The 57287-nt window shown below is 63.2% G+C and carries 56 protein-coding genes (2 of these 56 running past the window's edge); 40 read left to right on the plus strand and 16 right to left on the minus strand.

What is annotated here, in order from left to right; genetic code table 11:
* The 6 genes from gyrB to AC1DYM_RS09000 form a co-directional block, all read left to right on the plus strand.
* Positions 1–1325 carry the 3' portion of a DNA topoisomerase (ATP-hydrolyzing) subunit B gene (gene gyrB / locus AC1DYM_RS08975; RefSeq protein ID WP_477337628.1) on the plus strand. It extends 1117 nt beyond the left edge of the window, so the window shows 1325 of its 2442 coding nt (coding positions 1118–2442); its start codon lies off the left edge, out of view; the stop codon is at positions 1323–1325.
* Positions 1326–1648: 323 nt separating this feature from the next.
* Complete coding sequence (locus AC1DYM_RS08980) at positions 1649–2962, plus strand: tetratricopeptide repeat protein (RefSeq protein ID WP_477337629.1); 1314 nt, start codon at positions 1649–1651, stop codon at positions 2960–2962.
* A gap of 197 nt (positions 2963–3159) precedes the next feature.
* A complete protein-coding gene (locus AC1DYM_RS08985; RefSeq protein WP_071924901.1) occupies positions 3160–3822 on the plus strand; it encodes an energy transducer TonB in 663 nt (220 codons plus the stop codon).
* A gap of 54 nt (positions 3823–3876) precedes the next feature.
* Positions 3877–4647, plus strand: coding sequence for a MotA/TolQ/ExbB proton channel family protein (locus tag AC1DYM_RS08990; protein WP_477337630.1), 771 nt, complete (start codon positions 3877–3879; stop codon positions 4645–4647).
* An 11-nt stretch (positions 4648–4658) separates the two neighbouring features.
* Positions 4659–5072, plus strand: coding sequence for an ExbD/TolR family protein (locus AC1DYM_RS08995; protein ID WP_072323402.1), 414 nt, complete (start codon positions 4659–4661; stop codon positions 5070–5072).
* A 5-nt stretch (positions 5073–5077) separates the two neighbouring features.
* Positions 5078–5485 carry an ExbD/TolR family protein gene (locus AC1DYM_RS09000; RefSeq protein ID WP_046969084.1) on the plus strand — a complete coding sequence of 136 codons (408 nt, stop codon included), beginning with the start codon at positions 5078–5080 and terminating at the stop codon, positions 5483–5485.
* Positions 5486–5650: 165 nt separating this feature from the next.
* Here AC1DYM_RS09000 and AC1DYM_RS09005 read toward each other — a convergent pair whose 3' ends face one another.
* Both AC1DYM_RS09005 and AC1DYM_RS09010 read right to left on the minus strand, forming a co-directional pair.
* Entirely contained in the window at positions 5651–6394 is a 744-nt protein-coding gene (locus tag AC1DYM_RS09005; RefSeq protein WP_477337631.1) for a pyridoxine 5'-phosphate synthase, read from the minus strand.
* Positions 6395–6539: 145 nt separating this feature from the next.
* On the minus strand, positions 6540–7169 hold the full coding sequence (locus tag AC1DYM_RS09010) for a 4'-phosphopantetheinyl transferase family protein (RefSeq protein ID WP_477337632.1): 630 nt from the start codon (positions 7167–7169) through the stop codon (positions 6540–6542).
* A gap of 62 nt (positions 7170–7231) precedes the next feature.
* Here AC1DYM_RS09010 and AC1DYM_RS09015 point away from each other — a divergent pair, with 62 nt between their 5' ends.
* Entirely contained in the window at positions 7232–10717 is a 3486-nt protein-coding gene (locus tag AC1DYM_RS09015; protein WP_477337633.1) for a hybrid sensor histidine kinase/response regulator, read from the plus strand.
* A gap of 7 nt (positions 10718–10724) precedes the next feature.
* On the opposite strand, the gene AC1DYM_RS09020 is transcribed toward AC1DYM_RS09015, so the two are convergent.
* Positions 10725–11393 carry a response regulator transcription factor gene (locus tag AC1DYM_RS09020; RefSeq protein WP_477337634.1) on the minus strand — a complete coding sequence of 223 codons (669 nt, stop codon included), beginning with the start codon at positions 11391–11393 and terminating at the stop codon, positions 10725–10727.
* A gap of 6 nt (positions 11394–11399) precedes the next feature.
* The gene (gene acs, locus AC1DYM_RS09025; protein ID WP_477337635.1) at positions 11400–13340 is read right to left on the minus strand and encodes an acetate--CoA ligase; all 1941 of its coding nucleotides are present in this window, start codon (positions 13338–13340) and stop codon (positions 11400–11402) included.
* Between the two features lie 167 nt (positions 13341–13507).
* Here acs and AC1DYM_RS09030 point away from each other — a divergent pair, with 167 nt between their 5' ends.
* Together AC1DYM_RS09030 and AC1DYM_RS09035 are read left to right on the plus strand one after the other, a co-directional pair.
* Entirely contained in the window at positions 13508–14998 is a 1491-nt protein-coding gene (locus AC1DYM_RS09030; RefSeq protein WP_477337636.1) for a hypothetical protein, read from the plus strand.
* Between the two features lie 12 nt (positions 14999–15010).
* Entirely contained in the window at positions 15011–16675 is a 1665-nt protein-coding gene (locus tag AC1DYM_RS09035; protein ID WP_477337637.1) for an MFS transporter, read from the plus strand.
* Between the two features lie 81 nt (positions 16676–16756).
* Here the strand turns inward: AC1DYM_RS09035 and mug are convergent, their stop codons facing one another.
* Complete coding sequence (mug, locus tag AC1DYM_RS09040) at positions 16757–17353, minus strand: G/U mismatch-specific DNA glycosylase (protein WP_477337638.1); 597 nt, start codon at positions 17351–17353, stop codon at positions 16757–16759.
* On the minus strand, positions 17350–17961 hold the full coding sequence (locus tag AC1DYM_RS09045) for a TetR/AcrR family transcriptional regulator (RefSeq protein WP_477337639.1): 612 nt from the start codon (positions 17959–17961) through the stop codon (positions 17350–17352). Before AC1DYM_RS09045 ends, mug begins: the two co-directional genes overlap by 4 nt.
* A gap of 106 nt (positions 17962–18067) precedes the next feature.
* Here AC1DYM_RS09045 and AC1DYM_RS09050 point away from each other — a divergent pair, with 106 nt between their 5' ends.
* The 8 genes from AC1DYM_RS09050 (at position 18068) to AC1DYM_RS09085 (ending at position 26018) form a co-directional block, all read left to right on the plus strand.
* Positions 18068–19168 (plus strand): HlyD family secretion protein, encoded by a 1101-nt coding sequence (locus AC1DYM_RS09050; RefSeq protein WP_477337640.1) that lies wholly within the window; start codon positions 18068–18070, stop codon positions 19166–19168.
* A complete protein-coding gene (locus tag AC1DYM_RS09055; RefSeq protein WP_477337641.1) occupies positions 19165–20661 on the plus strand; it encodes a DHA2 family efflux MFS transporter permease subunit in 1497 nt (498 codons plus the stop codon). Before AC1DYM_RS09050 ends, AC1DYM_RS09055 begins: the two co-directional genes overlap by 4 nt.
* Positions 20662–20676: 15 nt before the next feature.
* Positions 20677–22146: an efflux transporter outer membrane subunit gene (locus tag AC1DYM_RS09060; RefSeq protein ID WP_477337642.1), complete on the plus strand. Its 1470-nt coding sequence runs from the start codon at positions 20677–20679 to the stop codon at positions 22144–22146.
* Entirely contained in the window at positions 22143–23093 is a 951-nt protein-coding gene (locus AC1DYM_RS09065; RefSeq protein ID WP_477337643.1) for an aldo/keto reductase, read from the plus strand. The genes AC1DYM_RS09060 and AC1DYM_RS09065 overlap by 4 nt, the downstream gene beginning before the upstream one ends.
* Before the next feature lie 125 nt (positions 23094–23218).
* Positions 23219–23506, plus strand: a complete 288-nt coding sequence (locus AC1DYM_RS09070; RefSeq protein ID WP_477337644.1) for a hypothetical protein — start codon at positions 23219–23221, stop codon at positions 23504–23506.
* Complete coding sequence (locus tag AC1DYM_RS09075) at positions 23503–25035, plus strand: PepSY-associated TM helix domain-containing protein (RefSeq protein WP_477337645.1); 1533 nt, start codon at positions 23503–23505, stop codon at positions 25033–25035. Before AC1DYM_RS09070 ends, AC1DYM_RS09075 begins: the two co-directional genes overlap by 4 nt.
* Positions 25032–25304 (plus strand): DUF3325 domain-containing protein, encoded by a 273-nt coding sequence (locus tag AC1DYM_RS09080; protein ID WP_477337646.1) that lies wholly within the window; start codon positions 25032–25034, stop codon positions 25302–25304. The genes AC1DYM_RS09075 and AC1DYM_RS09080 overlap by 4 nt, the downstream gene beginning before the upstream one ends.
* 9 nt (positions 25305–25313) lie before the next feature.
* On the plus strand, positions 25314–26018 hold the full coding sequence (locus AC1DYM_RS09085; protein WP_477337647.1) for an MgtC/SapB family protein: 705 nt from the start codon (positions 25314–25316) through the stop codon (positions 26016–26018).
* A 9-nt stretch (positions 26019–26027) separates the two neighbouring features.
* On the opposite strand, the gene AC1DYM_RS09090 is transcribed toward AC1DYM_RS09085, so the two are convergent.
* A complete protein-coding gene (locus AC1DYM_RS09090; RefSeq protein ID WP_477337648.1) occupies positions 26028–26801 on the minus strand; it encodes an alpha/beta fold hydrolase in 774 nt (257 codons plus the stop codon).
* Positions 26802–27118: 317 nt separating this feature from the next.
* On the opposite strand from AC1DYM_RS09090, the gene pilV reads away from it, so the two are divergent.
* The 7 genes from pilV (at position 27119) to AC1DYM_RS09125 (ending at position 35705) form a co-directional block, all read left to right on the plus strand.
* Complete coding sequence (gene pilV, locus AC1DYM_RS09095; RefSeq protein WP_477337649.1) at positions 27119–27637, plus strand: type IV pilus modification protein PilV; 519 nt, start codon at positions 27119–27121, stop codon at positions 27635–27637.
* Positions 27634–28956, plus strand: coding sequence for a PilW family protein (locus tag AC1DYM_RS09100; RefSeq protein ID WP_477337650.1), 1323 nt, complete (start codon positions 27634–27636; stop codon positions 28954–28956). The genes pilV and AC1DYM_RS09100 overlap by 4 nt, the downstream gene beginning before the upstream one ends.
* Positions 28953–29537 (plus strand): pilus assembly PilX family protein, encoded by a 585-nt coding sequence (locus AC1DYM_RS09105; protein ID WP_477337651.1) that lies wholly within the window; start codon positions 28953–28955, stop codon positions 29535–29537. Before AC1DYM_RS09100 ends, AC1DYM_RS09105 begins: the two co-directional genes overlap by 4 nt.
* Before the next feature lie 11 nt (positions 29538–29548).
* On the plus strand, positions 29549–33511 hold the full coding sequence (locus AC1DYM_RS09110) for a pilus assembly protein (protein WP_477337652.1): 3963 nt from the start codon (positions 29549–29551) through the stop codon (positions 33509–33511).
* Position 33512: 1 nt separating this feature from the next.
* The gene (locus tag AC1DYM_RS09115) at positions 33513–33950 is read left to right on the plus strand and encodes a type IV pilin protein (RefSeq protein WP_477337653.1); all 438 of its coding nucleotides are present in this window, start codon (positions 33513–33515) and stop codon (positions 33948–33950) included.
* Complete coding sequence (locus tag AC1DYM_RS09120; protein WP_477337654.1) at positions 33947–34564, plus strand: GspH/FimT family pseudopilin; 618 nt, start codon at positions 33947–33949, stop codon at positions 34562–34564. Before AC1DYM_RS09115 ends, AC1DYM_RS09120 begins: the two co-directional genes overlap by 4 nt.
* 76 nt (positions 34565–34640) lie before the next feature.
* Positions 34641–35705, plus strand: a complete 1065-nt coding sequence (locus AC1DYM_RS09125) for a PA0069 family radical SAM protein (RefSeq protein WP_477337655.1) — start codon at positions 34641–34643, stop codon at positions 35703–35705.
* 49 nt (positions 35706–35754) lie between these two features.
* Here AC1DYM_RS09125 and gcvA read toward each other — a convergent pair whose 3' ends face one another.
* Positions 35755–36678 (minus strand): transcriptional regulator GcvA, encoded by a 924-nt coding sequence (gcvA, locus tag AC1DYM_RS09130; protein ID WP_477337656.1) that lies wholly within the window; start codon positions 36676–36678, stop codon positions 35755–35757.
* Between the two features lie 191 nt (positions 36679–36869).
* Here gcvA and AC1DYM_RS09135 point away from each other — a divergent pair, with 191 nt between their 5' ends.
* Positions 36870–37643 (plus strand): SDR family NAD(P)-dependent oxidoreductase, encoded by a 774-nt coding sequence (locus tag AC1DYM_RS09135; protein WP_477337657.1) that lies wholly within the window; start codon positions 36870–36872, stop codon positions 37641–37643.
* 201 nt (positions 37644–37844) lie between these two features.
* Here the strand turns inward: AC1DYM_RS09135 and paoC are convergent, their stop codons facing one another.
* The 5 genes from paoC to AC1DYM_RS09160 all read right to left on the minus strand — a co-directional run bounded on the left by paoC (position 37845) and on the right by AC1DYM_RS09160 (position 42371).
* On the minus strand, positions 37845–40043 hold the full coding sequence (paoC, locus tag AC1DYM_RS09140) for an aldehyde oxidoreductase molybdenum-binding subunit PaoC (protein WP_477337658.1): 2199 nt from the start codon (positions 40041–40043) through the stop codon (positions 37845–37847).
* Positions 40040–40999, minus strand: coding sequence for an FAD binding domain-containing protein (locus tag AC1DYM_RS09145; protein ID WP_477337659.1), 960 nt, complete (start codon positions 40997–40999; stop codon positions 40040–40042). The genes paoC and AC1DYM_RS09145 overlap by 4 nt, the downstream gene beginning before the upstream one ends.
* Positions 40996–41634 (minus strand): aldehyde dehydrogenase iron-sulfur subunit PaoA, encoded by a 639-nt coding sequence (gene paoA / locus AC1DYM_RS09150; RefSeq protein ID WP_477337660.1) that lies wholly within the window; start codon positions 41632–41634, stop codon positions 40996–40998. The genes AC1DYM_RS09145 and paoA overlap by 4 nt, the downstream gene beginning before the upstream one ends.
* Before the next feature lie 97 nt (positions 41635–41731).
* Entirely contained in the window at positions 41732–41929 is a 198-nt protein-coding gene (locus AC1DYM_RS09155) for a hypothetical protein (protein ID WP_477337661.1), read from the minus strand.
* Between the two features lie 40 nt (positions 41930–41969).
* Complete coding sequence (locus AC1DYM_RS09160) at positions 41970–42371, minus strand: hypothetical protein (protein ID WP_477337662.1); 402 nt, start codon at positions 42369–42371, stop codon at positions 41970–41972.
* Positions 42372–42477: 106 nt separating this feature from the next.
* On the opposite strand from AC1DYM_RS09160, the gene AC1DYM_RS09165 reads away from it, so the two are divergent.
* The 12 genes from AC1DYM_RS09165 to AC1DYM_RS09220 all read left to right on the plus strand — a co-directional run bounded on the left by AC1DYM_RS09165 (position 42478) and on the right by AC1DYM_RS09220 (position 52759).
* Positions 42478–42846, plus strand: coding sequence for a hypothetical protein (locus AC1DYM_RS09165; protein WP_477337663.1), 369 nt, complete (start codon positions 42478–42480; stop codon positions 42844–42846).
* Positions 42847–42884: 38 nt separating this feature from the next.
* On the plus strand, positions 42885–43253 hold the full coding sequence (locus AC1DYM_RS09170; RefSeq protein WP_477337664.1) for a hypothetical protein: 369 nt from the start codon (positions 42885–42887) through the stop codon (positions 43251–43253).
* 89 nt (positions 43254–43342) lie between these two features.
* On the plus strand, positions 43343–43663 hold the full coding sequence (locus AC1DYM_RS09175; RefSeq protein WP_477337665.1) for a metalloregulator ArsR/SmtB family transcription factor: 321 nt from the start codon (positions 43343–43345) through the stop codon (positions 43661–43663).
* Positions 43664–43691: 28 nt separating this feature from the next.
* On the plus strand, positions 43692–45116 hold the full coding sequence (locus AC1DYM_RS09180; protein ID WP_477337666.1) for a DUF2867 domain-containing protein: 1425 nt from the start codon (positions 43692–43694) through the stop codon (positions 45114–45116).
* Between the two features lie 70 nt (positions 45117–45186).
* The gene (locus AC1DYM_RS09185; RefSeq protein ID WP_477337667.1) at positions 45187–46602 is read left to right on the plus strand and encodes an NAD-dependent succinate-semialdehyde dehydrogenase; all 1416 of its coding nucleotides are present in this window, start codon (positions 45187–45189) and stop codon (positions 46600–46602) included.
* Between the two features lie 61 nt (positions 46603–46663).
* Complete coding sequence (locus AC1DYM_RS09190) at positions 46664–47272, plus strand: TetR/AcrR family transcriptional regulator (RefSeq protein ID WP_477337668.1); 609 nt, start codon at positions 46664–46666, stop codon at positions 47270–47272.
* 97 nt (positions 47273–47369) lie between these two features.
* Complete coding sequence (locus tag AC1DYM_RS09195) at positions 47370–48050, plus strand: type 1 glutamine amidotransferase domain-containing protein (RefSeq protein WP_477337669.1); 681 nt, start codon at positions 47370–47372, stop codon at positions 48048–48050.
* 25 nt (positions 48051–48075) lie between these two features.
* Positions 48076–48843, plus strand: coding sequence for an alpha/beta fold hydrolase (locus AC1DYM_RS09200; RefSeq protein ID WP_477337670.1), 768 nt, complete (start codon positions 48076–48078; stop codon positions 48841–48843).
* Between the two features lie 9 nt (positions 48844–48852).
* Positions 48853–49278, plus strand: coding sequence for a GlcG/HbpS family heme-binding protein (locus AC1DYM_RS09205; RefSeq protein WP_477337671.1), 426 nt, complete (start codon positions 48853–48855; stop codon positions 49276–49278).
* Between the two features lie 93 nt (positions 49279–49371).
* Positions 49372–51579 (plus strand): hypothetical protein, encoded by a 2208-nt coding sequence (locus tag AC1DYM_RS09210; protein WP_477337672.1) that lies wholly within the window; start codon positions 49372–49374, stop codon positions 51577–51579.
* A gap of 118 nt (positions 51580–51697) precedes the next feature.
* On the plus strand, positions 51698–52432 hold the full coding sequence (locus AC1DYM_RS09215) for an SDR family oxidoreductase (protein ID WP_477337673.1): 735 nt from the start codon (positions 51698–51700) through the stop codon (positions 52430–52432).
* A 39-nt stretch (positions 52433–52471) separates the two neighbouring features.
* On the plus strand, positions 52472–52759 hold the full coding sequence (locus AC1DYM_RS09220) for a DUF1330 domain-containing protein (protein WP_477337674.1): 288 nt from the start codon (positions 52472–52474) through the stop codon (positions 52757–52759).
* Positions 52760–52838: 79 nt separating this feature from the next.
* Here AC1DYM_RS09220 and AC1DYM_RS09225 read toward each other — a convergent pair whose 3' ends face one another.
* Both AC1DYM_RS09225 and AC1DYM_RS09230 read right to left on the minus strand, forming a co-directional pair.
* Positions 52839–53315: a hypothetical protein gene (locus AC1DYM_RS09225; protein WP_477337675.1), complete on the minus strand. Its 477-nt coding sequence runs from the start codon at positions 53313–53315 to the stop codon at positions 52839–52841.
* An 89-nt stretch (positions 53316–53404) separates the two neighbouring features.
* Complete coding sequence (locus AC1DYM_RS09230) at positions 53405–53998, minus strand: ATP-dependent Clp protease proteolytic subunit (RefSeq protein ID WP_477337676.1); 594 nt, start codon at positions 53996–53998, stop codon at positions 53405–53407.
* Between the two features lie 56 nt (positions 53999–54054).
* Here AC1DYM_RS09230 and AC1DYM_RS09235 point away from each other — a divergent pair, with 56 nt between their 5' ends.
* The 3 genes from AC1DYM_RS09235 (at position 54055) to AC1DYM_RS09245 (ending at position 57104) form a co-directional block, all read left to right on the plus strand.
* Positions 54055–54834, plus strand: coding sequence for an RNA polymerase sigma factor (locus AC1DYM_RS09235; protein WP_477337677.1), 780 nt, complete (start codon positions 54055–54057; stop codon positions 54832–54834).
* A gap of 121 nt (positions 54835–54955) precedes the next feature.
* Positions 54956–56365: an amidase gene (locus tag AC1DYM_RS09240; protein ID WP_477337678.1), complete on the plus strand. Its 1410-nt coding sequence runs from the start codon at positions 54956–54958 to the stop codon at positions 56363–56365.
* 121 nt (positions 56366–56486) lie between these two features.
* Positions 56487–57104: a TetR/AcrR family transcriptional regulator gene (locus AC1DYM_RS09245; protein WP_477337679.1), complete on the plus strand. Its 618-nt coding sequence runs from the start codon at positions 56487–56489 to the stop codon at positions 57102–57104.
* On the opposite strand, the gene AC1DYM_RS09250 is transcribed toward AC1DYM_RS09245, so the two are convergent.
* Positions 57094–57287: the end of a LacI family DNA-binding transcriptional regulator gene (locus tag AC1DYM_RS09250; RefSeq protein WP_477337680.1), read on the minus strand. 838 nt of this gene lie beyond the right edge of the window; only the last 194 of its 1032 coding nucleotides appear in the window; its start codon lies off the right edge, out of view — the gene reads right to left on this strand; its stop codon occupies positions 57094–57096. The genes AC1DYM_RS09245 and AC1DYM_RS09250 overlap by 11 nt on opposite strands.

The following is a 57287-nucleotide window of genomic DNA, read 5'->3' on the forward strand; positions in this document are numbered from 1 at the left end:
CGGGCGAGAGCAAGGCCATCGCTGGCAAGGCCGTCGACGCGGCCCGCGCCCGCGACGCCGCCCGCAAGGCACGCGAAATGACTCGCCGCAAGGGCGCGCTCGATATTGCCGGCCTGCCGGGCAAGCTCGCGGACTGCCAGGAGAAGGATCCGGCGCTGTCCGAGCTGTTCCTGGTCGAGGGTGACTCCGCMGGTGGCTCKGCCAAGCARGGCCGCAACCGCCGCACGCAGGCTGTTCTGCCGTTGAAGGGCAAGATCCTCAACGTGGAGAAGGCACGCTTCGACAAGATGATTTCGTCTGCCGAAGTCGGCACGCTGATCACCGCGCTCGGTACGGGCATCGGCAAAGACGAATACAACCCGGACAAGCTGCGCTACCACCGCATCATCATCATGACCGATGCGGACGTGGACGGATCCCACATTCGCACGCTGCTGCTCACCTTCTTCTACCGCCAGATGCCCGAGCTGATTCAGCGCGGTCACGTCTACATCGGCCTGCCGCCGCTGTACAAGGTGAAGCAGGGCAAGCAGGAGATGTACATCAAGGACGACGCTGTCCTGAACGACTACCTGATCTCCAGTGCCGTCGACAATGCGTCGCTGTTCCCGGAAGAGGGCGCACCTGCCATCGGTGGCGAAGCCCTCGAGAAGCTGCTGCACGACTACCAGACCGCGCTCGACCAGATCGCGCGCCTGAGCCACCGCTTCGACGTAGCCTCGCTCACCGCGATGCTCGAGCACGCGCCTATGGCGGAGGCTGTCTGGACCGATGCCGCCCTGATGCAGGGTTGGCTGGACGGCCTCGCCCAGCGCCTCAGCGCGAGTGGCCTCGGCAAGCCGACGTACACGCTGCGTTTCCGCCCGGCCCTGAACGAGCAGGGTGCGGCGATCGAAGTCGAGCGCATGCAGCACGGCCTCAGTCACATCTGGATCATGCCGCAGTCGTTCTTTGGCGGCGTCGAGTTCCGGTCCATCCTGTCCATCGCGCAGCAGCTGTCGGAACTCAAGCTGCAGCCGGGCGCCGTGGTTCGGCGCGGCAACGGGTCGCGCGGCGTCCTCAGCTTCGCCGACATCCGCACCTGGCTGCTCGACGAAGCGAAGAAGGGTCGTACCATCCAGCGCTTCAAGGGCCTGGGCGAAATGAATCCGGAGCAGCTGTGGGAAACCACGGTGAATCCGGAAACCCGTCGCATGCTTCAGGTCGGTGTCGAAGACGCTGTGGCCGCGGACCAGATGTTCTCTATGCTCATGGGCGAGGCAGTGGAACCGCGTCGCGACTTCATCGAAGCGAACGCACTGAAGGCGTCCAACCTCGACGTGTGACACGACGATGCCAGCGGCCGTTGGCCGCGTAAGAAAAAACGCCCGATCGCAGTAATGCCCGGGCGTTTTTTTGTTCCATACGCCCGCGAATTGTACGTCCGATCTCCGACGCTCAACCTCGTATGAGGTGGGATGAAAACGGCGTTTTCAAGGGCCGAAAGTTGGCCTAATTTCGTCAGCGCCAACGTTCATATAACAAGTCATTGTTTTGACTCACCATTTTTGCGGCACTGCGACTTGTTCTTAGGAATAGAATCGGGTTAACCTCTGTAGTTCCCCGGAGCACGTCACTGTGCGACGACTCCTTCAGCCGAGGTCAGTCAATGAAACAGGGTTCCTTGATCAAGATGGTGCTCGCTACCGCGATCGCCCTTTCCCTTGCCAGTGGCGCTGTCGTCGCGAAAGACGCCGCACCCAAGGATAAGAAAGAAGCGCTGTATCCGAACGCCACCCGGACGGAACCCAAGCTCGATCTGAAGAGCGACAAGGATCAGAAGGCGCTGAACGAAGGCCTCGACGCCGCGAACAACGGTGAGAAGGACAAGGCACTGCAGATCCTGCAGCCGCTCGCCGACGGGTCGGGCACCAGCAGCAAGTACGCCCAGGCGCTGGCCCTCCAGGGCATCGCCAACATGAAGTACAACGACGGCGACGTTAAGGGCGCGATCACCACGCTCAAGCAGGCGCTCGATATCGGCGTCATGCCGAACGACACCTACTTCCAGCTGAAGTACATGTACACGCAGTTCCTCGTCGCCGACGAGCAGTACGCTCCGGCCCTGCAGTCGCTGCATGAGTGGCGCGACCAGGGTAAGAAGGAAACCGCCGATTCGTACGGCCTCGAGGGCAACATCGACTACCGCCTCGAGAAGTATCCGGAAGCCATCGCCGCCATCACCAAGGCGAAGTCGATGCCGGACGCGAAGCCGCAGGGTTCGTGGGACCAGATCCTCACCTCCAGCTACGCGGAAACCGGTCAGGGTGACAAGGCTGCCGAGCTTGCTTCGGCCGAGCTGGCGAAGAACCCGAACGATCCGACCGCCATGCAGAACGCTGCTTCGGCGCTGATCCAGGCGCAGAAGTACCCCGAGGCGATTGCCCTGCTCGAGAAGGGTCGCGCCGCCGGCGCGTTCCACGCAGACGACAACGGCGCCAAGCTCTACGTGAACCTCGCCAAGGTCTACCTGATCGACGGCCAGGAACACAACGAGCGTCAGGAAGGCAACGCCAAGAAGGCAGTCGCCGTGCTCGAAGACGGTCTGTCGAAGGGCGTGGTCAAGCCCTCCGCCGAGGTCTACAAGCTCCAGGGTGATGCCGCCATCACCGGTGGCGACGAGAGCGGCGCTCTCGCGGCTTACCAGAAGGCTGCACCCCTCGCCACCAACGGTGACGTCTCGCTCAGCGTGGCGCGCCTCCAGCTCCAGAAGAATCAATACGGCGCCGCTGAAAAGTCGGCGACGGATGCCATCAGCAAGGGCGTTCAGCATAAAGGCCAGGCCTATATGGTGCGCGCGGAAGCCAAGCGTGGTCAGAAGAACAAGCAGGGTGCTATCGCGGACATGAAGCTCGCGGCTCAGGATCCTGAAACGTCTGCCAAGGCCAACGCCTGGTTGAGCAAGGCAGAGAACACTAAGTAAGCGTTTGTAAAGTACCGGAAGGGATGGTTTGGCACCGCCATGATTCTTCCCTTCAGGTGCTATACAAATGCCATATGCTGGTGTAATTTGCTTATCTTTCCGCTTGCAGAAACCAGCGCTTTCGGCAATGTCAATCGCCGAGCGCCGGAAGAGCAGTGCGGGTTCACTTCCGCTTGATTAGCTCTTGATAGTGACTGATGGCCTCAAGTAACGAATCAACCGGCCAAGCGCCGTTTAGTTGGGGGCGCACCAGCGCGTTGGCAGTCGCCATCGCTCTGCACTCGTTCGCCTTCCTGCTGCTGGTAGCGCCCATGGCGCCGCCTAAGTCGCAGGAAAAGCAGAAAGAGAAGGTAGTTCAGGTCGACTTTATTGAACCGCCGCCGCCGCCCCCGCCCCCCCCGCCGCCGCCGCCGGAGCCCCCCAAGCAGCCGCCGCCGAAAATCGTTCAGATTTCGAAGCCGCCCCCGACACCACCGCCGCCGGCTCCACCGCCGCCGGCAGTAGACGAGGCGAGTTCGAACCCTGTTCCGGCTCCGCCGCCGGCACCTCCCGCGCCGCCAGCACCGCCGGCGGATATCGCGCCGAGCGAAAATCTGTCGTACCGTCAGCGCAACCCGCCGAAGTATCCGCCGCAGGCGGTTCGTCAGCGGCATGAAGGTACTGTGGTACTTCTGGTCCTCGTAGGTGTCGACGGTTCGCCGAAGGACATCAAGGTTGACCAGTCGAGCGGTTTCCGCGAATTGGACAAGGCAGCAGAAGACGCCGCCAGGAATTGGAAATTCAACCCGGGCAAGCGAGGCGGTGCTGCCGTCGAAGGCTATGCACGTGTCCCCGTTACGTTCAACCTAAACCAGCTGTAAGCCCCCACCGCTTACATCTATTAAGTTCACGCTTGACTTCCCAAGGGTAGCGTTATGTTGCAAGACACCTCCGCTCAGCCTGCTAATCCAGGTCAAAACTCCAACGCCGATGCCCTCAAGCAGATGGGCTTCGACCACCTGATCCACAACTTCGACTTCCTCGGTTGGATTGTGTTCGTGGTGCTGGTCGCGATGTCCGTGCTCTCGTGGTACTTCATCGTCGCCAACTTCATCCGTAACAGCATGGTGCGTTCGCGCGCCGACAAGGTGATCCAGGGTTTCTGGAACACGGCGTCGACGCAGGAAGCCATCCGCGTGCTCGAAGAACAGCCGAAGGGCGAACCGTTCTCGAAGATCGCACTCGACGCCGCTTCGGCCGTCGCGCATCACCAGGCAGCTGCCGGTGGTCGCCTCGCCGAGACCCTGTCGCGTTCGGAATTCATCGATCGCGCCCTTCGCCAGGCCGTTGCTCGTGAGAGCCTGCGTCTGGAAGGCGGACTGACCCTGCTCGCGACGGTCGGTTCGTCGGCACCGTTCATCGGTCTTCTCGGTACGGTGTGGGGTATCTACCACGCACTTATCGGTATCGCCGCTTCCGGCTCCGCGTCGATGGATAAGGTCGCTGGTCCCGTCGGTGAAGCTCTGATCATGACCGCGTTCGGTCTGTTCACCGCTATCCCGGCCGTGCTTGCGTACAACTTCTTCATGCGCTCGAACCGCCTGACCTACGCCCAGTTCGACGAATTCGCGCACGACCTGCACGACTTCTTCGCCACGGGTGCCCGCGTCGAAGGCACGGGTCCGGTCGTCTCCGTCAAGAAGTGAGGAATTGACCCATGGCTATGAGTAGCGGGGGCAACAGCGGCGGCCCGATGTCGGAAATCAACGTCACGCCGCTCGTCGACGTGATGCTGGTTCTGCTGATCATCTTCATGATCACGGCTCCCCTGATGTCCCATAAGGTCCAGATCGATCTGCCGAAGGCTAATCCGAACGTTAAGGATGACACCCCGGTTGAGCCGATGGATCTCGCGGTCAAGCCGGACGGTACGTACTTCCTCAATGACGGCGAAGTCAGCGAGGCTGAGTTGAAGGCCCAGTTCGCGGTTGCGGCGGCAAAGTCGCCGCAGCCCGAGCTCCAGATCCGTGCGGATCGCACCACTGAGTACAAAGTGGTCAAGAAGATCCTCGGCGATGCAAAAGACGCCGGCATGGTCCACGTCGGCTTTATGTCGACCGGCAAGGAGTAACGAACATGGCATTCTCCTCAGGCAACTCTGGTGGCCCGATGGCCGACATCAACGTGACGCCGCTCGTCGACGTCATGCTGGTGCTCCTCATCATCTTCATGATTACGGCTCCGATGCTGTCGCATAAGATCAAGATCGATCTTCCGCAGCCGAATCCGAACGTCGTCAACCCAGAGAATCCGCCGGATCCCGTCCGTTTGCAGATTCGCCAGGATGGCTCGCTCTATTGGAACGATACGCCGGTTGACGAACTGGGCCTCAAGGCTCAGATCGCGGTGATCGCCCAGCAGTCGAACCAGCCGGAACTGCAGATCGACGCGGATGACGCGGCTCAGTACGAGGTCGTGGCACGCGTGCTTTCCGACGCCAAGGGCCAGGGCCTGACCAAGATCGGCTTCGTTAACTCGAACTGATCGCGGTCGTCCGGTAAGAACTGAAAAACCCCGCTCCGGCGGGGTTTTTTTTATGCGTCTGCTTTCCGTTTCTGCAGGAGCCGATTCATCGGCGATCCCGCGGCAGCGGGCCAGGGTGAGGCAAGCACCCAATCGCCGATGAATCGGCTCCTACAACAGCGCGCTCTAGGACAAGATGCTGAGGTAGTTTTTCACGGTCTTCGACAGGCCTTCGTACAGCGCTTCGCCAATCAGCGCATGCCCGATCGACACCTCGGCCAGGCCGGGAATCGCCGACTTGAAGGTGCCCAGGTTGGCTTGGCTCAAGTCATGACCGGCATTGACTGCCAGACCCGCCCGCTGCGCGCGCTGCGCTGTGTCGGCGAACGACGCAAGCTCCTTGCGCGCATCGCCCGCGGCGAAGGCTTCGGCATACGGGCCGGTGTAAAGCTCGATGCGCTGGACACCGATGGCGGCGGCCTCGGCAAAGCCCTCGCCGTCGGCGTCGACGAAGACGCTGACACGGCAGCCGAGCTCGCGAAACGCCGCTACCACCGGCTTGAGGGTCTCGATGTCCCTGGTCAGGTCGAAACCGTGATCCGAGGTGATCTGCCCGTCGCCGTCCGGGACGAGCGTGACCTGCGTCGGTCGCACTTCGCGCGCCAGTTCGATCAGCCCGGGATAGGCGCCGCGCGGACCGGCGAATGGATTGCCCTCGATGTTGTATTCGACGCGTCCGCGCAGCAAACCTGCCAGAGTACGAACGTCGGCCGGCGTCACGTGACGCATGTCGGGGCGCGGATGCACGGTGAGCCCACCGCAACCGGCGTCGATACAGGTGTTGGCAGCCGTCGCGATGTCCGGCTCGTAGCCGCCGCGCGAGTTGCGCAGGACGGCTATCTTGTTCAGGTTTACGCTGAGTAGGGTCATCGTTTATCCATAAAAAAACGCACGTCGCCAACGCGACGTGCGTAATGACTGTCGTCCCAGCATAACGCGCCCACTCCCTCTGACGCACGGCTCACACACACACGCGCACTCACAGAACGTCAGACCCACCTCGATGAGAAAAGGTTCAAAGCGCATATGTGAAGACGCGGATCCTGCGTTCACTTCCGCGCCATGCCACGGCGGCGAGGCAATCGTCGCCCATGTCGAGCGCTTCGATCTGCCACGCGGATGCCGGTCCGATCTCACCATCGAAAGCGACCGGCACCACGACCGCGTCGTCCATCGTAAAAGCCACGCGATGTAGCCCGTATGACAGGCCGCCGCCGTTAGCCTTCAGTACGGCTTCCTTGGCGGTCCACAAACGGAGAAAGGCGCGCAGACGGAGCGCCTCCGGCAACGATGTCAGCACGGCCGTTTCGTCGGGTGCGAAGAAGCGCGTGGCCAACTCCAACGCCCGTGGCCTGGGCCGTACGCGCTCGATATCCACACCGATCTCGAAGCCTTCCCGACCGCGTCCCACCGCGAACAGCGCCCTCTCCCCGCTGTGTGACCAATTGAACCCGAGGCTGCCGAAGGCCCCTGCAAAGTGCGGCTTCCCGTGCTCGCCCCGCATCACCGCGGGCGCGTTGGGACCGGCATACGCCGCCAGCAGGGATGTAAAGGGCAGTTCGCCACGGTTGGCGTTCCACGTGGTTTGCCAGACATGGATTTCGTCGTCGGCGAGCGGTGGCACATCGGCAAGGATCGAAGTCATTTGCGCATTCTATTCGCGCCAGGCCCTAGAATCAGGGTTGTGCAGAACGGGGAGCACTCATCGTGATCGCAGGCTGGCTTCTGCTGCTGGTAGCGCTGGCCTATGTCGGCATGCTGTTCGCTATTGCCTATGTAGGCGACCGTCGGCCGCTCTATCCTCGGCAACCGAGGTTGCGGCCGCTCGTCTATAGCCTCGCCCTGGCCGTCTATTGCTCCTCATGGACGTTCTACGGTGCCGTCGGCACGGCGGCGCGATCGGGCCTGGCCTACCTGCCGATCTATCTCGGTCCGTTGCTGCTGTTCGTCTTCGGCTTCGGTTTGCTCGAGCGCCTGGTGCTGGTCGCCCGCCAGCGCAACATCACGTCCATCGCCGATTTCATCGCGGCACGCTTCGGCAAGTCTCACGGCCTCGCGGCCCTCGTCGCGATCATCGCCGTGGTCGCGATCATTCCGTATATCGCGTTGCAGTTCAAAGCGGTGGCCATGTCCTTCGCCGTGCTCGGTGCCGGCAACTCCGCCTGGTGGTTCGGCGACACCGCACTCTGGTGCGCCGCCCTGCTCGCTGTGTTCGCGATCCTGTTCGGCACGCGCAACATCGATGCGACCGAACACCATCACGGCCTGATGCTCGCCGTGGCAGTGGAGTCACTGGTCAAGCTGCTCGCGTTCGTCGCCATCGGTGTCTATGCCTATCTGCATGGGCCGGGCATCGCGCAGACCCTGCACGCGCCCGTGCTGCAGATCGAAAAAGGGAGCATGCCGCCCGGCTTCGTCGCACAGACCCTGCTCGCGTTCTGCGCAATGTTCTGTCTCCCGCGGCAGTTCCAGATCGGTGTGGTCGAGTGCGAGGATCCACGCGACCTGCGCAAGGCGCGCTGGTTGTTTCCGCTCTACATGGTGCTGATCTCGGCAGCTGTCCTGCCCATCGTCAGCGCGGGCCTCGGCCTCCCCCAGGTCACCAACGGCCACGTCGACGCATGGGTGCTGAACCTGCCTATCGCCCTGGGCGACAGCGGCATCGCCCTCCTCGCCTTCGTCGGTGGTTTCTCCGCAGCCACCGGCATGGTGATCGTTGCTGCGGTAGCGCTGGCGACGATGATCAGCAACGATCTGGTGATGCCGGCGTTGCTGCGTATTCGCCGCTTCGATCTCGAGCGACGCGGGGATCTTTCGGGCATCGTGCTTCTCGTCCGTCGCGTTTCCATCGTCGTCCTCGCCGCCCTCGCCTACGTCTACTACCGCATCATCGCCAACGCCGAGAACCTGGCCGCGACCGGCCTCCTCTCTTTCGCCGCCGTGGCTCAGTTCGCGCCGGCGATCGTGTCGGCGCTGTACTGGCGTGGTGCGAGTCGCGTCGGCGTCTATGTCGGACTGCTGGCGGGCTTCGTCGTCTGGGCATACACCCTCCTGTTCCCCGCGATGACGCGCGCCGGATGGATGCGCAGCGGCTGGGTCGACAACGGGCCGTTCGGCATGAGCTGGCTCAAGCCGAACGAACTCTTTCACCTCAGTGGTTGGGAACCTGTCACCCACGGCACGTTCTGGTCGTTGCTGTTCAACGTGTCGTGCCTGGTCTTCATCTCTCTACGTTTCAGGCCGAGCGTCGCCGAACGCCTGCATGCCGCGTTGTTCGTGGACCCTTACGTGCGCAGCGTTACCGGTGCGGGCGACTGGAAAGGCCGCGTCACCGTGCGTGACCTGGGCACGATCGCCGGCCGCATCGTCGGTGAGCGTGTCACGGCCCGCGCATTCAACGAGTACGGAGAACGGCATGGCGTGACGCTGACGCCGACCGACTCCGCGGATCGGCCGCTGATCCAGTTTACCGAACGACTGTTGGCCAGCGCGGTCGGTGCGGCGAGTGCCCGGCGCATACTCATGGGCGCCCTGTCCGGAACCGGCCTGGATATCGCCGAGGCGATGGCCTTGATGGATGAAGCGTCGCAGGAGCTTCGCTTCAATCGCGAATTGCTGTCGACCACGTTGGAAAATGTGTCGCAGGGCATCAGCGTGGTCGATGGCGAGATGCGGCTCGTTGCGTGGAACCGACGCTATGTGGAGTTGTTCGATTATCCGGAAGGCATGGTTTATGTCGGTCTTCCCGTCGCGGATCTGATCCGCTGGAATGCCGAACACGGTGAATGTGGTCCGGGCGAAGTGGACGAACACGTCGGCAAGCGCATCCGCTACATGCGCGCGGGTTCACCGCATGTCTTCCAGCGCATTCGACCCGACGGCACGGTGATTGAAATGCGCGGACGTGCGCTGCCGGGCGGCGGCTTCGTCACGACGTTCACCGACGTCACGGCATACAAGTCGGTCGAGCAGGCGCTCATCGATGCGAACGAAACGCTCGAGCAACGCGTGGAAGTGCGTACCGCCGAACTCTCCGAAGCACTGACCGCGACGGCGATCGCCCGCCGAGAGGCCGAAGCCGCGAACGCGTCGAAGACACGATTCCTCGCCGCCGCCAGTCACGATCTTCTGCAACCGCTCAATGCGGCGCGTCTGTTTACTTCCGCCCTGCGTCAGCATCCTGGTCTCGACAGTGACGCGGCGCAGCTCGCCGAACGCATCGATGCCTCGTTTCGTGCCGCGGAAGATCTACTCGATGCGCTGCTCGACGTGTCGCGGCTGGACGCGGGAAGTTACCGCCCGGAAGTCGCGCCGTTCGCGCTCGCCGACCTGTTCGATTCGCTGCGACAGCAGTTCGCCGTGGTCGCCGAGCAACGCGGACTAAGCCTGCATGTCGTGCCGACGACACTGTCGGTGCGCTCCGATGCGCAGTTGCTTCGCCGCATCGTCGCCAACTTCCTGTCGAACGCGCTGCGTTATACGCGCGTCGGTGGCGTACTGCTCGGGGCGCGCCGGCACGGTGACGAGATCCGCATCGAGGTGTGGGATACCGGGCCCGGAATCGCGAACGAACAACAGGTGCGAGTCTTCGGCGAGTTCCAGCGACTGGAACGTCCGTCACCCTGGGGAGAGAAAGGACTCGGACTCGGCCTCTCCATCTGCGACCGCCTTGCAGGGATTCTTCACCATCGCCTGGCACTGCAGTCGCGCGTCGGACGCGGGAGCTGCTTCAGCATCGCCGTACCGCGCACAGCGCCGGTGTCGCGCAAGCGCGCGCCGGCGATGGCGCGTCCCGGTGGCGGCGAACAATTGCCATTGACCGTTCTTTGCATCGACAACGACGAAACCATTCTCGAGGGCATGAAGGCCTTGTTGGGCCGCTGGGGCGTGGACTGCCGCGTGGCTATCGATGTCGACGATGCATTGCATACCTTATCGACCACGCACGTCGACCTGATCCTCGCCGACTACCACCTGAGCGATGACATGGATGGTCTCGCCGCGTTGCGCGTCCTTGGTGACAAACTCGGAGCGCTACCGCCTGCGGCGATGGTCACGGCGGACGGAAGCACCGAACTGAAGCAGCGTGCCCGTGCGCTGGGTTATCCCTTGCTACACAAGCCAGTGCGCCCGGCCGCGCTTCGCGCCCTCCTCGTCGCGCTGGTGAAACGAGCCGGGACAAATGTGGCGTAGCAGCGTCTCAGCTTTCGGGGGAGTTGCCGGGGAAGGCTTCCCTGTCGACGTCGAGATGACTGGCGGCGAGCGCTACCTGCGTGCGGTTCGACACGCCGAGCTTGCGCATGATCGCGGTCATGTGCGCTTTGACCGTGGCCTCGGATACCGTGAGCTCATAGGCGATCTGCTTGTTGAGCAGACCTTCGGCGATCATGTTGAGCACACGGAACTGTTGCGGCGTGAGTGAGGCGACGCGCGCGGCAACGTCCGCCTCGTCGGGCTTCAATTCCACGCTGCCGCCGACTAGCTTATGTGGAAGCCACACGTCGCCATCGAGCACGGTGCGCACGGCCTCGACGATATCGTCCACCGCCGCCGATTTCGGGATATAGGCGGAGGCGCCATGCGCGAGTGCGCGTCTGGCTACCTGCGCTTCCTCATGGCCTGAGACCACGATGGTGGGCAAGCCGGGATACTGGCCGCGGATGTGGGCGAGCGCGGAATAGCCGCGCGCGCCCGGCATATGCAGGTCCATCAACAACAGGTCGGCGTCGGGCAGCGATTCGATCAGGGCAAACAAGGCTGGCACGCTGTCCGCCGTGTGTACGGTGGCATCGGGCAAGGCTGCCAGTACCGCACGCTGCAAGGCGTCACGGAACAGCGGATGGTCGTCGGCGATCAGGACATCGGACATGGAGTGCTACTTGATCAGTCGTTCTTCCACCAGGCTCTTCACCACCGAAGGATCGGCAAGTGTCGAGATGTCGCCGAGCTGGTCGGGCTGGTTCTCGGCGATCTTGCGCAGGATGCGGCGCATGATCTTGCCCGAACGTGTCTTCGGCAGACCGGGCGCCCACTGTAGGAAATCCGGCGCGGCGATCGGACCGATTTCCTTGCGCACGCCGGCGATGAGTTCCTTGCGCAGTTCCTCGCTGCCGGTCTCGCCGGCGACCAGGGTGACATACGCGTAAATGCCCTGGCCTTTGATGTCGTGATGGCAGCCGACCACGGCGGCTTCGGCCACCTTGTGATTGGCGACGAGCGCGCTTTCCACTTCGGCCGTACCGATGCGATGACCCGAGACGTTGATCACGTCGTCCACGCGGCCGGTGATCCAGTAATAGCCGTCTTCGTCACGGCGCGCGCCGTCACCGGTGAAGTAGTTACCCGGATAGGTCTTGAAGTAGGTATCGACGAAGCGCTGGTGATCGCCATACACCGTGCGCATCTGGCCCGGCCAGGAATCGGTGATGACCAGGTTGCCACTGCACGCGCCTTGCTGTGGCTTGCCATCGGTATCCACGATGGCGGGCGTGATGCCGAAGAACGGCAGTGTCGCCGAGCCCGGCTTCAGGTCGGTTGCGCCGGGCAGCGGCGTGATGAGGATGCCGCCGGTTTCGGTCTGCCACCAGGTGTCGACGATCGGGCAGCGTTCCTCGCCCACCACGCGGTAATACCAGTTCCAGGCTTCCGGATTGATCGGCTCGCCGACCGTGCCGAGCAGACGCAAGGACTTACGCGAGGTCTTCTTCACCGGCGCCTCGCCCTCGCGCATGAGCGCGCGGATGGCGGTGGGTGCGGTATAGAACAGGGTGACCTGGTGTTTATCGACGACCTGCCAGAAGCGGCTGAAATCCGGGTAGTTGGGCACGCCGTCGAACATCACCACGGTGGCACCGTTGGCGAGCGGCCCGTAAACCACGTAGCTGTGGCCGGTGATCCAGCCCACGTCGGCGGTGCACCAGTAAACATCGTCCTCGCGCACGTCGAAGATCAGCTCATGGGTCATGCTCGCATAGACGAGGTAGCCGCCACTGGTGTGTAGCACGCCCTTCGGAAGGCCCGTGGAGCCCGAGGTGTACAGCGTGAACAGCGGGTCCTCCGCATTCATCGCCTCCGGCAGGCAGTCCGTGGACTGCCCTTCCATCAAGGTGTGGTACCAGCGATCGCGCGGCGACTGCAGGTTGATCGCGCCGCCTGTCCGGCGAACCACGATCACCGTCTCCACGCTGTTGGTGTGCGGACGAGTGAGCGACTCGTCCACGTTGGCCTTGAGTGGGATCTTCTTGCCGCCGCGGCAGCCCTCGTCGGCGGTAATCACCAGCTTGGCGCCGGAATCCGCGATGCGGCCGGCGAGCGAGTCCGGCGAAAAGCCGCCGAAGACGACCGAGTGGATGGCGCCGATGCGTGCGCAGGCCAGCATGGCCACCGCGGCTTCCGGGATCATCGGCAGGTAGACGATGACGCGGTCGCCCTTGGTCACGCCGAGGTTCTTCAGGGTGTTGGCGAATTTGCAGACCTCGCGGTGGAGCTCGCGGTAGGTCAGGCTGCGTGACTCGTTGGGGTCGTCGCCCTCGAAGATGATCGCGGTCTTGTCGCCGCGCTTCTCCAGGTGACGGTCCAGGCAGTTGGCGGCCACGTTGAGCGTGCCGTCCTCATACCACTTGATGTACAGGTCCTTGGGGTCGTACGAGACGTTCTTGATTTTCGTCGGGGGCGTGACCCAGTCGAGCCGGCCGCTCATGTCTTTCCAGAAGCCCTCGGGATCCTCGACGGACCGGGCGTACATGCGCTGGTAGTCGTCCTTGCGGATGTGCGCCCTGGCGGCAAAGGCGGGATCGACCGGGTGGATATCGGACATGCGTTCTTCCTGCAGATTGGCTTGTGGCTATGCCACGAAGTGTAACGTCGCGGCGCAACATAAGATGGCGACCCTGCTACGACTTTGGTCGAGGTTCGACCTTTGGCGAATGGATGCCCGGGCCCGCGTGCCACATGCTCGGCTCGCCAATGGTTGGGGAGACCATGATGAAGACGAACCGTTCCGGTGGCCGCAAGGCCATCGCCCTGAGTGTCGCCTGTGCCTTGATGCTGCCGATGGCCGCATTGCCGGATATGGCCCACGCCCAGTCGAAATCGAAGAAGACGACGAGCCACGAAGCGGAACTCGAAGCCCGCGTGAACTCGCTCGAGCAGCAACTCGCCGAGCTCAAGGCGATGATCCAGGAGCAGAAGGCGGCGACCACGCAGGCCACGTCGACGGCGCAGGCTGCGCAGACCCAGGCCCAGGCGACCGACGACAAGGTCAGCAAGGTCGAGAAGGTCGTGGCGACGGTGCCGGCGAAGCCCGCCTTCAGCACCGGCACCGCGCCGGGCGTCTCGCTGGCCCTGCACGGTTTCATCGACGTCAGCGCCTTCAGCCAGAACAGGGCTTACACGTACGGCAACGGCCAGAACGCTGAATACCCGATTCCGTCGGACGGTGCCGGGCATGCTAATGGCCGGGTCAGCGGCGTCGACGTCCGCAACACGCGCTTCTGGCTCGATTTCGCYGGTGCCAAGTTCAACGAGAACTGGAACGGCAGCGGCCGCATCGAAATGGACTTCTTCGGCGGCTTCAACGGCACGGGCGCCTACGCGGGTTCACAGCCCGAGCAGCGACTGCGCCAGGCGTACTTCGATATCAGCAACCCCAACTCCGGCACCACGATCCGCGTCGGCCAGATGTGGGACCTGATGTTCCCGCTGGACTACATCCCGCAGTCGCTCTCGCATATCGCCTTCCCGCTGGGTTACGGCAGTGGCGTGATCGGTTGGCGCTTCCCGGGCGCGATCTTCATGCAGGATCTCAACCACGGCGCCGAAGGTACCAAGTGGCGGCTGGATATCGCGGCATTGCAGGGTACCTGGAACGGTCGTGCCGGCGGGACCGATACGAACAACTTCCTTACCCAGGGCAATGCGGGCTTCAGGCCGCAGTTTGAGGCACGCCTGACGGCCAAGGGCGGCAACTGGGCCGCGTTCCTCGCCGGTCATTACAGCAAGATCGACCTCAGCGGTGTCGAGGGCAACACCCCGACGCCGATCAAAAAGAACCTCTCCAGCACGGCCGTCGAACTCGGCGGCATGTGGACGCCCGGTCAGTTCATCCTGAAGACGGCGGTGTACTCCGGCAACGCGATCGGCGAGATCTTCGGCAACCTCTCGCAGTTCGGCGACATCAAGGAAAAGGGTGGTTACCTGCAGGCCGGTTACAAGTTCGACGCGCACTGGACCTTGTATGGCTTCGCCTCGATGGCCAAGCCCAACACGAACGACGTGCTTCGCTGGCGTGCCGCCAACACGGTGGGCCTGCTGAAGAACCGCCAGACGGCGGGCAGCCTGCAATACACCACGGGACCGTTCGATTTCAGCGTGGAATTGATCCACTCCAACCTCGACTCGACCACCGTCAACGGCCTGGGCCGCGAAAAGACCTCGGGTAACGAACTCACCCTCAACGGTATGTACCGGTTCTGATTGGAGAGCGACATGGCAACTACCGCTAGCGGCCTTCGTGCCGACGGCAGCATCGGAACCAGTCACAGACGCGTGATCCTGGCGTCGAGCCTGGGCACGGTTTTCGAATGGTATGACTTCTACCTCTATGGCTCGCTCGCCGCGATCATCGGCAAGCAGTTCTTCACCGGCCTGAACGAGACCAGCCAGTTCATCTTCGCGCTCCTCGCTTTCGCCGCCGGTTTCGCCGTGCGCCCGTTCGGTGCCATCGTGTTCGGACGCGTGGGCGACCTGATCGGCCGCAAGTACACGTTCCTGATCACCATCATCATCATGGGTACCTCGACCTTCCTGGTCGGCGTGTTGCCCGGTTATTCGACGATGGGTGTCCTCGCGCCGGTGCTCCTGATCGCCCTCCGTCTGTTACAGGGACTGGCGCTCGGCGGCGAGTACGGCGGCGCGGCAACGTATGTCGCAGAGCACGCACCTCCCGGCAAGCGCGGCCTGTATACGAGCTTCATCCAGATCACGGCGACCTTCGGCTTGTTCCTCTCGCTGCTGGTCATCCTGGGCACGCGCCTGGGCCTGGGTACCGAGAGCTTCGAAGCCTGGGGCTGGCGTATCCCGTTCCTGATCTCCGCCGTCCTCGTGGGCGTGTCGGTGTACATCCGACTGCAACTGCACGAGTCGCCGGTGTTCCAGCAGATGAAGGCCGAGGGCAAGCAGTCCAAGGCGCCGCTGACCGAAGCTTTCGGCCAGTGGAAGAACCTGCGTCTGGTGATCCTCGCCTTGTTGGGCGCCACGGCCGGGCAGGCGGTGGTCTGGTACACGGGGCAGTTCTACTCGCTCTATTTCCTCACCCAGAGCCTGAAGATCGATGGCACGACGGCGAACCTGCTGATCGCCGCGGCACTGCTCATCGGCACGCCGTTCTTCGTGTTCTTCGGCTGGTTGTCCGACAAGGTGGGCCGCAAGCCGGTCGTGCTCGCCGGCTGCCTGTTGGCGGCACTGACGATGTTCCCGATCTTCAAGGGCCTTACGCACTTCGGTAACCCGGCGATCGAAACGGCCGCCGCGACGGCGCCGGTGGTGGTCACGGCCGATCCGAATGCGTGCTCCTTCCAGTTCGACCCGGTCGGCAAGAAGACCTTCACCAGCTCCTGCGATGTCGCCAAGAGCGTGCTGGCGAAGAAGGGCATCCCGTATACCAATGCGGCGGCATCTGCCGGTACGCTGGCCACGGTGAAGATCGGCGACGAAGTGATCGAGTCGTTCGAAGGCGCGGGCCTGGAGAAAGCGGACTTCACCGCCAAGGGCAAGGCGTTCACCGGAAAGATTACGGCACAGGTGAAGACCGCGGGCTATCCGGAGAAGGCCGACCCGAGCCAGTCCAACTACCCCATGCTTATCGTGTTGCTGGCCATCCTCGTGCTCTACGTGACGATGGTGTACGGACCGATCGCCGCGTGGCTGGTGGAAATGTTCCCGACGCGCATCCGCTACACCTCGATGAGCTTGCCGTATCACATCGGCAACGGCTGGTTCGGCGGCTTCGTGCCAACCATCGGCTTCATGCTCGTCGCGTGGAAGGGCGACATCTACTACGGCCTCTGGTATCCGGTCGTCGTGGCCTTGATGACGGTGGTGATCGGCCTGTTCTTCGTGCGCGAAACCAAGGATGTCCCGCTGGAGCATTAATAAAAACAGGTAGGAGCCGATTCATCGGCGAATGGCAAATAACCCGCGCTGCGCAGCAGCGCACTTACCAGGTTGCTTGCCTCAGTCACTATCGGAAGAAGAGCTCGCCGATGAATCGGCTCCTACCAGGGCGGTGTGTCGGCCAAAAGGCGAGGTGTCGACCGAAGGCGGGGTGTCGGTTGCGACGCGAAGTTCGCGATAGGCATCGACGAGTTGATCGAGCGAGAACGCCCGGTTCCGTCCGCTGGGATTGGGTAGCACCCACACCGTGGCGCCTTGCAACGACGTTGCCTGGCGTCCCCACGGTATCTCGCGTGTACCCGTGAGCGCGGCGTAGCCGGCCTTACCGAGAAAGGCGACGAAGCGTGGCACATAGGTCGCGACTTTCGTTTCAAAGCCGGCAGCCGCGTCTATGAAGTCCTGCTTCGATAACTCATCGGCGCCCGCGGTCGGTCGGTCGACCACCGTGGTAAGCCCGCAGCCGAACTCGAGGATCCGTCGAGCTTCCTGCGGCCGGAGTTCCTCGGCGGTAAAGCCGGCCAGGTGGATAACCCGCCAGAACCGGTTCCCGCGCCCTTCGAAGTGATGCCCCGATGCGGCGGCCGCCAACCCGGGATTGATCCCGCAGAACAACACGGATAACTGCCGGGCAACAACATCGGGCAGGCCGGTAATCATCCGCCGATGACGCCGACGGCCTTTTCCGCGAGCTTTCTCAACTCGTCACGAGGAGCACCTGCACGGGCGCGCATGGCGATCGTGTGCATGGTCGCGGAAACGAGCATGGCGAGTGCCTCCACGTCGGCATCCTTCTTCAACTCCCCGGCATCACGCGCCTCACGCAGCCGCGTTTCGAAGTCGGCGTCGAGCTTGCGAAAGCCACGGGTGACGATGTCCTGTATCTCGGGATCCCCGAGCGCCTCGGTAATCGCCGTGCCGACGACGAAGCAGCCGCGCACGTGCTCGTCACCTGAGAAGTAGATGTCCAGCGCTGCGTCGTACACCCGCATGAGCACCTCGGGGAGGGTGCCCGCACCCGACAGCGCGATGCCCATCGTCGCGAACTTGAGCCCCCAGTAATCCTCAAGCGCCCGGATGTAGATCGTGTGCTTGTCGCCGAACGCGGCGCGAAGGCTGGGCCGGTTCATGCCCGTGGCCGCGGAAAGGTCGTCCAGCGAGGTACCGGAGTAGCCGGTTTTCCAGAAAGCATCCGCGGCGCGGCGGAGGGCGACGTCTGGCTCATACGCGCGGGGCCGTCCGCGTGGGCGTTTCTCGTTCGTTTCCATTTTTGTACCACCGTGCATAAAAACCCTTGAAGTTGGGTCTGCCCAAACATATTATACGAACCAGTACAAAATTCAATTCCCCTGGTTTCACCGGTATCTGCATCTTATGAATAGCAACAACCCCGACAACGGCCCTGGCCCGGCGGGCCAGGTGGACCCGACACGCCCCGGCTTGGCCAGCCGGCTGCGCTGGCCCCTGATGGCTGCTCTCCCCCTCCTGATGATCGGGGTGGGCGGCGCCCGGTTCCTCAGTGGACAGGGTGACATCGAGACCGACGACGCCTTCGTCCGCGCGGCGAAGGACTCGATCAACGCCCGGGTCTCCGGCCAAGTGGTCGATGTCGCCGTGCACGACAACCAGCGTGTCCACAAAGGGCAGTTGTTGTTCCGCGTCGACCCTCAGCCGTACCGGATCGCCGTCGAACAGGCTGAAGCCCGTCTGGGTACGGCGCGGTTACAGGTCGAGGCGCTCAAGGCCACGTATCGCCAGCAACTGGCCGAGGTGCAGTCCGCCCGGGACTCCGCCGACTTCGACGGCAAGGAATTCGAGCGCAAGAAGGCTCTGCTCGCCTCCGACTTCGCCTCGCGCGCGTCCTTCGAGCGGGCTGATACCGACGTGAGGGTGGCGCGGCAGCACATCGCCTCGGCCCAGCAGGCGGTGTCCAACACGATCGCCAGCCTCAACGGCGATCCGGATATCGACGTCAACAAGCACCCGACCGTGCTCGAAGCCAGGGCCCAGCTCGACCGGGCGAAGCTCGACCTCTCTTACGCCGACGTTGTTGCGCCGGACGACGGCATCGTTACCCGCGTGGACGACCTGCAGGTGGGCGACTTCGTCAGCGGCGGTACCACCGTCTTTTCGATGATGTCGACTCGGGATGTCTGGATCGAAGCCAACTTCCGCGAGACCGGACTGACGCACATGCGCACCGGTCAGACCGCCACCATCGAGGTCGACGCGTATCCGGGCCAGCGTTTCAAGGCGCACGTGGCGAGCATGAGCCCGGGCACGGGTTCCGAGTTCGCCGTGCTGCCACCGGAAAACGCCACTGGCAACTGGGTCAAGGTGGTGCAGCGCCTGCCGGTGCGCCTGGAACTCGACGCGGTCGATCCGAAGTGGCCGCTCTACTCCGGTATCAGCGTGACCGCGCAGGTGGACACGCGCAGCCAAGTGAACACGACATCGGCAGGCGTCTCGCCGTGAACACCGTTGTCGCACCCCACAGCACGCCAGGCGCGCATCGCGTCCTCATCGGTGCGGGGCTGGTCGCCACCTATATGTCGGCGGTGAACATCTCCATCCCGAATGCGGCGCTGCTGCACATCCAGGGTGGGCTATCCATGTCGGATGACGAGGTGGGCTGGATTTTCTCGTCCTACATCGCGGCAAGCGCGATCGTCATGCCGACGACGCACTGGCTGGCCGGTCGGTTCGGCAGGAAAGTGATGTTCCAGACCTCGATGGCGCTGTTCGCGCTCGCCCTCGTGGTGGTAACTCTTGCCACGACGCCGCTGCAGTTCGTCGCTGCACGCCTCTTCCAGGGTGCGGCTAGCGCCATGCTGGCGCCCTTGTCGATGGCGATCCTGCTCGACGAGCTGCCGCCGCTGCGTCATGGCCGCATCGGCATCGTCTGGGCGGTGACCGCCTTGCTCGGCATCCTCAGTGGCCCGGCGATCGGTGGCTACCTGAGCGAGTTCCATGGCTGGCACACGATCTTCTATGTGAGCCTCCCCGCGGCCGTGATGGTCTTCGTCGCGATGGGTTTGTTCCTTCGCGAGAAGAAAGCCGCGAGCAGCGCGCGTTTCGACGTCTTCGGTTTCATCACTTTCAGTGTAGGGGTCGCGGCGCTGCAGATGTTCCTGGACCGCGGCGAGCGTCTGGAGTGGTTCTGTTCGCCCGAAATCTGGGCAGAGGCGATCGCGTCGGTCGTCGGCTTCTATCTCTACGTCGTGCATGTCATGACCCGGGAGGAGCACTTCCTCAACCGCGCCATGTTCAAGGACCGTAACTTCACCGTCTCCGCCGCCATGTACTTCGTGTTCGGCTTCGTGCTGCTGCCGACCCTCGCGCTGACCTCGCCGATGCTCGAAGAGCTGATGGGCTATCCCGCCGATACGGCCGGCTATCTGGCGATTCCTCGCGGAGCCGCGTTGATCGGCGCCCTGATACTCACCTGGCGCCTGCCGAAGGCGATCGACAACCGCTGGGTCATCGTCGCCGGCATGGCGCTGGTGGTGTACGGCAACTGGCGCATGCTCGGCTACTCGCCCTTGATGGATCGCTGGCCCGTGATCGTCGCCGGTGCGTTGCAGGGTGGCGGCCTCGGCATCCTCATGCCGGCACTCACCCGCGCCGCCTTCAGCACGCTCAGCCCCGCATTGCGTTCGCAAGGCACCGCGTTCTTCAACCTCGCGCGCCTCTACGGCAGCACGATCGGCATCGCCATCGTGCAGGTCTACTTCTACAACAACACGCAGGCCGTGCACCTCGCGCTGGCGAAACACGTGCGGCCCTACGGTCCCGTCGCCCACGCGACCGGCGCGCTCGCTGGCGCGCACCTCGCACAGATCAACGAGCTCGTCACCGGTCAGGCAGCGATGGTCGCCGTGATCGGCCAGTTCAAGCTGCTGATGATCGCGATGCTCATCGTGAGCCCCCTCGTTCTCTTCCTTCGTCCACCGCGCCCGGTCAACTGACTTCCGGAGTCGACCATGAAACTCGTCAAAACGGCACTTGCCACCACTACGTTCGCGCTGCTCGCCGGCTGCATGGTCGGGCCCGATTTCGAAAAGCCCGCGCCGCCCGCGTCGACGCATTACGACGTCAAGGTGGAGCAGGCACTTGCCGGCAACACGGCGCAGCGCATCGATTTCGACAAGAAGATCGACGGCGACTGGTGGTCATCGCTGGGTTCACCGAAACTGGATCAGGTCATGCGCAAGGTGATCGAAGGCAACCTCGGCCTGGAGGCGGCCGATGCGACGATCGCGCAGGCCAACGAGGCCGTGACCTCGGTCCGCGGCGCGTTGAGCCCACAGATCGATCTCGCGGCGCAAGGCGGACGCCAGCGTGGTGCTGGCGCCACTGGCTTCGCTACCTCCAACTTCTACGCTGTCGGCCCACGGGTGAGCTTCGACCTCGATCTGTTCGGTGGCACCCGGCGCCGCATCGAAGAACAGGTCGCACTCGCCGATTCGCAGCGGCATCGCTTCGACGCGGCCTACCTGACGGTGACGGGCGATGTCGCTACCCAGGCCCTGACGCTGGCCTCGGCGCGTGCACAGATCGCCGCGGTCGAAAGCCTGYTCGCCAACGATCGGAAGAACCTCGACCTGGTGCAGACCGCGCATCGGTACGGCAGCGCCACGCAGGTCGACGTGGCCACCGCCACGACGCAACTCGCCCAGGACGAGACCCTGCTTCCGCCGCTGGCGCAGCAGCGTGATACCGCTGCCCATGCGCTGTCCGTCCTGTCCGGCAAGGGGCCGGCCGACTGGGTGCCGCCGGACTTCGACCTCGCCGACTTCGCGCTTCCCGCCCAGTTGCCCGTCACGCTGCCCTCGGATCTCGCACACGATCGCCCCGACATTCTCGAGGCGGAATCGCAGCTCCACGCCGCGAGCGCGGCGATCGGCGTCGCCACCTCCGACCTGTACCCGCATCTGAATCTCTCCGGATCGCTCACGCGGGTCGGCCCCGCACCTGGCCTGGGCACGTTGTGGGGTCTCGCGGCCGGTCTGACCGCGCCGATCTTCAACGGCGGCACGCTCAAGGCGAACCAGCGCGGTGCGGTGGATGGTTACAAAGCCGCGCTCGCGACCTACCAGCAGACCGTCGTGTCCTCGCTCGGTCAGGTGGCCGATGTGCTGCAGGCGATCAACCACGATAGCGAGGAAGTCGCTGCGCAAGATCGTGCGCTCACCTCCGCCGCACTCAGCCTCGCCTTGAATCGTGAAGGCTACAAGGCAGGCGAGACCGGCGTCTTGCAGGTGATCGACGCCGAACGTTCTTACCAGCGCGCGCTGATCGGCCAGATCCAGGCGAAGACCGCGCAATTCCAGGACACCGTGCAGCTATCCGTCGCACTTGGCGGTCATTCCGACGAAGCATTCCAGCGCAGAGCGGCGTACCGTGACGAGCGATCGATGGCAGGTGGCCCCACTAACGGAGGAAAACCATGAGTGCCCTTGATACGTTTCGCCATACACGCCTTCCCCTCGCCCACGGCACAGGGGCTATCCCCGCCGTCGGCTTCGGCACGCTCATTCCCGACCGCGAGAAGGGACGCGCCGCCATCAAGACGGCACTGGACGTGGGCTTCCTCCACCTCGATGCCGCCGAGGCCTATCGCAACGAAGATGTCGTCGGCGATGTGATCAAGGAGGCGATCGACAACGGCGTCGTTCGCCGCAAAGACCTTTTCGTGACGACGAAGCTGTGGAACAACAATCATCGACCGGAACGCGTCAAGCCCGCTCTCCAGGCGAGCCTGCGTCGATTGCAGGTCGACTACGCCGACGCGTACCTCATCCACACGCCCTTCGCCTTCGCACCCGGCGACGACCAGTATCCGAAGGATGCCGATGGCGGTCCGCTCTACGACAAGGGCATCACGCTGCTGGATACCTGGCGCGCGATGGAAAGCCTCGTCGACGATGGCTTGGCGAAGGTCATCGGTCTCTCCGACGTCRAGCTCGAGACGGTGAAGGAGATCGTCGCCAACGCGCGCATCAAACCGTCCATCGTGCAGGTCGAGTCGCATCCGTATCTTCCCGAGTGGGAGTTGCTCGAATTCTGCAAGGCGAACGGTATCGTGTTGCTCGCCTTCGCGCCGCTCGGCCATGGCATGGAGCCGCGCGTGCCCGACGACCCGGTGTTGAAGACGATTGCCGCGCGCATCGGGGAAACGCCGGCGCACGTCGCCCTCGCCTGGGCTGTCCAGCGCGGAACGGCGTTTCTCACCACCTCCACCAACCCCGAGCACATCCGCGAGAACTTCGAGATCTCCCCGCTGCCTCCCGAGGCCCTCCAGGAAATCCGCGAAGGCATCACCCTCAACGACCTCCGCCTCAACGACGTCGTCCACACCGGCCTCCCCGGCTTCATCCCCCGCGAAAGCCGTAAATAACAAGCCGCGCGCTTTTGGTAGGAGCCGATTCATCGGCGAAGCTCTCCCTTGACGAAACTCAACCCCAACCCTAGGATGCGATTCATTCGCATTTAGGGCTGGGGTTCCCCGTCCCCAGGATCGTCATGAGGGGCACCTCCCCACCCGTACCCCGTCGTGGCCACGGCGCCACGATCGCCCGCATCGCCCTTGCCATTGTCGGCGGCTATGTCACGGTGTCCCTGTGGACCTTTCTGCTCGGCCGCCTCCTCCCCGGCGACCGGCCGGGTGCCGGCTTTACAGCAACGATGCTCTCCTTCCTTTTCTACGCGGGCTGCTTCGTCTGGGTCTTCGGCGCGAAGCGTCTCGGCCACACAGCGCTCACCATGGCCGTGCTCGCTGCTGCCGCGATACTCGGCATCGCGCTGACATGAGCGTGGGTTTTCGCCAGACACAAGCCGCCTTGCACACGTGGTCCGGCCTCATCGTCGGTTGGGTGTTGTATGCGATGTTCCTCGCCGGCACGGTGAGCTTCTGGCGCGAAGAGATCACGCGATGGACGCATYCCGAGATCGGCAGCCACCAGCCAGCCGACGTGGATGTCGCCAACGCGCAACGTTATCTGCAAGCGCATGCGGCGGGCGCGGCGGAGTGGAACATCGCGCTACCCGATGCGCGCGCCGCAGGCGTATCCGTGGCCTTCCGCGACAAGGCTACGCCGCGCAATGCGACGCGGGCATCGATCGTACTCGACGCCCATGGCGATCCGGTCGACGTACGCGCCACCGAAGGCGGCGATTTTTTCTACCGTCTGCATTTCGACATGCATTACATGCCCATCCTCTGGGGACGCTGGCTCGCCGGGCTCTGCGCGATGGTCATGCTCATCGCCATCGTCAGCGGCGTGATCACGCACAAGAAGATCTTCGCCGACTTCTTTACCTTCCGCCCGCGCAAGGGACAACGTAGCTGGCTGGATGGCCACAATGCACTCGCCGTGCTGGCTCTGCCTTTCCACCTGATGATCACTTACACCGGCCTCGTCACGCTCATGACGTTGTACATGCCGTGGGGTGCCAATGGCTCGAACGGCAGTCGCAATGCGCTGTTCGCGGAGATCATCCCTTCCTACACGACGCCGGCCGCCACGGGAACCGCGATGCCCCTGATCGATCTGCGTGTCGCGCTCGAGACAGCAGGAAAACTCTGGGATGGCGGGCACGTCGCGACGTTGAAGATCACGCACCCGGGCGATGCATCCGCGCGCATCGTCGCCGAGCGCGCTGGGGCGGATCGCGTCAGTTCAAACCAAGTGACCGTACAGATGGACGGGACCACCGGCGCCGTTATCGCCGCATCCCGACCGGAGAGCGCCGGCGTACTGACGCGCGGTGGGATGATCGGCGTGCACGCCGGACGCTTCGCTTCGCTCGAGATGCGATGGCTCTATTTCCTGCTCGGCGTGGCGGGTACCGCCATGGTTGCAACGGGACTCGTCCTGTGGACCGTCAAGCGGCGCGCCCAGCTGCCTGATCCGGCGCGACCGCACTTCGGCTTTCGCCTTGTCGAGCGGCTCAACGTCGCGTTCGTCGCCGGTATGCCGCTGGCGATGTCCGCCTTCCTCTGGGCCAATCGAGTTCTCCCTCATGCGATGGCCGAACGAGCCGCGTGGGAGATCCATACGATGTTCATCGTCTGGGCGCTTGCCTTGTTGCACGTGTGTTTCGTTTCACCGCGCCGTGGCTGGATCATCCAGTTCACGCTGGCCGGCGTGTCTCTTGCCGCACTCGCGCTGGGCGACGTTGTCTTCGTGCGCACGGACTTCGTCTGGATCGACCTCGTCATGGCGGCCCTGGGCACGACGTGCCTGGCCATCGCCTGGGGCGTGGGAAGGCACGTTCCCTCCACACGGAGAACAATCAAGACCATGGCGACGACTCGACGCGAAGACGCAAACGCATGAGTCTGCTGCTCGCTATCGTCGCGTTCGCTTGCCTTGCCGGCGCGATGAATCGTCATCACGTCGAGGTGATCGGCGGGAGGCCATCGCGTTCGCGCGTGTGGCTGCTTCGGCTGGCCGGGGCGGTGGCACTGCTTGGCATGCTTGCCCTGGAAATGACACAGGAAGGTGCAGCATTCGGCGCGTTGCTCGCCTTCGGTTACGCGAGTATCGGCGCGGGTATCGTGCTGCTCGCACTCACGGTCACGAGATCTTTATCGCCGGGTCGCTAGCGTGGGCCGATGATTGGACCGTTTGACCTGCTCCTTCGCCTGCTCGCCGCCGCGGTACTCAGCGGCGTGATCGGCATCAATCGTGGCCGCCTGGAATGGACGGCCGGTCTCCGTACGCACATGCTCGTGGCCGTCGGCGCGGCGCTTGCCATCATCGTCTCGGCGTTCGGCTTCAACGATGTGCTGAACAATCCGCACGTTGTTCTCGATCCCTCGCGTATCGCCGCGCAGGTGGTGACCGGCGTTGGCTTCCTCGGTGCGGGCACCATCCTGTTCGTCGAGCGCGACCAGATTGTCCGCGGGCTCACCACGGCGGCCAGCTTATGGGCAGTGGCCTCCGTGGGACTCGCATCGGGTAGCGGCATGTACGTCGGCGCCGCGATGGCGACCGGCATCATCTGGGTCATCCTCGCCCTGCTAAAGCCGCTCGAACGTCGGCTAACCGGTAAGCCCAAGCGCCGTCCACGCCTTACCGCGCGTCTCACGGGATCGAGTGCCCTGAGTGTCTTCGAGACGGCTCTCGCCGAGCACCATCTTCCCTTTGCGAAGACGATTCTTCGACGCGAGCCCGATGGCGACGACGTCGTCACCGTGTTGTTTACACGGCCTGTCCGCAAGGACCAGCTCGCCACGCTTGCCGACACGTTGCGCGATCTCGACGGGTTCAAGAGCGTCAGCTACGACGCGCCCGATGACAAGGCGCGTCGTCACTGAGGTCGTCGGTCACTCGCCCTTGGCGGCGGCTTCGATCAGCTTCGCGACTTCCGCCGGGTGCGACACCATCACGACGTGCGACGCGCCCTTGACCACGACCGTCTTCTTCGACTTCGCGCGGTCGGCCATCCAGGCCATCGCCTTCGGCGGGATGTTCTTGTCGGCGTCGCCGTAGATGTGCCACGAGGGCACATGCGTCCAGGCCGGCGTGGTCTCCGCTTCGTTCAGCGCGATGTCGGTGATCGGCCGCTGCCCTGCGGCCATCAACGCGGCGTCCTTGGCAGGTACGTCGGCGGCGAACTGCGCCGGGAACTTGTCCTGCTGGATGTAGAGATCGTTACCGCCCGTCGACAGCGGTACGGGCGGCGCGAGTGTCGGCCCAAGCGTGCTACCCGGGAATTTGCCGGACAAGCCTGCCGCGGTTTCGCCGCTCTCGGGTGAGAACGCCGAGACGTAGACGAGTGCCTTGACGTTGTCGTGGCCTTCGGCGGCTTCGCTGATCACCGAACCGCCATAGGAGTGACCAACGAGGACAACCGGCGTCTTGATGCTGCCGACCAGATTGGCCACTTCGGCCGCGTCCGTTTTCACGCTGCGCAACTCGTTGGGCGCGGCCACGACGGTGTAGCCGTCCTTGTGCAGCTGACCGATCACGCCGTTCCAGCTGGACGAATCGGCGAAGGCGCCGTGGACCAGAACGATCGTGGGCTTCTCGGCGGCGAATGCGGCCGGGCTGACTGCGATGGCGGCGAACAGGGCGGTACGGATCAGGGAACGGAACATGGTGGAGCTCCTTGTACATGCTGAGGGGACGACGGCAGCGCACGTTCCGGCTCTTGGGGCCCGGCTTGCTGACGCCTGTCCCAATAAACCGGACGAAGCCGATTTCCATTTCAATAGTGTGCGTTGAAATGTTGCACGATCTATCTAGGCGGCAGCCTATCGCCCTGCACATTTGTAAATCTTGGAAGAAAAGAGCATGAAAACATTAGGAAAGAAGAAAAGCCCTGCCGGAAACACGTAGACCCTACCGAAACCACGCATAGGCCTGCGCAGCCTTGGCCTATATCTGAGATGCGTTCTTGCACTGAAGGGATCTTATGGCTTCGGCGAGACATGTCAGAGGCGTGTCTCTGATCGAAGTCTTGATGGCGGTACTGGTTTTCAGTGTCGGCCTCATTGGTCTGTCCGGCTTGTTGATTACATCGTTGCGCTCGAACCAGGCCGGGTATCAGCGCACCCAGGTCGAGTTCCTGGCGATGAGCATGGCCGATCGCATGCGTGCCAATCCCCTGGCTGTCTGGTCGGGCGGTTACAACGACACGGGATATCCGCTCACCGGCACCCAGGTCTGTACGACGGCCAGCGCGTGCACGCCAGCGAAGCTCGCACTCCGCGACCAGTATTTGTGGAGTAGCCAGCTCAAGACCTTCCTGCCCAATCCCACGGCATCCATTGCCTGCACCAACGGCGTCACGCCGAACGCCGCCCAGCTGCTGGTGCGTCCCCCTTATGCCGGTAACTGCGTCATGCGCATCAACTGGAGCGAGCGAAGGGCAGGTGACAGCGGCCATCAGGACATGGCGACACAAACCTACGTCTGGAACTTCCAGCCATGAGCCCGGGCCGCCGCCGCATGGCAGGTAAGCTGCGGGGATTCTCGCTGGTCGAACTGATGGTAGCCATGGTCCTGGGGCTGCTGGTCGCCGGAGGCATCGTCACCGTCTTCCTCGCGACGTCGAACAGCAGCCTGGTCCAGACCCAGCTCGCGAAACTCCAGGAAGAAGGTCGCTTCGCCATCACGGCGCTGACTACCGACCTGCGCATGAGCAACGCCCAGTACTGCTCGAACATGGGCGGCCAGTCGGCTGGCCTGTCCAACGGCGTACTGTCACTCGATCGCTACCTGCGCGCGCCGCAGGTGCTGGTCTCCGGTGCCGTCTTCCAGTCGGCGCTCAACGACAACACGACCACGTGGGGGACGAACAGCGGCGGCACCACGTATCCGCCGGCACCCGTCGCCGCCTTTACCATGCCGTCGTTCGTTTCGCTTCGTGGATACGACTGCACGCTGACGGCATGCACGCCGGTCGATCCGTCGACCGCGTCCGGTGCAGGCATTCCCGTCCAGGGGACCGCCATCGGCAACCGGGTTCTCGGAAGCGACGTGGTGACGCTTCGCTACCTCAACGGCGCGCGTGGTTGGGTGCTCGACGGCGTCAACAGCACGATGACGCTCAGCGGCAACAACGTCGCCAGCATCACTGTCGTCCCCCAGGCCGGCGAACCGCCCCCGTCCACCGTGACGAAAGGCGACCTGCTGATGCTGGCCGACTGCAATGCGGCGCAGGTCTTCTCGGCCACCGCCTCAGGCTCCACCTTCACCCCGGTGTCGAATTACAGCGCGGTGACCAGGCCATCGGGCGTGAGTCCCAAGCTCTTCGACTTCACTACCGATTTCCAGACCGTGACGTACTTCCTGCAAGTGGTGGACGACAACAACGGGCACCAGACTGGCGCATTGATGCGACGGGTCAACGGCGTCAGTGGCGAGGTGGTGCGGGGTATCGAGCGGCTCGACCTGCTTTATGGCGTCATGGACGCCGCCGGCAATACCAGCTATCGCACCGCGGCCGACATCGACAGCGCAACGACGTGCCCCTCGTCCACCGTCGTTGTCGCCGGCACCGATCCGGGGTGTCTCTGGCGATCGGTACAGAATATCGAAGTGCATATCCTCATGGATGGCCAGGTGCCCCTGTATTCGCTGACAGCGCCTGAAATGCAGTATCAGTACTACGGCGACACCGCCGTCGCCGGGATGTCCGCGCCCGACGACAGCAAGCGCGCGGTCATGCCAAGCCAGCAAGGCATCGACAATCACATGCTGCGGCGCGAGTTCACGGCGGTGGTGTCCCTGCGGAATTACAACCCATGAGCGCGCAACGCGGTGCGGTCCTCATACTGGCGCTGATCTTCCTGCTTCTGCTGACCATCGTCGCGCTCAGCACGACAAGCCGCTCGTTGCTGCAGGAACGCATGGCCGGAGCGATGCGCAATGCGCAGCAGGCGGGGTGGTCGGCTGAGAATGCCTTGCGCGGCGTGGAGTGGAACATCTTCAACGGCAACAGCGTCGCCTGCTACAACTCCAGCAATCCGCCGACGATCAGCGCCAAAGTCACGGCATTCCGCCGTTCTTCGGTCTGGCTCACCGATGGCGCCACCGAATACAAAGGTGCGGGCGTCGCTATCGACTACAGCGCGGCCTCCGCCGACGCCGCACTCTCGACCGCCGTCATGGCCCACAACCCCTGGTACACGGTCGAGTACCTCGGCCAGGATCGGTCGCCCGCCAACGGCGGCAGCCCGGCGACGGAAGCGGGATCGGGGAGTAGTGGAACGACCAAGTTCTACCTTTACCGCATTACCGCACGTGCTACCGGCGGCAGCCCGAACACCATTCGTGTTGCCGAGTCCACGTTCGTGACGCCGAACCAGCTCGTATGCACGCTGACCTGAAGCCGACTCCCATGAAGACATCCTCCATCTCGTGGGCCGCCCTCCTTCTGGTTCTTACAGCGTGCCTGCTGCTCGCACTTCCGGTCACGGCGGGTACGGTTACCGTAAGCAAGACGCCACCCGGCGTCACCTCGAAGGTGGCGCCGAACATCGTGGTGACCTTCGATGATTCGGGGTCGATGAATGCGACGTCGATCCCGGACACGATGGATGCCAATTACGGGAGCAAGTATTACTACTCTTCACTCGGTAACCCGATCTACTTCGATCCGACGGTGACGTATGTCGTGCCGCCGGATGCCAGTGGCGCGCCGTTGGGTACACCGACCTTCAAGGCCGCGTGGCGCGATGGTTACTGCGCGAACACACTGACCAAGAAATGTTGGTCACCCAACAACGCCAAATACCTCGACCCGATCGTGGTCGATCTCAGCACGTCGTTCTACGCAGGGTTCCTTGCCAACATCCAGGCGGGAAACTCACCGTGCTCGCGCAATGCCAACGAGCTGACGACATGGAGCAGCGGGAACACCTGCTTGCAGATGGATATTCCTGCGTCGGTGCGGGGGACGTCGACCAAGACCACCAGCAATACGTCGAGCTCGAACAGCTCGTGCTTTATCAACTGCGGGCTCTTCAACGGCGTTTCCGGTACCAAGACCATCACGACGACCACCAATAACTCTGATGGCAGCGTCAGTGTCAGCGTCAGCGTGGGCACGTGCACGACGACCCTCTTCCTGGTTACCTCGTGCACCAGCATCGCGACCACGGTGACAACGACGACGACCACGACGAGCCTGGATACAGGCGGGTTCTATTACGTCTGTACCCAGCCGACCAACGACGCCACATGCACCTACCACCTCGTCGGTAACGAGTCCGCGTCCATCCAGCAAAACTTCGCGATCTGGTACAGCTACTACCGGTCTCGCAACCTCAATGCACGCGCGGCGATCGGTCGGGTGTTCGCCGGCCTTGGCGACGGATCGGTGCGTGTCGCCTGGCAGACCTTGCAGACGCAGACGGCCAAGGGGAGCTACTACACGTCTGCGGGTGGCTACGGCGGACAGACCTACAGCCCGCTGGTGGCATCGAGCAAGATCCTCGAACTCGCGAATGCAACGAGCTGTACGCCCACCAGTACGAGCGACACCTGCTGGCGAAGCCAGTTCATGAACTGGGTCTATGGTGTGCCCGCCAGCGGCGGTACGCCGACACGCGAGGCGACTCAGACCGCCGGTGAGTTCTACAAACGCGACCTGAGCCTGGGCAATGCGCAGGACCCGTACTGGAACGGCAGCACCAGCACACCAGGCGAACTGACGTGCCGGAAGAACTTCAACATGCTGGTGACCGACGGCTACTGGAATGGCGACAAGCCGGGCGATGCAAACCCCAATGATTCGTCCACGCTGACGCTGCCCGATGGCACCTCGTACACCACGAGCGGCACGACGTCGAAAATCTATTGGAACCAGAACGGCAGCACCAATCCGTCGCTTGCCGACATCGCGTTCTCGTACTGGGCGACGGACCTGCGTACCAACATGGTCAACAACGTGCCGGCGTACTATCCCGACCTGACCACGGGGGTCACAGGCACGGCGACGACGGTCAGCTCCACGGCACCAGGAACCAACAGCGAGGTCTACTTCAATCCGGCGAACGATCCCGCCACCTGGCAGCATATGTCGCAGTACATGGTGACCATGGGTATTTCCGGAAGCCTGGTCTTTCCGACCGATTACACCGCCTTGCGAAAAGGCACGAAAGCCTGGCCTACGCCCGTCGTTGGCGGCGGTGCCACCAACATCGACGATACCTGGCATGCCGCCTTGAACAGTCGCGGCGGTTACTTCAGCGCTGCCGACCCGACGTCGCTCGTCAACAGCCTGAGCACCATTCTCTCCTCCGTCATCGCAAGCAGCTCCACGTCCCTGACGCTGAGCCTGAGCACCAACGTGCTCACCGCCAACACCGTGGCCTATTACGCCGGATACAACACGACCGACTGGAGCGGCTCGTTGACGGCGCGGGCGATCGGCTCGAACGGCATCGTGGGCGACACGCTATGGGCTGCCGAGACGTTGCTCACCAGTCGCCTGGCCAGCGATCCCCGTTTCATCGCCACGAGCACCGGTCCGGGAACCGGCACGGGCATCACCTTCGCCTACACCACCTTGAGCACCGCCCAGAAGGCGGCATTGGATTCCTTCGACGGAACGGGATCGACCGCGACGACGGACGGCCTGGGTGCGCAGCGCGTGGACTGGCTCAGCGGCGTGCGAACGCTTGAAGGCAGTACCTTCCGCACGCGAACGTCGCTGCTTGGTGCGATCTTTGGATCGCAGCCGGCGTATGTCGGTGCGCCCAATAGTGGTTACGGCGATTCGTTCTCGGCAGGGTCCCCTGAGGCAAAGGCCGTGGCGGCCGACCCTACGCTGAGTTACTCGGCGTTCCTGGCCAAGTGGGCGACCCGCGCGCCGGCCGTTTATGTCGGGGCCAACGACGGCATGCTGCATGCGTTCGACGCGCGTCTCAAATCCGTCACCGGGGCGAACCCGGGCCGCGAACTTTGGTCGTACGTTCCCGCAAGCGTGTACCCGAATCTTTCCGCGCAGACACGCCTGACCAACTTCAGCTTCACCCCGACCGTCGACGGTAGCCCGATCACCGGCGACGTCTTCTTCAACAGCGCAAGCTCGCTGAATAGCTCGACGAAGGGCTGGCATACCTTGCTCGTCGGCTCATTGCGCCTGGGCGGTCGCGGTGTCTTCGGCATCGACATCACCGATCCATCCGCCGCTACGCTCAACACCAGTACGGCCGTCGCCTCGAAGGTGCTCTGGGAGTTCAACAGCGACAGCGTCTCGACCGTCGGCACGCCCGCCAACCTGGGCTATACCTTCGGTACGCCGGTGATCACGCGTGTCGCCTATAACAACTCGGATGGGACGGTCGGACGGTGGGTCGTCCTGGTGCCCGGCGGATACTTTCCCGATGGGAGCACCGCGGCGGCGGCGAGCAATACCTACAGCTCGCTCTTCGTCCTCGATGCCCAGACCGGCACCCTGCTGAAGGAGATCCGCACGCCAACCGGTTCGGGTTCGGTTGCCAGCCATGGGCTCAACACGCCCGCCGTCGGCGACTACGACGGCGACCAGGTCGCCGATGTCGCCTTTGCGGGTGACCTCGACGGCAACGTGTGGCGCATCGATCTGTCCGCCGCCACGCTCGCCGCCACGTCCCAGTCACAGGGTGTCAGCCTGTTGTTCAAGCCGGCCACCGCCAACGCGCAGTCGATCACCACCTCGCCACGGTTGCTCGCCGACCCGACGTCGACGTACTTCATGGTGATCTTCGGCACGGGCCGCTACCTGAGCACGGCGGACAGTGCCGACACCACGGTCGAGGCGCTGTACGGTGTTCGCGACCCAGGTGCGAACGTCGCCTCGCCGATCACCGTGGCCGGCGGCAACCTGGTCAAGCAGACCATGGTGCTGGATGCAAAGTCGGGCGCCATCGGCGTGACGAACAACACCGTGCCGGCGACGCGTTCCGGATGGTACCTGCTGCTCGATACGGCCGCCGGAGAGCGTGTGGTGGTGACACCGGCGCTGGACTCGAGCAACAACACGGTGACCTTCAGCACTCTGATCCCGACAGCCACCGATCCCTGCACGACGTCGAGCTCGGGCTCGATCATTGCCCTGGACGGTACAACGGGCGGCGCGGCCTTTGGTGTTTCGATCGGCTCCGCCGTCAGCTTCGGCAACGGCTACACGCTGGCGGGCGCGCATGTCCTCGGCGCGGCCAGTTCCGGATCTCTCTACACGGCGGCCAGCCTCAGCGGCGGCACCTCCTACCTGCCGGGCCAGATACCGGCCTCCGGTGCCGGCGGAACACCCGTCAACGAGAGCATTCCCACCGCGCGCCGTCGCTCGTGGCGTATCCTGAATGGGGATAACTGACATGCAGACCCCGCACCGCCGCCGCAGCGGTTTCACGCTACTCGAGTTGATGGTCGTCTTGGTGGTCATGGGCGTTCTCGCCGCGCTCGCGGTGACGTCGTACAGCCGATACGGCTTCCGCGCTCGCCGCGCCGATGGGCAGAAGTTGCTGATGGCGATCGCCAGTGCCGAAGAGCGTTACTTTGCGCAGCACAACGCCTACGCCGACCTCGCCACGATCGGTTACTCGACGGCCGCGACCGCCACGTCTGAGAACAGCTACTACACGGCCGCCGTGAACGTGACGACGATCAATGCGGTGGCGGCGCAGGCCTTCACAGCGACGGCGACACCGGTGCCGGGAAGCTCCCAGGCGCGGGACACCTGCGGCGCACTTACCGTGACAGACACAGGTACCAAGGGTTCCACTGGCGCGACCACGAACGGTAGCTGCTGGTGAAGGCGTCCGCGTCCGGAGTGCGCCGCGAGCGGGGATTCGGCCTCGTCGAACTCATGGTGACGATCATGGTGGCCGCCATCCTCGTCGCCATCGCGGTGCCGTCGTTCCGTACCACGCTGCAGAAGCATCGCCTGCGTGTGTCTGCAGACAGTCTCCAGGCAGCGGTCCAGTACGCACGCACGGAAGGCGTGCTGCGTGCGACCTACGTGTCGATGTGTGCGAGCGCCGACGGCGCGACGTGCTCGGGCGCTGCGAGCTACGAAACCGGCTGGCTCGTGTATGTCCACCCGGTCGCCACCACCAAGGCGAGCGACACCTATACGGCGACAGCGTCGGCAGGCATGCAGATTCTTCGTGCCGGCCCGGCCCTGAATGGCGTCTCCGCCCGCGCCGTGGACGGAGCCGTCATCACCTTCGGCCAGCAGGGACAGCTGGAGCCCGTGGCCAGCCGCACGAACGCGAGCCAGCCCATGGCCTTCGTTCTCTGCGCCGGTAGTGGCGCAGGCAGCCTTGGCACGAACACGACGCAGATACCGGGATCTCGTATCGGCGTCAGTCCCTACGGGGGCATCGCGTTTACCAAGCTGTCCAGCAAGGACCTGTGCACCCCTTGACGGGTGGCCGCGTCGAGGATCGCGGTCCCTGAGATTCCCATGTCGTACATTTGTACGTATGTCCGATCCCCTGCCCATGACCCGCCTCCACAAAGGCCGCGGCGCCGCCTCCAACCCCGAAGGACGGTTCGAGTCCACGCGCTTCCAGGCCGAGGACGACGGCTGGCATCGGGAGGACGACGAGAGCCGGCCCGCCACCGAGGTCCGGGAGGAGTTGGCGCGCAGCGTCATCAGCCGTAACGACTCGCCCGACGTCGGCTTCGACCAGGCGACCAATCCGTATCGCGGCTGCGAGCACGGATGCATCTACTGCTACGCGCGTCCCTCGCACGGTTACCTCAACCTCTCCGCGGGTCTCGACTTCGAGACCAAGCTGTTCGCGAAGACCAACCTCGAGGAAGTGCTGCGCGGCGAGCTCGCCAAGCGCAGTTACGTCTGCAAGCCGATCAACATCGGCAGCAACACCGATCCGTATCAGCCGATCGAGAAGAAGTGGCGGCTCACGCGAGCGGCACTCGCGCTGCTCAACGAGTGCAATCACCCCTGCACCATCGTCACCAAGAACGCGATGATCGAGCGCGACCTGGACATCCTCGTGCCGATGGCCGAGCGGAATCTGGTGCATGTCTTCATTTCAATCAACTCGCTGGATAACAAGCTGGCGTCGAAGCTGGAGCCGCGGGCGAGTGCGCCGCATCGGCGGATGAAGGCGGTGGAGGCGTTGAGTGGTGCGGGTGTTCCTGTCGGGGTTCTGGTGGCACCGATCATTCCGGCGCTCAACGAAAAAGACGTTGAAGCGATCATCGAGCAGGCCGGTGCGGCTGGCGCGCGGTCGATCGGTTACACGTGCGTGCGTTTGCCACATGAGCTCAAGCAGCTGTTTCGCGAATGGCTCGAACTACATTACCCGGATCGTGCTTCGCACATCATCAGCCTGATTCAGCAAATGAATGGCGGGAAGGATTACGACTCGAACTTTGCGACGCGCATGCGCGGGCAAGGGGTGTTTGCGGACATCATCCGGAAGAGGGTGCAGGTGGCGACGCGGAAGGTGGGGTTGGATCGGGCTTGGGATACGGTGTTGGATACGTCGGCGTTTATGCCGCCCAAGATCGTGTCGCCGCAGGGAGATTTGTTCTGAGAAAAGAATCCAAAGGCAAAGCGCGCTATGACCACTGAGCGGTTACGCCTCACGAACGCAAGATACGAGCGGCTTCTCCCAATAGCCAATCTCGAAAGGTTGTCAGCTTGGACATGCTGGTGTGCTCCGGGCGATAGACAATGTAATAGGCCAGCGCGGATACGACACTGATATCAGGGAACAGCCTTACCAAGCGTTCGCTCAACAGGTCATCGTGCGCCATGACACTGCGTGCAAGTGCAATACCGTGCCCTTCGATGGCAGCTTGCAGGACAGCTGCAGAATTATTGATCTGCATGCCTCGGAGCTCGGTGGTGGGAGTCACGCCAGCCACCTGTAACCAAGTCTCCCAGCTTGGAAACCCGGTATGACGGTCCATCGACAGGTCATGGATCAGCATTTCCTGAGTTAGGTCAGCAGGCCTCTGCAAGCGCCGATGCTCCCGCAATAATTGCGGTGAACAAACGGGATAGATTTCCTCGTCCATCAATTTCTGAGCTACCAGCCCTGGCCATCGGCCGGTCCCATAGCGCACGCCGATATCGATCCGCTGAGCAACGAAATCCACCGGCTTGAGATTGGTATCCAAGCGCACGTCTGTGTCAGGACAGGCCGCCTGAAATCGGTCGATGCGGGGAAGTAGCCATTTGGCGGCAAACGCCGGGCTGACGGCCACCGTTAGGACCCCGCTGCTCGAACCTTGGCGAAGCTTTTCCATTCCCAGAGTGAGCCGGTCGAAACCAGCCCGGATGTCCGGCAACGCGCGCTCTGCCGCGTCCGTGAGGACGAGCCGCGAACGGCCACTACTGCCCCGCACGAAGAGTGGTGTACCCAGCCAGTTCTCCAGAGCGCGCACAAGCTGACCTACAGCTGCCGGCGTCACGTTGAGCTCCGCCGCAGCGGCGGAAAAGCTCTGGTAACGGGCGCTTGCTTCGAACGCGCGCATGGCGTTGAGGTGAATGGGCGATTTCACATCGATAAAGATTTTCTTTCAGTACGTGACACTTTATATGGTTTGCCCGTTGGCGGGAATCAGAGAAGCATGATGTCCGTTGAGCGGATGAACGGCGTGACCTTAACCCGCATACGAACCCAGCGTCTCACGCCTCAACTTTCTCCCATTCATATTCTGCCGACCGGCGCACTTACCTTAAGGATTCAAATATGAGCGATCAATTTAAAGGAAAGAAGCTGCTCGTAGTGGGCGGTACCAGCGGTATCGGCATCCAGGTGGCGCGTGAGGTGCTGATCGGCAATGGCAGCGTGGTTATTGTGGGAAAGCGCGCGCAGAAGACCGAAGAAGCACGCAGAGAGTTGGCTGAACTGGGTCAGGTGTGGGCGATAACCGCAGACCTAAATAGCCAAAAAGCGGTAGCGTCGCTGATCGAGACGCTGGACGAGCAGCATGCGGACGTCGACCTACTGGTCAATGCCGCCGGCGTATTCTTCCCCAAGCCGTTTCTGGACCATTTGGAGGCTGACTACGAGCAGTACATGCAGCTGAACAAAGCAACCTTTTTCATTACGCAGAAGGTCGCCGCCAACCTGGTCGCTAGAAATCAGCCGGGCGCATTCGTGAACATCGGATCGATGTGGGCAAAGCAGGCCATCGCGGCCACGCCGTCCTCGGCGTACTCGATGGCCAAGGCAGGACTGCACTCGCTCACGCAACAACTGGCAATGGAGCTTGCTGGCCAAAGCATTCGCGTAAATGCTGTTTCGCCTGCCGTAGTGCACACTCCTATCTACGAAGGTTTCATTCCCAAGGCCGAAGTACACAGCGCGCTGCAGGGCTTCAACGGTTTCCATCCGATCGGCCGCGTGGGTGCCCCGCAGGATGTAGCAGAAGTGGTTGCATTCCTGCTGTCGGAAAAGGCGGGCTGGGTCACTGGTGCAGTCTGGGATGTTGATGGCGGAGTGATGGCCGGCCGCAACTGATGGGTCTCGTGCAGGTGCCTCACCACGCCTGCTGCGCGGCGAGCTCGCTACGAATTGAAGCCCGAAGATTATGCCAAGACCTACGTAATCCAGCTTCAGGATCGGCGAGGTCATCAATTCATGACGAGCTCGTTTAAGCTCTGCGATGTATCGCAGCCCGACTAAGGGTCGCTGTCTCGCAGTGGTTTACTCAGCACTGCATCAGCCCAGCGAGGGCATGCTCCCCAACAGCTTATCCAGGGTGACCGGGTAATCGCGCACCCGTATGCCCGTGGCGTGATGCACCGCGTTGGCGATGGCCGCCGCCACGCCGCACAGACCGAGCTCGCCGACGCCCTTTGCCTTCATCGGCGAAGACATCGCATCGGTTTCGTCGAGGAACACGACGTCCTGGTGCGGGATATCCGCATGCACGGGCACTTCATAACCAGCCAGGTCGTGATTGWCGAAGAAGCCGAGCCGCTTGTCGACCACCAGCTCCTCCATCAAGGCGGCGCCAGCACCCATGGTCATGGCGCCGATCACCTGACTGCGTGCCGTCTTGGGGTTGAGGATGCGGCCGGCGGCGCATACCGCGAGCATGCGGCGGATACGAATCTCGGCCGTGGCGGCGTCTACGCCGACTTCGACGAAGTGCGCACCGAAGGTCGACTGCTGATATCGCTTGCTGAGGTCGCCATATTGCATGCTGTCCTCGACCACGATATCGCCGCCGGCCGCCACGCTGGCGAGTGATTCCGAACGCTGCCCGGATCGAACGTTGCCCTCTTCGAAGACAGTGTCGGACGGATTCATACCGAGCTTCTGGGCGATCGTATCGCGCAGCTTTACGCAGGCCGCGTAGACACCTGCCGTGGAGCTATTGCCGCCCCATTGGCCGCCAGAACCTGACGACACAGGGAAACTGGAATCACCCAACTGCACGATGATGCGATCGATGGGAAGGCCAAGCATCTCCGCCGCGGTCTGCGCAATGATGGTGTAGCTTCCCGTGCCGATATCGGTCATGTCGGTCTGCACGGTGACACGCCCTTCCCGGTCCAGCCGTACGCGCGCACCAGACTTCGCGGTCAGGTTGTTGCGAAACGCCGCAGCGACGCCCATACCGACCAGCCAGCGGCCATCACGCGTGGAAGCAGGGCGAGAGACACGCTTGTCCCAACCGAACCGGGTCGCACCCGTGCGCAGGCATTGCACTAACTGGCGTTGCGAGAACGGCCGCTCCGGCTTTTCAGGATCGACCTGGGTGTCGTTCCTGATACGGAATTCGACCGGGTCCATACCTAGCTGCCCAGCCATTTCGTCCATGGCGATCTCAAGCGCCATCAAGCCCGATGCCTCGCCCGGTGCACGCATGGCGTTACCTTCGGGCAGATCGAGTACGGCAAGCCGCATCGCGGTCATACGATTAGCACCGGCGTAGAGCAGCCGGGTCTGCGCGACAGCGGTTTCAGGCTTGCCGCCGGGCAAGTCGCCCGACCAGCTTTCATGACCGATGGCCGTGATCGTGCCGTCCTTCGTCGCGCCGATGCGAATACGCTGGATGGTGGCGGGACGGTGCGTCGTATTGTTGAAGATGAGCGGGCGCGGCAGGGTCACCGCCACCGGCCTCTTGGCGGCGCGTGCACCGAGTGCTGCCAGCAGCGCGTCGCTACGTACGAACAGTTTGCCGCCGAAGCCTCCGCCAATATAGGGAGCGATCAGGCGCACGTTTTCCTTCGACACACCGAGCGTCGTCGCTACATCGCCGGCGCCCCAGGCGATCATCTGGTTGGACGTCCACAGCGTGAGCTTGTCGCCCGTCCACGAGGCGATGGACGCATGCGGTTCCATCATGGCGTGCGAGTGGTCGGGCGTGGTGTATCGGCCGTCGAACTTCACCTCGGCGCCGGCGTACGCACCGGCGAAGTCGCCGACGGCGGTATCCGCTTCTTCGTCTTCCGGCTTGGTGGCCGACGCGGTCGCCTGGCTTAGGTCGAAGGCCCCGGGGGTACGCGCATAGTCGACCTTGACGAGCACGGCGGCGGCGCGTGCCTGCTCGAAGGTGTCCGCCACTACCAAGGCCACCGCCTGGTGGTAGTGCTCGATCGTCGGACCGCCGAGCAAGGCCGCCGTGTTGTACTTGCCCTTGCCTAACTTCCCTGCGTTCTGCGCGGTGACGATGGCGAGCACGCCGGGTGCACGGCGAGCACGAGTGAGGTCGATCCCCGTGACTCGCCCCTTGGGAATGGACGATGCCACGATGTATCCGTAGGCATGGTTCGGTACGGCCTCGTGTTGCTCGTACGCGTAGTGCGCCGTGCCGGTTGTCTTCAGTGGACCGTCGACGCGATCGAGCGGCTGGCCGACGACCTTCATCTGGTCGATGGGATTGATTGTCGCTGGCTTGTCGAACTTCACGAGGCGTCTCCCTTTGCTTCGGCGAGCACGGCATGAAGCGTCCGTTCGGCGAGAACCATTTTGAACGCGTTTTCTTCAGTGGGCGCGGCGCCGGCAAGCAGATGCGCGGTCAAGGCCTTTGCACCCTGCGGCAGGTAGTGCTCCGCCGCTTCATCCCGCCATGGCTTCGGTGCCACGCCGCCGAGTGCAACGCGCCCTGAGCCGTCTTTCTGCACGATCGCCGCGACCGACACCAGGGCAAAGGCATAAGAAGCACGGTCCCGAACCTTGTGATAGACGTGCACGCCGCCCACCGGCTTCGGGAGCGTCACGCCGGTAATCAGTTCGCCACGCTCCAGGACGGTTTCCACGTGAGGCCTAGCGCCCGGCAAGCGATGAAACTCCGCGATCGGGATACGACGGACCTGGCCGTCGGCACGAACGGTCTCCACCACGGCATCCAGCGCGCGCATGGCCACCGCCATGTCACTGGGCTGCACGGCGATGCACGACGCACTGCCACCGATGACGGCGAGTGAGCGACTGGAGCCACCGATGGCCGCACAGCCGCTGCCCGGCAGCCGTTTGTTGCATGGCTGGTTCGTGTCATAAAAGTAAGGGCAACGCGTGCGCTGGAGCAGGTTACCGGCCGTCGTCGCCTTGTTGCGCAGCTGACCGGAGGCCCCCGCCAGGAGCGCGCGCGATAGCAGGCCGTAATCGCGTCGCACGTGCTGGTCGGCGGCGAGGTCCGTATTGCGCACCAACGCGCCGATACGAAGACCGCCTTCCGCCGTGGGCTCGATGGTGTCCAGCGCGAGACCGTTGACGTCGATCAGGTGCATGGGCTCTTCAACGCCAATCTTCATCAGGTCGAGCAGGTTGGTTCCGCCGGCGATGAACTTTGCACCATCAATCTTCGCGGCGGCCGCGGCGGCGGCCGCGGGACTGGTCGCGCGCTCGTAAGAAAAGGGCTTCATGCGGCGCTCCCGGCGACTTCGGTGATCGCTTCGACGATGTTGGAGTACGCGCCACAGCGACAGATGTTGCCACTCATGCGCTCGCGTAGTTCCGTTGTCGTGAACTGCGCCTTCGTCGTCAGGTCGGCGGACACGTGGCTGGGGATGTCGTTGCGAATCTCGTCCAGTACCGCTACGGCCGAGCAGATCTGTCCCGGCGTGCAATAGCCACATTGGTAACCATCGTGCTTCACGAACGCCGCCTGCATCGGGTGCAGGTCGGTCGGCGTGCCCAGACCTTCGATGGTCGTGATCTTCGCGCCCTGGTGCATCACGGCTAGCGTGAGGCATGAGTTGATACGTCGTCCGTCCACGATGACCGTGCACGCGCCGCATTGGCCGTGATCGCAACCCTTCTTGGTACCCGTCAGATGCATGTGCTCCCGAAGCGCATCGAGCAGCGTGGTGCGGGTATCCAACCTAAGTGTTTCGGCCTTGCCGTTGATGTCCATCGCAACCGATGCGGTGACTGGCTTACGGCCGCCGTCCATCGCCGGCGCGGCGGGCAGGCTGGTGGCGGCGAGTGCGCCAACGGACGCAGCGCCCAGTTTCAGAACCTCGCGTCGCGTGAACTTCCAATCGCTGGAGTTACTCATGCGTCTGTTTCCTGAGGGTAAGTCGGGGGGCCAAGTTCAGAGCATACGGCGACAACGAATGGGTCGACGTGAAAGCCGAAGGGCTATATACGTCGCTTCATAACGACTTGTCGTCGCGCCCCCCGTTCGGCTCTACTGACGCTGTTATCCACAAGTTGATTAAAATGAGCGCGAGTACGAGATTCCGCTCGGCCATCGGCACGAGGATCTCAAGGTCGCGCTCGATCATCTCGTTCTTGGTGACGATGGTGCACGGGTGGTTGCACTCGTTGAGCAGGGCGAGCGCGGCACGCATGAGCCGCCACTTTTTCTCGATCGGCTGATACAGATCGGTGTTACTGCCGATGTTGATCGGCTTGCAGACGTAACTGCGCTTGGAACGGGATTGCAAGTTCGGTGGTGTCGCCGGGGCCGATCGACAACGCGTCTACCACCATGTTTCCGTGCCCGGTAGCGTGATCCCAGTCTCGCATCCCGTCCTCATTCAAAATCTTGAAACTAAGCCAGTTGAGCGAATACGGGGGTTGATGCTTCCCCGAGTCGATCGACAGCTCGAGTTTCGCACCACTATCGTTTCGTACGGTGACGTGTACTTCAGCCGTGAGTGAGGTAGTTTTGCATTGCTTGTCGGCGGTATTCATAACAAGGTGAACCCGAGCAGGGTCGACCGTCGCGCAACCACCGATAGCCATGACGAATGCTGCCGCTCCACCACGCATCTTTTTACAGATGGCCATCGGTCCTCCTACAGGCGAACAGACCGTGACAGTCGACGCAGTCTGGGTAGGTTTAGAAAGTATGATCCCGTACTGAAAGTATCACGCACTTGGGGAAAGGCACTCGATGGACTCTCGCGGCATTTCGACTCTACGTGCGCTGGCGTTCGCTACGGCGCTTGCCGTGACCATATCGGCGTGCTCACCAGAGTCGCCCCCGACCCGGTCTGGGAGCACCTCGGCCTTGGCGCTCAGGGCAAGCCCATCTGCTTACGCGATGTTTCAGCAGGAGTTGGATGCCATCAAAGCTGACAACGACTTCACCAGGCGGGCAAAGGATCCAGGGAATTACGAGGTCTACATTGCAGAGACCGACGATGATTTTCTCTTTACATTCGTCATGCGGCCTAAGAAAGGCGAGCGAATTCTCGACAATCGTTCGGTATACGCGGTTAGCAAGAATGACGGATCAGCAACCCTCCGCTCCATGCTGTGATGACCGGATAAGATCACCAGTTTGTGGAAGGACGCGCCATGAAGCCTGAAAGCTTTCCAAGGATACGAACTCTAGCGGTCGGCATGGCCGTCGCAGTTTTGTGCGCGGCCTGTTCGTCCGAAGGCCCGGCATCGCGACCTGAGCGCGTTTCAGCTTTGGCGCTAAAGGCGAGCCCCGCTGCGTATGCGCTGTTTCAGAAACATCTGGATGGCGTAAAGGCTGATAACGACTTCACCGCACGTCTTAAGAATCCTGAAAACTACGACGTTTATGTCTCTGAGACACCGGATGACTTCCTATTCTCCTTCAGCGTAAGGCCTATGAAGGGCGAGCGACTGCTCGATGGGCGCTCGGTTTACGCGGTCAGCAAGAAAGACGGAACGGCCACTGTTCGCTCCGTGCTTTGACCAAGGCGACGCCGAATGGCGGGGGGTGTTGACTTGGTGGGGCTGATAAGCTTAGATAGTTAGCAACTTTGCTAATTAACGAATCATCCATGGCCATCGACAAGGTCTTCGAAGCCCTCGCCTCCCGGCCCCGCCGCGAGATCCTCGCCTATCTGTCGGCGACCGAGCTGACCGCGGGCGAGATCGCGAGTCGCTTCGACATGAGCGCACCGTCCATCTCGCGACACCTGTCCTTGCTGGAAAGCGCGGGCCTGGTGTCCAGCGAAAAGCGCGGCCAGTTCGTGGTCTACCAGCTCAACCGGGACAGCCTGGTCAACACGCTTACCGGCTTCGCCTTCGAGATCTGCCCGGTGGGCAAGCCGCTCAAGCGCGAGTCGAAGAAGCTTTCCGCGAAGAAACAGCCGGGCTGACACCCGCTCCATCGGTAGAGGGATCGCCATGTCATCGCACGCCGAGTCCGTCGCATCATTCCCCAGCATCAGCATCCCTTCCGTGGCCGGCGGCCCGCCGGTCGAGGTGTCGCTCATCGCCCAGCTGGGGCATGGTGCCGGCAGCCAGCTAGTGGCAGCTTCGTCGTTGCGGCAGCGGGCGCACGCAGCGTTCGTGGATGAGCTCGACGAGCCGTCGGCGAAACTGGCCGGCACCCACTTCGAGCATGACGACCCCAGCTCGCTGTATACCTTTGCCGTCGGCGCCAAGGGMCATCCGTTYCAYCGCCATGCMGGGCAYCGCATCTTCACGGCGGTGTCGGGAAGTAGCGGAGCCCTTTTGCGCTTCTGTACCGCCACGCCCGGACAGCTCGCCGACGATCCCGCGAATTTCCTGCGCGCTCTGCGCCACGTGGAGATCCCGCCGGACTCGCTGTTCACGGTGCGCTTTGGCGGTGGCACGTGGCACCAGTTTCAGCCGCTGCGTGCCGGTTCGGGTCATCCCGCGTTCTTCGCCCTGTCATGCCATACGAACGAACTGGGTGGTGAGCTTTCCGAGGAAGCCCGCCGGGTGGTGCTCGAGGACGCGGCGAGCATCCCGTCACTGACGGAGTTGCTGCCAGACGCCGTACAGACCTTGCTCGATGGCACGACAACCGACCACATGCACATACCGACGGCATCGTTGTCACTCGAGGCCGCGCCGGGATCGCTGCAGGTCAGGCTGTGCGGCTTCGCCCGTCGCACGCTGGGCAAGGTACGTGCACTGATCGCTGGCTGGGGTTCCGCCAGTGGTTTCCTCTCGCGCACCGAAGGTTGGCAGACAGTCGTGGAGCTCAATGCGCCGGAAGCAGATTCGCTGCTGCGCGAACAGTTTGCCGATGGTTTCCACCATGAAGACAGCTTCCGGCTCGTGCTTGCGGAGCGCCAACCTCGGCATGTGCGCGCGTCGGTGCTGCTCGCCGACCTGCTCGACGCTTTCGTGCAGCACCCGCCAGGCAGCGTGTCGCGGCTGATGGCGTTTCGCAACCTGCTGGTCACGCCGTTGGGACTGCGTCGGTCGCCGCTCGCTTGCCCGGTATCATCGTTGCTCGCGCCGCTCGACAAGCACGTCTTCGCGGGACGTTTCCCCGTGCTCGACCAGCGGATAGACGAAGGCGACAGCTTTGCGCAGGTGATGCTCGGCGCGGACGACAAGCACTTGTCATTTCGCTCGTGCGTGGCGGTGCGCGTCGTCGACGGCCGTGTCGACATTACGCTGGGGACGCGCGTGCATTGCCGCAACGCCTTCGGCCGCGTTTATCTGGGCCTGATCGACCGCGTGCATCGGCGCTACGTCAGTCCCCTGACGTTGCGTACTGCGGTGATGCATGCCTTCGCTGTGCAGAACGAAGCGGAGCGCCTGAGCGGTGTCCGAGGGTGCGCGGCGTTATGACGTCGCACCGCTCACATTCGGATCTCCATAATAGGTCTCGAAGCTGCTTCCCGCCCTCATGGAACCCGTCATGACCCCACCTTCGAATCATCCTGCGAACGTCTACGCCGACGGCGGCATTTCCCGCAATCCGGCGGACGATACGTTTATCGCGGCGTATCCCTTTCAGACGCCCGGCGAAGTTGAACGCATGCTCGACGACAACGCAGCGGCATTCCGCCTGTGGCGCGACACCCCGATGGTCGACCGGGTGGCGGCTTACCATCGCCTGGCATCCACGCTGCGCGACCGTTTGGAAACCCTCGCGCTGCTCATCACGAGCGAGATGGGTAAACCACTGGTCGACGCGCGTGCCGAGGTTGAAAAATGTGCCGCCACGTTGGAGTGGATCGCGGAAAACGGACCGGCGATTCTTGCTGACGAACCGGTACCGGTGGATGGGGACGATCAGGTGCATGTGTCGTATCTTCCGATCGGAAGCATCCTCGGCGTGATGCCGTGGAACTTTCCTTTCTGGCAGGCGATTCGGGCCTCCGGGCCGATCATGCTTTCGGGTAACGGTTTCATCCTCAAGCATGCGCCGAACGTCATGGGCGCTGCCTACGCCTTGCAAGAGGCTTACGAGGCCGCCGGTTTTCCGAAGGGTCTCTTCGTCAACCTACATGCGGATAACGAGACGGTCGCGCGCATCATCGAGGATCCGCGGGTCGCCGCAGTCACCGTGACGGGAAGCATGCGCGCCGGTGCCGCCGTGGCGTCGACGGCAGCAAAAGTGCTCAAGAAGAGCTTGCTGGAGTTGGGTGGAAGCGATGCGTACATCGTGCTTGCCGATGCAAATATCGATCGTGCCGTAGAGACGGCGGTCCAGGCGCGTTTCCAGAATACGGGGCAGGTGTGCCTCGCTGCCAAGCGCTTCATTCTGGAGAAACCCATCGCCGACGCGTTCACCCGCAAGTTCGTCGAAGCGGTGAAAGCCCTGACGATGGGCGACCCCACTGACCCGTCGAACAAACTCGGTCCCATGGCACGGAACGACTTGAGGGACGAGCTGCACAGCCAGGTGGAGCGGACGCTGGCACAAGGTGCGACCTTGCTTCTGGGCGGCAAGAAGGTGGAAGGCCCCGGCAATTTCTACGAGCCCACCGTGCTGGGTAATGTCGCTCCCGGCATGACGGCCTTCGACGAAGAAACCTTCGGCCCCGTCGCGGTGATGACGGTGGCCGACAATGTCGAACACGCGATCGAACTGGCCAACACGAGCGACTACGGACTCAGCGGCAATTTATGGACTGCCGACACGGCACGCGCGCAGCGCATTGCGCGGCGCCTGGATACCGGCGGTGTGTTCATCAATGGCTTCAGCGCCTCCAACGCCAGGATTCCGGTGGGTGGGGTGAAGAAGAGTGGCTACGGACGTGAGCTGTCGCACTTCGGGTTGCGCGAGTTCACCAACGCCCAGGCTGTGTGGACGAAGAACGTCGACTAACTTCATAGCCGAGGTCATTAACCAGTAGACGACCGGTCTAATGCTGTGTATAGTCCCTCCCATGAGCCCCGCCACCGCCACGACCGAATCCTCCGACGTTCGCAAGAAGATCCTGGCGACGGGTCAGCGCATCATGGGCGGCAAGGGCTTCTCGGCGGTCGGTCTCAACGAGATCCTGGTCGCCGCCAAGGTACCGAAGGGCTCGTTCTATCACTACTTCGGTTCCAAGGAAGCATTCGGTGAGGCCATGCTCGAGGCCTATTTCGAGGATTACTTCGCCGACATGGACCGTGTGCTGCGGCAGGCGGGCGGCTCGGGTGCGCAACGTCTGGCGAATTACTTCCAGGCCTGGGAGGACAACCAGTCCTTCGAGAACTGCCAGGGTAAATGCCTGGCGGTGAAGCTCGGCGCCGAGGTCGCGGATCTGTCCGAGGCGATGCGCACATCGATGAAGCGCGGCACCGCGGGAATCGTGGAGCGCATGTCGGCGGCGATCGAGGCGGGGGTCGCCGATGGGTCGCTGTCAATCGACCAGCCGGCGCCTGAGATTGCGCAGAGCCTGTATCAGTTGTGGCTCGGCGCGAGCGTCATGGTGAAGATCGTCCGCGATACCGAGCCGTTCCATAAAGCGATGATCACCACGCGAAACATTCTGAATATCCCGTCCTGACGGGGCGCTGCATCGGCGCTTCACGTGAAGTGCCTTTTTTTGACCAATCTACTAGACGACCGGTCTACTTAGATCACTCTCATCCTAGGAAATCACCATGAAAGTTCTCATCGTTCTGACCTCCCATGACCAGCTCGGTAACACCGGCCGCAAGACCGGCTTCTGGCTCGAAGAGCTTGCCGCCCCGTATTACACGTTCAAGGACGCTGGCGTCGACGTGGTTCTGGCCTCGCCCAAGGGCGGCCAGCCGCCGCTCGATCCGAAGAGCAACGAGCCATCGTTCCAGACCGACCTCACGCGTCGCTTTGAAGCCGACGCCGCAGCCAACGCCCAGCTGGCCGCGACCGTCCGCCTCGACAGCGTTTCGCAGGCCGACTTCGACACCGTGTTCTATCCGGGTGGCCATGGCCCACTGTGGGATCTCGCCGAGGACACGCACTCCATCGCGCTGATCGAGTCGTTCATCGAAGCAGGCAAGCCGGTCGCCCTGGTGTGTCATGCGCCGGGCGTGCTTCGCCACGTCAAGGCATCCAACGGCAGGCCGCTGGTCGAAGGCAAGCAGGTCGCCGGTTTCACCAACAGCGAAGAAGAAGCCGTTGGCCTTACGAAGATTGTCCCGTTCCTGGTCGAGGACGAGCTGAAGGCCAAGGGCGGCATCTATTCGAAGGGACCGGACTGGGCCTCGTACGTGGTCACCGATGGGCTGCTGATTACCGGCCAGAACCCGGCCTCGTCATCGGAAGCGGCCACCGTGCTGATGAAGCGATTCGCGGCCTAATCACATCCCCTGTTTGGAGAAGCCCATGAAAAACTCATTCCGTCGTACGCGCATTGCCGCCACCCTCGCCCTCGCTTTCTCCGTTTTCGGCGCGAGCGCAGCGCCTGTCCAACCGGTTAAGAACATCGTCCTGGTACATGGGTTCTTCGCGGATGGTTCGGGCTGGAAAGCCGTGTCGGACATCTTGACCCGCGATGGCTACACGGTATCGGTCGTCCAGCAGCCCGAGACCTCCCTCGCCGATGACGTCAAGGCCACGTTGGGCGTCCTGCACATGCAGGAAGGACCGAGCATCCTGGTCGGACACAGCTACGGTGGCGCCGTGATCACGGAAGCAGGCAACGACGCGCAGGTCGCAGGCCTGGTGTACATCGCCGCCTACCAGCCCGACGCAGGGGAAAGCCTGGCAACGCTGACCGAGAAGAATCCTGGCGCGACCAAAGCGATCAAGAAAACGGTGGACAACTTCCTCTACATCGAACCGGCGCAGTTGCATGCCGATTTCGCTGCCGACGTGCCCGAATCCGTCACACGCTTCATGGCCGAATCGCAGGTGATGCCGTCCGTCCGTGCCTTCACCGATCCGGTGACGAAGGCCGCCTGGAAGACCAAACCCACCTGGGCACTCGTGGCAACGTCGGATCGCACGGTCAACCCGGACCTCGAACGATTCATGTCGAAGCGGGCAGGAAGCACGGTGGTCGAGGTCAACTCCAGCCATGTCGCTTTCCTGTCGCATCCGAAGGAAGTTGCCAAGCTGATCGAGCAGGCTGCGGTCGGGTCATCGAAGTAAGGAAGCGACATGAACCATTACATCCGCAACGCGCTCCAGATCACCTACGAGGCCGCACGCCTGGCGGTCGATGCCGCCGTGCGGGAAGCCGAGCGGATAGGTGTGCCGCAAAACATATCGATCGTCGATGCCGCTGGGAACCTCGTCGCGTTCGCCAGGATGGATGGCGCCCGGACGCTGGCACGACACTCATCGTTGTCCAAAGCGAGGACGGCCGCATCGTTGGGGTTCGCGTCCGGACAGTTACCGGAGCAGTTTGGGGTGGAACTTGCACTGGCGACCGGCAGCCGATCCATCAATCTCAAAGGTGGGCTGCCCCTTGTCTTCCGCGACCAGGTTATCGGTGCCGTCGGCGTTAGTTCGGGTGCGGATGACGAGGACATGGCGGTCGCGGACGCGGCGTGCGCGGCTGTTATCGAGGCGATCAACAGCTGAGGTCAGGCATCGTCCCGGCAGCCAGCTGCTCTCTGGCTGAAGCCCCCCGCCTAAGCGACAATGCGCGGATCTCGCTGCCTTGAAACGGACCTCATGCCCTCACGCTCGTTCGCGCGCCTCGTCGGCGTGCTGGTCCTTGCTTGGGCCGCGCTGAATCTTCCACTCCTGCTTGGCCTGCGTGTCCTTCCGGGGGACGCCATGAACGAGTTCTACCCGATGGTGTACTTCAACGTACATAGCCTTCGGACAGGGCTCGCCCCATGGTGGAACCCGTTGATCTTCGGCGGTTATCCGCAAATCGCGGATCCGCAGGCCATGCTGTTTTCGCCACTGCTCATGGCCTGGATGCTGTTGCGCACGGACCCCGGCATGACGTGGTTCGTCTGGGCCACCCTGCTGCACGTACTGATGGGCGGCATCGCCTTTCTCGCCCTCATGCGTCGCCTGAAAGCGACAGACTTCGGCGCCCTGCTAGGCGCCATCGTCTTCATGGCCGGCGGCGTGGCCGCGTCCCGCATTCAATACGTGCCGATCGTCCTTGCCTACAGCTTCCTCCCCGTGACGCTGCTGGCGCTGCGCTGGTTCTTCGACGGGCCGACCTTGCGCCGCGGAGCCATCGTGGGTCTCGCCGTCGGCGCCATGCTCGTCGAGCCGGTGCAGCTCACCTATCTCATCGGTTTGATGCTCGTCCCGTATGCGCTCTGTGTCGCGACCGGCCGCTGGTCATCCTGGACGCCGCGCCTGCGCCGGACCGTGATCGGTGGCGGCGCCGTGGCTAGCCTCATCGCCCTGGGCATGGCGCTGCCGCAGCTGCTGCTCAGCTACGCCTTCGTCACCGTGTCTAACCGCCCGGCGCTTCCCCTCGAGGCGGCGACGTCCATGTCGGTCGACTGGCGGGCGTTGCTCACGCTGATCGACCCGAACGCCTTGCAAAGCCTGCGCGGAAGATACACGGGTGCGGTGGATCCGATCGAAACCTTCCTCTACATCGGCGCGCTCCCCTCGTTGCTCCTTATCGTCGGGCTGAAGAAGGCATGGGCCGTACCCGTCCAGCGACGCCACCTCATGTTCCTCGGCGTGACCGCTGTCGCCGCGATCCTCTACATGCTCGGTGGTCACACGCCGGTTTACGGATGGCTGTATCACGCGCTGCCGGGCATCAAGCAGTTCCGGCGTCCTTCGGATTCGGCGTATCTGCTGGTCGTCGCGCTCGCGACGGCCGTTGCGTTCGGCGCGTCCCAGATCGACCTGTCCGACCGCCGTCGATGGACGGGGATCCTTGCCGCCACCACGGTGTGGCTGCTTCTCGCGAGCGTGGGGATGCGAGGGACCGGCGAAGGCTGGCAGGCCGCAAGCATCGTCGCGCCAATCGCGGCGGCCGCGGTGTTCTGGTATGCACGACGGTCCCGCGATGCCGGCCGCCTGGCGCTCGTTCTCGTGTTGCTCGTCGTCGTCGACTACCGTTGCTTCAACCTCAACGGCGAGTTCAATCAACGCGGCGACAGTGGAAAGAAATTCCGCGAGAATCCGGCAGCGACGTTCATCGCATCGCGCATCCGCGAGACGCCTCCGGGCCAGCTACCCCCTCGCATCGAAGCACTCGATCTTGGCGCGGGATGGAAGAACCTCGTCGTGCTTCGCGATCTTCCCGCCATACACGGGTACGGGCCGCTGCGTTGGGTGCTGTTCGACCGCTGGTACGGTCCCTATTCGGATGGCGATGGCCCGCGCCCTACCACCTCGTACAATCCTGATCCGTCCAGCGCCTTGAACCGCCTGCTCGGTGTGGCCTACATCGCGGAGCCTGCAGGTACCTCGTCCGCCGCAAAGATCTACGCGGACGACAAGACCGAGATCATCCAGCAGACCGCGTTGCCCCGCGTGCTTACGCCGAGCAAGGCGGTGGCACTTCTCGTGGGCGCCGTGCCGTCGGCCGTCGATTTCGCGTCCACCGACTTCGCCAGCACGCTCATCTTTACGCCGCGTGACCAGGCCGACGCCGACTTGCTCATCCACGATATGAGCGTTTGCACCGGGAAGCTCGAAGTGCGGTCCTCGCAGGAGACCAACGTGCAGACCGACATCAGGACATCGAGCACCGCCTCCGGATGGCTCGTGCTGTCGGAACAGGATTTTCCGGGTTGGGTCACCCGGGTCGATGGACAGGAGGTACCGCATCATCGGGCGGACGGTATCGTCAGCGCGGTCTGCGTGCCTGCGGGCGATCACACGGTCTCCTTCACGTATCAGCCGTGGCGGATGGTCAGCGAAGTGATGAACCGCCCGTCCGCGTGGCAATAACGGAGTCAACGGAGCAGCGAGGCCGGCACTTTATTTTTCCAAGTCCACCCCGATGTCGATTCAGAGCAATCGCCGACAAGGCGGTTTCCTGTACCTAACTCTGGATCAAGGACACGAAATGAACGCTACCCAGAAAGTCGCTCTGGTCACGGGCGCGACCCGAGGCATCGGCGCCGAAACCGTTCGTCAGCTTGCCGAGCAGGGCGTCCTTACGCTTCTCGCCGGCCGCGATGCGGGTCGCGCCGAGGCGGCTGCAAAAACACTGAAGGACGAAGGTCTGCCGGTCGAGTCCATCGTGCTCGATGTCACGAATGCCGAGAGCATCCAGAAGGCTGTCGCCGATGTGACGTCGCGTTTTGGCCGGCTCGACATCCTCGTGAATAACGCGGGCATCCTGCTCGACTCGATGGACAAAGCACCGTCCGAGCAGAGCATCAAGGTGTGGCGCGAGACGTTCGACACCAACGTTTTTGCCGTCGTGGAAGTCACCCAGGCGTTTCTTCCGCTGATCAAGGCGGCGCCGGCCGGTCGCATCGTCAACGTGTCCAGCTTGCTGGGTTCGGTCACGAATCACCTGGATCCGGAATCGAAGATCTATCACTTCAAGGTTCCGGCCTACAACGTCTCGAAGAGCGCCGTGAACGCCTGGACGGTGCAGCTGGCCTATGAGCTCCGCGACACGAAGGTCAAGGTCAATGCCGTGCACCCCGGCTACGTCAAGACCGACATGAACGGTGGCGAGGGCGAGATCGATGTACCGACCGGTGCGAAGAGCAGCGTCGGCATGGCACTGCTCGGTGCGGACGGCCCCACGGGAAGTTTCACCTATCTCGGCGATACGATCGCCTGGTAAGGATGGTCCCTCTTCAACACAGTTCGAGGCATCGACATCATGACGACCTATGTCGTGTTTACGCGTGAGCGCACCACGGACCCCGAGGAAATGGCGGTGTATGCCGAGAAGGCGAAGCCTGCCGGCGCGGGTCACCCCATAACGCGACTCGCCTTCTACGGCGATATCCAGACGTTGGAAGGTAGCGAGATCGAGGGCTCGGTGATTCTGAGCTTTCCCAGCAAGGAAGAGGCCCTGGCCTGGTACAACAGCCCCGCGTATACCGAAGCGAAGGAGCATCGGTTGAAGGGGTCGGAGTATCGGGTGTTCATGATCGAAGGGGTCTAAGGCACCGCTTCGGTTCGACAGCCTCAATCAAGCCGCTGCCGATTCGGGCAGCGGCTTCTGGCGATCATGCGTCACCCATTCAGTGCGCGCGAGTGAAGTAGTTGGTCCGCATACTCGGCCGGCCGTCAGGCCCGAGAGCCGACATCGTCTCGGTCATGCTCGCGCCGTCGGGTGACACCGTGTAGACGCGCGTGGACGCCGGCATCCCTCCCTTGCTCAATCCGAGCACAAGCACGTTGGGTGCCGGGCGTTTCATGGCGGCGGCGTCCGCCTCGGGGCTTCCCTCTACTGCGATCGGCGTGCCATCCAGCGACGCCGTTCCTTTCGAATGAACCTCGGCGCCATCTGCGTAGACGATGACGACGTCCATCGAAACGCGGTCGCGTTCCTCCTCCTTGAACGTGATGGTGACGCGCTTTGGTCGCGCGTCGGGAGCCATCGGCAAGCGGGAGGTATCCAGCGACCACTGGCCGATCAAGGGAGGCGAGGATGCTGCGTGCGAAGGAGTGCACAGGGCGAGCATCAGGCAGAAAACAAAGGCGAGGCATTCCTTCATCGCGCACTCTCCGTCGGTTCGTTGGGGACGTGAACGTTCTGGAGAATAGCGCGACTTCGGTGGGATGCTACCTTCACCTCCTGGTGCGATCAGCGCCCCGGAATCTCATCGCGACGCACGATGATCCGTGAAACCAGGCCGTACTCCACGGCCTCTTCGGCGGACATCCACTTGTCGCGCTCAATATCCTCGCGAACCCGTTCGATAGGCTGGCCACTCTCCCGTGCAATGACGGCCGCGATACGCTCGCGTGCCTTCAGGATTTCCTTTGCCTGGATAGCGATATCGCTCGCCGCACCGCCGGCACCGCCGCTGGGCTGGTGAATCAGGAAGCGGGTCTGCGGAAGGCAAAACCGGCGTTCACGCGGCGCACCGAGGTACAGGTGATTGGCCGCGCTGCCGACCCAGCCGGTGCCGATCATATTCACGGGCGAGGAGATGAAGCGCACCGCGTCATGGATCACGTCACCCGATTCGAGGTGACCGCCGGGCGATGACACGATCATGTCGATCGGCTCGTGCGATTCGGCATCGAGGGCGAGCAGGCGGCGCACCGTTTCCGAGGCCATCGCATCGGTGACCGTACCGAAGACCATCACGGTGCGGGCGCGGAAGGTTTTCTCTTCCAGAAACGCGCTGTTGTGCGCAGCGCGCGGGGCGCTTTCCTTCTCATTGGTAAACATTGGGGCTCACTCCAGTGTGGTAGTTTCATTTCCTATACGAACGAGCCGCCCTAAACGTGACATCCCCTGTCCAGGAACATCCTCTCGCCGTTGATGGCGCCCTTCGCCGGCGTCTGATCGGATTGGCCGGGCATTGGCTTGGTGACGGCAGCGCGGCTGAAGATGCCCTGCACGACGTTTACCTGCGTACCGCGGATCGCGTATTACCCGACTCGGCTTCCGGCCGGGAAGCCTGGCTCGTCACGGTGCTCCGCCATCTGTGCTTCGATCAGTTGCGTCGCCAGGGGCGCTACCAGGCCGTGCTGACACGGGTGGCGGGCGACGGCGCTCTGGCATGGGGCGGTGACCAGCCCGACTATCTGGCGGCGCAGGCCCAGCGCGTGGACGAGGCCTTGCTCACTCTGGTGCATCACCTGCCTGCCGACGATGTCGCGGCATGGCTGCTCTACGAGCTTTTCGGTTTCAGCCATGCGGAGCTCGGCGCCCTCGCGGGACGCAGCGAGCTTGCATCGCGTCAGCGGCTCCATCGCATGGCTGGCCGCCTCGATCGCGCCGTTCCGCCGGATAGTCTCGACGATGAGGACCGGGCTGCGTTATTCGCCCTGTGTCAGCAGGCGGTCATCAGTCACGAGACGGCCGCACTGGCGACCTTGGTGCGGACCGCCGCGCCACAGTCGATGGCTGCCATCGGAAGAGTCCCGGATCGTGCCTTCGGAGCGACGGTCCCGACCACCGCGTGGGTGCAGGTCGGCGACCAGATGGCCCTGCGCATCCAGGCTGGCGATGGCCCGGCGACCTGGATACCGCTCGGCGAGGCCAGCATCGAACTGGTCTGAGTCGCAAGGACCCCCTGAGAATCGTTCGATGTACCAAGTACCTGTCAACTGACAGGTAGGGGTTGACGACGTCACAACTTCGGCGCAGTCTCTACCTAACACTTGACAGGTAGAAACCAAAATGAAATCTGAAATCACTCGCTTCGACGCCACCGCACTGGCTGCCCTGATTCGTAGCCGTGAACTCTCCCCCGTCGAAGTCATGCAAGCGCACCTCGACCGGATCGAAGCGACCAACCCGAGGGTCAACGCCATCGTCTCCCTCGCCGAGGGTGCGCTCGACGCCGCCAGAGCCGCCGAGCGCGTGGTCATGGCTGGCGGCGATCTCGCTCCGCTCCACGGTGTTCCGTTTACCGTCAAGGATTCCATCGATACCGCCGGCGTGCTGACCCAACGGGGCTCGCCGATCTTCAAGGGACGCGTCCCCGAGGCTGACGCGACCAGCGTCGCCCGCTTGAAGAACGCCGGGGCAATCCTGCTGGCGAAAACGAATCTTCCTGAGTTCTCCTACTGGATCGAGAGCGACAACCTGCTCTCCGGTCGTACGAACAATCCATGGAACCTCGAGCGTACGCCCGGTGGATCGAGTGGCGGCGAGTCCGCCGCAATCGCCGCAGGCATGTCGCCGCTGGGCCTGGGTACCGACCTCGCCATCTCCATCCGCGGACCGGCGGCGCAAACCGGCATCACCTCGCTCAAGCCGACGCACGGTCGTATCCCGATGACGGGCATCTGGCCGCGTGCGCCTCGCCGCTTCTGGCATGTCGGCCCGATGGCCCGAAGCGTCCGCGACATCGCACTCGCGTATTCGCTCATGGTCGGTCCTGACGGTGCGGATGCGTTCGCCACAAGCACGATCGCTTTCGACAACGGTGTCGGCACATCGCCCTCAGGTCCGTTGCGCGTGGGCTGGCTGATTGAGCCGGGGTTCGGGCCCATCGATCCCGAAGTGGCGGCGACGGTTCGCGCCGCGGCGGAGGCTCTGCATGGCAAGGGCGTCATCGTTGAAGAGGTGCGCATTCCGGCGCTCGAGCGGGACTTTGCGCTCGATGTGTTCAGCCGCTTGCACGTGATGGAGATGAAGCCGGCGTTCGAGGAAGCGACGGCTGGTCGGCGCGACGACGAGCTGTACCTGATGGCGAAGACGATGCTGGGGTTGCCGGATACATCGATGAAGGATTTCATCGAGGCCGAACAGGCCGCCGATCGCCTGCGCGATGGCTTTGCCGAGTACTTCCAGCGTTACGACGCACTGCTCACGCCGGTGCAGCCGCTGCCCGCACAGAAGCACGGCGTGCCCGAGTTCGTCATCAACGGCCAGACCGTGGATGCCACGTATCTGATGGGTTCGACCGTCCCGCTCAACGTCACCGGACTCCCCGGCCTGACGTTACGGTTCGGCACCAGCCACGACGGTATGCCGATCGGTGTCCAGCTGGTGGCGAAGTGGCAGGCCGAATCGACCCTGCTGTATGTCGCGTCGCTGCTGGAATCCGTCAGCCCCGTCCGAGATCTGCATCCGTCCCTCTGACCATCCCTGCTGGTTGCTTCGCGGTCGAGCCAGGCGCTACCTGTCGATTGGCAGGTAGCGTCCGACTACCTACAATGAACCCTGATTCGGTCCATTCCGAGACGGCGACGAGGCTAGGGCAATGAGCGCGAATGCAAAGGAAGCGATTCTGGAGGCGGCGCGTCTCGCCGCGCAGGCGCATGGCTACGGTGGCCTGAACTTCCGCGACCTTGCGACCGAAGTAGGCATCAAGGGCGCCAGTATTTACTACCACTTCGCGAGCAAGGCGGATCTCGGTGCCGCCGTCGCACGACGCTACTGGGAAGACACCGAGGCAGGCCTGGATGCCATGCTCGCCGAGGCCGGTGATCCGCTCGTTGCGCTCGACCGTTATCCGGACATGTTCCGCACGACCCTGCACAGTGACAATCGCCTGTGCCTCGCCAGTTTCCTGGCCGCCGAAGTCGAAGATCTACCGTCGGTAGTGAAGACGGAAGTCCTCTCCTTCGCCGACATCAACATCGCATGGCTGAGCAAGGTGTTGAAAGCAGCGAACGTCGTCGTCCCCGAGGGCGCCGACCAACGCGCTCGTGCGATCTACACCGCGATCGCGGGCGCACAGCTTATCGCGCGCAGCCGATCGGACATGTCGCTCTATGACGCCGTGGTCGAGAGCTATCGGGCGGCCGGGCTGCTGCCGCAGGTGGCGAAGCCAGCGCCGAAGAAAGCATCGACGCGGAAGAAGCCGGTCAAGGCCTGACCGCACCATCGCGTGGCCGCGTCGTTCCCCGCAACACCAGCCGCGGCGGAATGACGATCGGCCGGCTCGGCGCCGCCTCGGCGAGAAGGGTCACGCTACCCTGGGCAAGCGCATCCATATCCTGATGGAACGTCGTCAGGTCGGGCCCGCGCCAACCGGCCATGGGGATGTCGTCGAAGCCGA

Source organism: Luteibacter sp. P1_D3, assembly GCF_056406135.1.

Bases quoted from the DNA above. Each gene is read 5' to 3' on its own strand.
- AC1DYM_RS08980 (WP_477337629.1), top strand. From the start codon at position 1,649: ATGAAACAGGGTTCCTTGATCAAGATGGTGCTCGCTACCGCGATCGCC.
- AC1DYM_RS08985 (WP_071924901.1), top strand. From the start codon at position 3,160: ATGGCCTCAAGTAACGAATCAACCGGCCAAGCGCCGTTTAGTTGGGGG.
- AC1DYM_RS08990 (WP_477337630.1), top strand. From the start codon at position 3,877: ATGTTGCAAGACACCTCCGCTCAGCCTGCTAATCCAGGTCAAAACTCC.
- AC1DYM_RS08995 (WP_072323402.1), top strand. From the start codon at position 4,659: ATGGCTATGAGTAGCGGGGGCAACAGCGGCGGCCCGATGTCGGAAATC.
- AC1DYM_RS09000 (WP_046969084.1), top strand. From the start codon at position 5,078: ATGGCATTCTCCTCAGGCAACTCTGGTGGCCCGATGGCCGACATCAAC.
- AC1DYM_RS09005 (WP_477337631.1), bottom strand. From the start codon at position 6,394: ATGACCCTACTCAGCGTAAACCTGAACAAGATAGCCGTCCTGCGCAAC.
- AC1DYM_RS09010 (WP_477337632.1), bottom strand. From the start codon at position 7,169: ATGACTTCGATCCTTGCCGATGTGCCACCGCTCGCCGACGACGAAATC.
- AC1DYM_RS09020 (WP_477337634.1), bottom strand. From the start codon at position 11,393: ATGTCCGATGTCCTGATCGCCGACGACCATCCGCTGTTCCGTGACGCC.
- acs (WP_477337635.1), bottom strand. From the start codon at position 13,340: ATGTCCGATATCCACCCGGTCGATCCCGCCTTTGCCGCCAGGGCGCAC.
- AC1DYM_RS09035 (WP_477337637.1), top strand. From the start codon at position 15,011: ATGGCAACTACCGCTAGCGGCCTTCGTGCCGACGGCAGCATCGGAACC.
- mug (WP_477337638.1), bottom strand. From the start codon at position 17,353: ATGATTACCGGCCTGCCCGATGTTGTTGCCCGGCAGTTATCCGTGTTG.
- AC1DYM_RS09045 (WP_477337639.1), bottom strand. From the start codon at position 17,961: ATGGAAACGAACGAGAAACGCCCACGCGGACGGCCCCGCGCGTATGAG.
- AC1DYM_RS09050 (WP_477337640.1), top strand. From the start codon at position 18,068: ATGAATAGCAACAACCCCGACAACGGCCCTGGCCCGGCGGGCCAGGTG.
- AC1DYM_RS09070 (WP_477337644.1), top strand. From the start codon at position 23,219: ATGAGGGGCACCTCCCCACCCGTACCCCGTCGTGGCCACGGCGCCACG.
- AC1DYM_RS09080 (WP_477337646.1), top strand. From the start codon at position 25,032: ATGAGTCTGCTGCTCGCTATCGTCGCGTTCGCTTGCCTTGCCGGCGCG.
- AC1DYM_RS09085 (WP_477337647.1), top strand. From the start codon at position 25,314: ATGATTGGACCGTTTGACCTGCTCCTTCGCCTGCTCGCCGCCGCGGTA.
- AC1DYM_RS09090 (WP_477337648.1), bottom strand. From the start codon at position 26,801: ATGTTCCGTTCCCTGATCCGTACCGCCCTGTTCGCCGCCATCGCAGTC.
- pilV (WP_477337649.1), top strand. From the start codon at position 27,119: ATGGCTTCGGCGAGACATGTCAGAGGCGTGTCTCTGATCGAAGTCTTG.
- AC1DYM_RS09100 (WP_477337650.1), top strand. From the start codon at position 27,634: ATGAGCCCGGGCCGCCGCCGCATGGCAGGTAAGCTGCGGGGATTCTCG.
- AC1DYM_RS09105 (WP_477337651.1), top strand. From the start codon at position 28,953: ATGAGCGCGCAACGCGGTGCGGTCCTCATACTGGCGCTGATCTTCCTG.
- AC1DYM_RS09110 (WP_477337652.1), top strand. From the start codon at position 29,549: ATGAAGACATCCTCCATCTCGTGGGCCGCCCTCCTTCTGGTTCTTACA.
- AC1DYM_RS09115 (WP_477337653.1), top strand. From the start codon at position 33,513: ATGCAGACCCCGCACCGCCGCCGCAGCGGTTTCACGCTACTCGAGTTG.
- AC1DYM_RS09125 (WP_477337655.1), top strand. From the start codon at position 34,641: ATGACCCGCCTCCACAAAGGCCGCGGCGCCGCCTCCAACCCCGAAGGA.
- AC1DYM_RS09135 (WP_477337657.1), top strand. From the start codon at position 36,870: ATGAGCGATCAATTTAAAGGAAAGAAGCTGCTCGTAGTGGGCGGTACC.
- AC1DYM_RS09145 (WP_477337659.1), bottom strand. From the start codon at position 40,999: ATGAAGCCCTTTTCTTACGAGCGCGCGACCAGTCCCGCGGCCGCCGCC.
- paoA (WP_477337660.1), bottom strand. From the start codon at position 41,634: ATGAGTAACTCCAGCGATTGGAAGTTCACGCGACGCGAGGTTCTGAAA.
- AC1DYM_RS09155 (WP_477337661.1), bottom strand. From the start codon at position 41,929: ATGCGTGCCGCGCTCGCCCTGCTCAACGAGTGCAACCACCCGTGCACC.
- AC1DYM_RS09160 (WP_477337662.1), bottom strand. From the start codon at position 42,371: ATGGCCATCTGTAAAAAGATGCGTGGTGGAGCGGCAGCATTCGTCATG.
- AC1DYM_RS09165 (WP_477337663.1), top strand. From the start codon at position 42,478: ATGGACTCTCGCGGCATTTCGACTCTACGTGCGCTGGCGTTCGCTACG.
- AC1DYM_RS09170 (WP_477337664.1), top strand. From the start codon at position 42,885: ATGAAGCCTGAAAGCTTTCCAAGGATACGAACTCTAGCGGTCGGCATG.
- AC1DYM_RS09175 (WP_477337665.1), top strand. From the start codon at position 43,343: ATGGCCATCGACAAGGTCTTCGAAGCCCTCGCCTCCCGGCCCCGCCGC.
- AC1DYM_RS09185 (WP_477337667.1), top strand. From the start codon at position 45,187: ATGACCCCACCTTCGAATCATCCTGCGAACGTCTACGCCGACGGCGGC.
- AC1DYM_RS09190 (WP_477337668.1), top strand. From the start codon at position 46,664: ATGAGCCCCGCCACCGCCACGACCGAATCCTCCGACGTTCGCAAGAAG.
- AC1DYM_RS09195 (WP_477337669.1), top strand. From the start codon at position 47,370: ATGAAAGTTCTCATCGTTCTGACCTCCCATGACCAGCTCGGTAACACC.
- AC1DYM_RS09200 (WP_477337670.1), top strand. From the start codon at position 48,076: ATGAAAAACTCATTCCGTCGTACGCGCATTGCCGCCACCCTCGCCCTC.
- AC1DYM_RS09205 (WP_477337671.1), top strand. From the start codon at position 48,853: ATGAACCATTACATCCGCAACGCGCTCCAGATCACCTACGAGGCCGCA.
- AC1DYM_RS09210 (WP_477337672.1), top strand. From the start codon at position 49,372: ATGCCCTCACGCTCGTTCGCGCGCCTCGTCGGCGTGCTGGTCCTTGCT.
- AC1DYM_RS09215 (WP_477337673.1), top strand. From the start codon at position 51,698: ATGAACGCTACCCAGAAAGTCGCTCTGGTCACGGGCGCGACCCGAGGC.
- AC1DYM_RS09220 (WP_477337674.1), top strand. From the start codon at position 52,472: ATGACGACCTATGTCGTGTTTACGCGTGAGCGCACCACGGACCCCGAG.
- AC1DYM_RS09225 (WP_477337675.1), bottom strand. From the start codon at position 53,315: ATGAAGGAATGCCTCGCCTTTGTTTTCTGCCTGATGCTCGCCCTGTGC.
- AC1DYM_RS09230 (WP_477337676.1), bottom strand. From the start codon at position 53,998: ATGTTTACCAATGAGAAGGAAAGCGCCCCGCGCGCTGCGCACAACAGC.
- AC1DYM_RS09240 (WP_477337678.1), top strand. From the start codon at position 54,956: ATGAAATCTGAAATCACTCGCTTCGACGCCACCGCACTGGCTGCCCTG.
- AC1DYM_RS09245 (WP_477337679.1), top strand. From the start codon at position 56,487: ATGAGCGCGAATGCAAAGGAAGCGATTCTGGAGGCGGCGCGTCTCGCC.